General features: G+C 74.4%; 53 protein-coding genes and 1 riboswitch (2 of these 54 only partly in view). Of the genes, 26 read left to right on the top strand and 27 right to left on the bottom strand.

Annotated features, from left to right (window positions below):
• The 6 genes from GA0070213_RS02810 to GA0070213_RS02785 all read left to right on the top strand — a co-directional run.
• Positions 1-2,065: the 3' portion of a penicillin acylase family protein gene (locus GA0070213_RS02810; protein ID WP_091056447.1), read on the top strand. It extends 1,121 nt beyond the left edge of the window; only the last 2,065 of its 3,186 coding nucleotides appear in the window; its start codon lies beyond the left edge, outside the window; it ends in the stop codon at positions 2,063-2,065.
• A 94-nt stretch (positions 2,066-2,159) separates the two neighbouring features.
• The gene (dinB, locus tag GA0070213_RS02805) at positions 2,160-3,347 is read left to right on the top strand and encodes a DNA polymerase IV (protein WP_091056444.1); all 1,188 of its coding nucleotides are present in this window, start codon (positions 2,160-2,162) and stop codon (positions 3,345-3,347) included.
• A gap of 101 nt (positions 3,348-3,448) precedes the next feature.
• Entirely contained in the window at positions 3,449-4,381 is a 933-nt protein-coding gene (locus tag GA0070213_RS02800) for a hypothetical protein (protein ID WP_091056441.1), read from the top strand.
• Positions 4,378-4,821, top strand: a complete 444-nt coding sequence (locus GA0070213_RS02795; protein WP_091056438.1) for an ABA4-like family protein — start codon at positions 4,378-4,380, stop codon at positions 4,819-4,821. The genes GA0070213_RS02800 and GA0070213_RS02795 overlap by 4 nt, the downstream gene beginning before the upstream one ends.
• Positions 4,822-4,830: 9 nt before the next feature.
• Entirely contained in the window at positions 4,831-6,054 is a 1,224-nt protein-coding gene (locus GA0070213_RS02790) for a sensor histidine kinase (protein ID WP_091056435.1), read from the top strand.
• A complete protein-coding gene (locus GA0070213_RS02785) occupies positions 6,051-6,677 on the top strand; it encodes a response regulator (RefSeq protein WP_091056432.1) in 627 nt (208 codons plus the stop codon). The genes GA0070213_RS02790 and GA0070213_RS02785 overlap by 4 nt, the downstream gene beginning before the upstream one ends.
• Positions 6,678-6,680: 3 nt before the next feature.
• Here GA0070213_RS02785 and GA0070213_RS02780 read toward each other — a convergent pair whose 3' ends face one another.
• Positions 6,681-7,394, bottom strand: coding sequence for an RraA family protein (locus GA0070213_RS02780; protein ID WP_091056429.1), 714 nt, complete (start codon positions 7,392-7,394; stop codon positions 6,681-6,683).
• Between the two features lie 69 nt (positions 7,395-7,463).
• Positions 7,464-8,216 (bottom strand): dienelactone hydrolase family protein, encoded by a 753-nt coding sequence (locus GA0070213_RS02775; protein ID WP_091056426.1) that lies wholly within the window; start codon positions 8,214-8,216, stop codon positions 7,464-7,466.
• 123 nt (positions 8,217-8,339) lie between these two features.
• Between GA0070213_RS02775 and GA0070213_RS02770 the strand changes: the two genes are divergently transcribed.
• From GA0070213_RS02770 to GA0070213_RS02760, 3 genes are all read left to right on the top strand, one after another.
• Positions 8,340-8,720, top strand: a complete 381-nt coding sequence (locus tag GA0070213_RS02770) for a hypothetical protein (protein WP_139128609.1) — start codon at positions 8,340-8,342, stop codon at positions 8,718-8,720.
• Between the two features lie 95 nt (positions 8,721-8,815).
• Entirely contained in the window at positions 8,816-9,217 is a 402-nt protein-coding gene (locus tag GA0070213_RS02765; RefSeq protein WP_091056420.1) for a DUF2267 domain-containing protein, read from the top strand.
• Positions 9,214-9,474, top strand: coding sequence for a hypothetical protein (locus GA0070213_RS02760; protein ID WP_091056417.1), 261 nt, complete (start codon positions 9,214-9,216; stop codon positions 9,472-9,474). Before GA0070213_RS02765 ends, GA0070213_RS02760 begins: the two co-directional genes overlap by 4 nt.
• Positions 9,475-9,477: 3 nt before the next feature.
• Here the strand turns inward: GA0070213_RS02760 and GA0070213_RS02755 are convergent, their stop codons facing one another.
• The gene (locus GA0070213_RS02755) at positions 9,478-10,407 is read right to left on the bottom strand and encodes a diacylglycerol/lipid kinase family protein (protein WP_091056414.1); all 930 of its coding nucleotides are present in this window, start codon (positions 10,405-10,407) and stop codon (positions 9,478-9,480) included.
• Positions 10,408-10,417: 10 nt separating this feature from the next.
• Complete coding sequence (locus GA0070213_RS02750) at positions 10,418-11,017, bottom strand: TetR/AcrR family transcriptional regulator (RefSeq protein ID WP_091056412.1); 600 nt, start codon at positions 11,015-11,017, stop codon at positions 10,418-10,420.
• Positions 11,018-11,090: 73 nt separating this feature from the next.
• On the opposite strand from GA0070213_RS02750, the gene GA0070213_RS02745 reads away from it, so the two are divergent.
• Positions 11,091-11,636, top strand: a complete 546-nt coding sequence (locus tag GA0070213_RS02745) for a hypothetical protein (protein ID WP_091056409.1) — start codon at positions 11,091-11,093, stop codon at positions 11,634-11,636.
• 3 nt (positions 11,637-11,639) lie between these two features.
• Here the strand turns inward: GA0070213_RS02745 and GA0070213_RS02740 are convergent, their stop codons facing one another.
• From GA0070213_RS02740 to GA0070213_RS02715, 6 genes are all read right to left on the bottom strand, one after another.
• A complete protein-coding gene (locus tag GA0070213_RS02740; RefSeq protein ID WP_217628572.1) occupies positions 11,640-12,557 on the bottom strand; it encodes a carbohydrate ABC transporter permease in 918 nt (305 codons plus the stop codon).
• Positions 12,554-13,504: a carbohydrate ABC transporter permease gene (locus GA0070213_RS02735; protein ID WP_091056406.1), complete on the bottom strand. Its 951-nt coding sequence runs from the start codon at positions 13,502-13,504 to the stop codon at positions 12,554-12,556. Before GA0070213_RS02735 ends, GA0070213_RS02740 begins: the two co-directional genes overlap by 4 nt.
• A gap of 7 nt (positions 13,505-13,511) precedes the next feature.
• Positions 13,512-14,861 (bottom strand): extracellular solute-binding protein, encoded by a 1,350-nt coding sequence (locus tag GA0070213_RS02730; RefSeq protein WP_091056404.1) that lies wholly within the window; start codon positions 14,859-14,861, stop codon positions 13,512-13,514.
• 67 nt (positions 14,862-14,928) lie between these two features.
• Positions 14,929-16,161 (bottom strand): low temperature requirement protein A, encoded by a 1,233-nt coding sequence (locus GA0070213_RS02725; protein ID WP_091056401.1) that lies wholly within the window; start codon positions 16,159-16,161, stop codon positions 14,929-14,931.
• Between the two features lie 115 nt (positions 16,162-16,276).
• Positions 16,277-17,050 (bottom strand): SIR2 family NAD-dependent protein deacylase, encoded by a 774-nt coding sequence (locus GA0070213_RS02720; RefSeq protein ID WP_091056399.1) that lies wholly within the window; start codon positions 17,048-17,050, stop codon positions 16,277-16,279.
• A complete protein-coding gene (locus GA0070213_RS02715) occupies positions 17,047-17,334 on the bottom strand; it encodes a DUF1905 domain-containing protein (RefSeq protein WP_091056396.1) in 288 nt (95 codons plus the stop codon). The genes GA0070213_RS02720 and GA0070213_RS02715 overlap by 4 nt, the downstream gene beginning before the upstream one ends.
• A gap of 208 nt (positions 17,335-17,542) precedes the next feature.
• On the opposite strand from GA0070213_RS02715, the gene GA0070213_RS02710 reads away from it, so the two are divergent.
• The 3 genes from GA0070213_RS02710 to GA0070213_RS02700 are packed head-to-tail and all read left to right on the top strand — an operon-like array spanning position 17,543 to position 20,333.
• Complete coding sequence (locus GA0070213_RS02710; protein WP_091056393.1) at positions 17,543-18,826, top strand: sensor histidine kinase; 1,284 nt, start codon at positions 17,543-17,545, stop codon at positions 18,824-18,826.
• Positions 18,814-19,473, top strand: a complete 660-nt coding sequence (locus tag GA0070213_RS02705; RefSeq protein ID WP_091056390.1) for a response regulator transcription factor — start codon at positions 18,814-18,816, stop codon at positions 19,471-19,473. The genes GA0070213_RS02710 and GA0070213_RS02705 overlap by 13 nt, the downstream gene beginning before the upstream one ends.
• Positions 19,474-19,505: 32 nt before the next feature.
• Positions 19,506-20,333 carry a methyltransferase gene (locus tag GA0070213_RS02700; protein WP_091056388.1) on the top strand — a complete coding sequence of 276 codons (828 nt, stop codon included), beginning with the start codon at positions 19,506-19,508 and terminating at the stop codon, positions 20,331-20,333.
• A 44-nt stretch (positions 20,334-20,377) separates the two neighbouring features.
• Here the strand turns inward: GA0070213_RS02700 and GA0070213_RS02695 are convergent, their stop codons facing one another.
• Together GA0070213_RS02695 and GA0070213_RS02690 are read right to left on the bottom strand one after the other, a co-directional pair.
• The gene (locus tag GA0070213_RS02695; protein ID WP_091056385.1) at positions 20,378-20,800 is read right to left on the bottom strand and encodes an acyl-CoA thioesterase; all 423 of its coding nucleotides are present in this window, start codon (positions 20,798-20,800) and stop codon (positions 20,378-20,380) included.
• A gap of 9 nt (positions 20,801-20,809) precedes the next feature.
• Positions 20,810-22,444 (bottom strand): ABC-F family ATP-binding cassette domain-containing protein, encoded by a 1,635-nt coding sequence (locus GA0070213_RS02690; protein WP_091056383.1) that lies wholly within the window; start codon positions 22,442-22,444, stop codon positions 20,810-20,812.
• A 238-nt stretch (positions 22,445-22,682) separates the two neighbouring features.
• Between GA0070213_RS02690 and GA0070213_RS02685 the strand changes: the two genes are divergently transcribed.
• Positions 22,683-23,426, top strand: a complete 744-nt coding sequence (locus GA0070213_RS02685; RefSeq protein WP_245716223.1) for an N-acetyltransferase — start codon at positions 22,683-22,685, stop codon at positions 23,424-23,426.
• A gap of 16 nt (positions 23,427-23,442) precedes the next feature.
• On the opposite strand, the gene GA0070213_RS02680 is transcribed toward GA0070213_RS02685, so the two are convergent.
• Positions 23,443-23,748, bottom strand: a complete 306-nt coding sequence (locus GA0070213_RS02680) for a DUF1330 domain-containing protein (RefSeq protein ID WP_091056381.1) — start codon at positions 23,746-23,748, stop codon at positions 23,443-23,445.
• A gap of 211 nt (positions 23,749-23,959) precedes the next feature.
• On the opposite strand from GA0070213_RS02680, the gene GA0070213_RS02675 reads away from it, so the two are divergent.
• Positions 23,960-24,292, top strand: a complete 333-nt coding sequence (locus tag GA0070213_RS02675) for a putative quinol monooxygenase (protein WP_091056378.1) — start codon at positions 23,960-23,962, stop codon at positions 24,290-24,292.
• Positions 24,293-24,298: 6 nt separating this feature from the next.
• Here the strand turns inward: GA0070213_RS02675 and GA0070213_RS02670 are convergent, their stop codons facing one another.
• Complete coding sequence (locus GA0070213_RS02670) at positions 24,299-25,141, bottom strand: S1 family peptidase (protein ID WP_091056375.1); 843 nt, start codon at positions 25,139-25,141, stop codon at positions 24,299-24,301.
• Between the two features lie 409 nt (positions 25,142-25,550).
• Between GA0070213_RS02670 and GA0070213_RS02665 the strand changes: the two genes are divergently transcribed.
• Positions 25,551-26,993: a glycoside hydrolase family 10 protein gene (locus GA0070213_RS02665; protein ID WP_091056372.1), complete on the top strand. Its 1,443-nt coding sequence runs from the start codon at positions 25,551-25,553 to the stop codon at positions 26,991-26,993.
• Between the two features lie 47 nt (positions 26,994-27,040).
• On the opposite strand, the gene GA0070213_RS02660 is transcribed toward GA0070213_RS02665, so the two are convergent.
• Both GA0070213_RS02660 and GA0070213_RS02655 read right to left on the bottom strand, forming a co-directional pair.
• Positions 27,041-28,615 (bottom strand): Na+/H+ antiporter, encoded by a 1,575-nt coding sequence (locus GA0070213_RS02660; RefSeq protein WP_245716222.1) that lies wholly within the window; start codon positions 28,613-28,615, stop codon positions 27,041-27,043.
• Positions 28,616-28,690: 75 nt separating this feature from the next.
• A complete protein-coding gene (locus tag GA0070213_RS02655; protein WP_091056370.1) occupies positions 28,691-29,311 on the bottom strand; it encodes an L-threonylcarbamoyladenylate synthase in 621 nt (206 codons plus the stop codon).
• 97 nt (positions 29,312-29,408) lie between these two features.
• Here GA0070213_RS02655 and GA0070213_RS02650 point away from each other — a divergent pair, with 97 nt between their 5' ends.
• Together GA0070213_RS02650 and GA0070213_RS02645 are read left to right on the top strand one after the other, a co-directional pair.
• Positions 29,409-29,828, top strand: a complete 420-nt coding sequence (locus GA0070213_RS02650; protein WP_091056368.1) for a hypothetical protein — start codon at positions 29,409-29,411, stop codon at positions 29,826-29,828.
• Between the two features lie 1,062 nt (positions 29,829-30,890).
• Positions 30,891-34,406 (top strand): glycosyl hydrolase, encoded by a 3,516-nt coding sequence (locus tag GA0070213_RS02645; protein ID WP_245716221.1) that lies wholly within the window; start codon positions 30,891-30,893, stop codon positions 34,404-34,406.
• An 80-nt stretch (positions 34,407-34,486) separates the two neighbouring features.
• On the opposite strand, the gene GA0070213_RS02640 is transcribed toward GA0070213_RS02645, so the two are convergent.
• The 7 genes from GA0070213_RS02640 to GA0070213_RS02610 are packed head-to-tail and all read right to left on the bottom strand — an operon-like array spanning position 34,487 to position 41,528.
• Positions 34,487-34,867 (bottom strand): VOC family protein, encoded by a 381-nt coding sequence (locus tag GA0070213_RS02640; protein ID WP_091056365.1) that lies wholly within the window; start codon positions 34,865-34,867, stop codon positions 34,487-34,489.
• Positions 34,868-34,876: 9 nt separating this feature from the next.
• Positions 34,877-35,326 (bottom strand): glutaredoxin domain-containing protein, encoded by a 450-nt coding sequence (locus GA0070213_RS02635; protein WP_091056362.1) that lies wholly within the window; start codon positions 35,324-35,326, stop codon positions 34,877-34,879.
• Entirely contained in the window at positions 35,326-38,118 is a 2,793-nt protein-coding gene (locus tag GA0070213_RS02630) for an FAD-binding and (Fe-S)-binding domain-containing protein (RefSeq protein WP_091056719.1), read from the bottom strand. The genes GA0070213_RS02635 and GA0070213_RS02630 overlap by 1 nt, the downstream gene beginning before the upstream one ends.
• A 46-nt stretch (positions 38,119-38,164) precedes the next feature.
• Positions 38,165-38,953 carry an ABC transporter permease gene (locus tag GA0070213_RS02625; RefSeq protein ID WP_091056359.1) on the bottom strand — a complete coding sequence of 263 codons (789 nt, stop codon included), beginning with the start codon at positions 38,951-38,953 and terminating at the stop codon, positions 38,165-38,167.
• Positions 38,950-39,750, bottom strand: coding sequence for an ABC transporter permease (locus GA0070213_RS02620; protein WP_091056357.1), 801 nt, complete (start codon positions 39,748-39,750; stop codon positions 38,950-38,952). The genes GA0070213_RS02625 and GA0070213_RS02620 overlap by 4 nt, the downstream gene beginning before the upstream one ends.
• Complete coding sequence (locus GA0070213_RS02615) at positions 39,743-40,711, bottom strand: ABC transporter ATP-binding protein (protein WP_091056354.1); 969 nt, start codon at positions 40,709-40,711, stop codon at positions 39,743-39,745. The genes GA0070213_RS02620 and GA0070213_RS02615 overlap by 8 nt, the downstream gene beginning before the upstream one ends.
• A 46-nt stretch (positions 40,712-40,757) precedes the next feature.
• A complete protein-coding gene (locus GA0070213_RS02610) occupies positions 40,758-41,528 on the bottom strand; it encodes a nucleotidyltransferase (protein WP_091056351.1) in 771 nt (256 codons plus the stop codon).
• A 145-nt stretch (positions 41,529-41,673) separates the two neighbouring features.
• On the opposite strand from GA0070213_RS02610, the gene GA0070213_RS02605 reads away from it, so the two are divergent.
• Both GA0070213_RS02605 and GA0070213_RS02600 read left to right on the top strand, forming a co-directional pair.
• Complete coding sequence (locus GA0070213_RS02605; protein WP_245716220.1) at positions 41,674-43,986, top strand: transglycosylase domain-containing protein; 2,313 nt, start codon at positions 41,674-41,676, stop codon at positions 43,984-43,986.
• Between the two features lie 356 nt (positions 43,987-44,342).
• On the top strand, positions 44,343-46,403 hold the full coding sequence (locus GA0070213_RS02600) for a M4 family metallopeptidase (protein WP_091056347.1): 2,061 nt from the start codon (positions 44,343-44,345) through the stop codon (positions 46,401-46,403).
• 70 nt (positions 46,404-46,473) lie between these two features.
• Here the strand turns inward: GA0070213_RS02600 and GA0070213_RS02595 are convergent, their stop codons facing one another.
• Together GA0070213_RS02595 and GA0070213_RS02590 are read right to left on the bottom strand one after the other, a co-directional pair.
• The gene (locus GA0070213_RS02595; protein ID WP_091056344.1) at positions 46,474-46,923 is read right to left on the bottom strand and encodes a hypothetical protein; all 450 of its coding nucleotides are present in this window, start codon (positions 46,921-46,923) and stop codon (positions 46,474-46,476) included.
• Positions 46,924-47,204: 281 nt separating this feature from the next.
• Entirely contained in the window at positions 47,205-47,777 is a 573-nt protein-coding gene (locus tag GA0070213_RS02590) for a LysM peptidoglycan-binding domain-containing protein (protein ID WP_091056342.1), read from the bottom strand.
• A riboswitch (cyclic di-AMP (ydaO/yuaA leader) is annotated at positions 47,776-47,920 on the bottom strand. Its footprint overlaps the gene before it by 2 nt.
• A 210-nt stretch (positions 47,921-48,130) precedes the next feature.
• On the opposite strand from GA0070213_RS02590, the gene GA0070213_RS32465 reads away from it, so the two are divergent.
• Entirely contained in the window at positions 48,131-49,693 is a 1,563-nt protein-coding gene (locus tag GA0070213_RS32465) for an LLM class flavin-dependent oxidoreductase (RefSeq protein ID WP_091056340.1), read from the top strand.
• A gap of 53 nt (positions 49,694-49,746) precedes the next feature.
• Here the strand turns inward: GA0070213_RS32465 and htpG are convergent, their stop codons facing one another.
• Positions 49,747-51,639, bottom strand: a complete 1,893-nt coding sequence (gene htpG / locus GA0070213_RS02580) for a molecular chaperone HtpG (protein ID WP_091056337.1) — start codon at positions 51,637-51,639, stop codon at positions 49,747-49,749.
• A gap of 132 nt (positions 51,640-51,771) precedes the next feature.
• Between htpG and GA0070213_RS02575 the strand changes: the two genes are divergently transcribed.
• Genes GA0070213_RS02575 through GA0070213_RS02565 form a run of 3 tightly spaced genes read left to right on the top strand, consistent with a single transcriptional unit; the run spans position 51,772 to position 53,959 of the window.
• A complete protein-coding gene (locus GA0070213_RS02575; RefSeq protein WP_091056716.1) occupies positions 51,772-52,503 on the top strand; it encodes a FadR/GntR family transcriptional regulator in 732 nt (243 codons plus the stop codon).
• On the top strand, positions 52,500-53,327 hold the full coding sequence (locus GA0070213_RS02570; protein WP_091056334.1) for a sterol desaturase family protein: 828 nt from the start codon (positions 52,500-52,502) through the stop codon (positions 53,325-53,327). Before GA0070213_RS02575 ends, GA0070213_RS02570 begins: the two co-directional genes overlap by 4 nt.
• The gene (locus GA0070213_RS02565) at positions 53,324-53,959 is read left to right on the top strand and encodes a lysoplasmalogenase (protein ID WP_091056332.1); all 636 of its coding nucleotides are present in this window, start codon (positions 53,324-53,326) and stop codon (positions 53,957-53,959) included. Before GA0070213_RS02570 ends, GA0070213_RS02565 begins: the two co-directional genes overlap by 4 nt.
• A gap of 75 nt (positions 53,960-54,034) precedes the next feature.
• Here GA0070213_RS02565 and GA0070213_RS02560 read toward each other — a convergent pair whose 3' ends face one another.
• The gene (locus GA0070213_RS02560; protein WP_091056329.1) at positions 54,035-54,898 is read right to left on the bottom strand and encodes an NAD(P)-dependent oxidoreductase; all 864 of its coding nucleotides are present in this window, start codon (positions 54,896-54,898) and stop codon (positions 54,035-54,037) included.
• A gap of 242 nt (positions 54,899-55,140) precedes the next feature.
• On the opposite strand from GA0070213_RS02560, the gene GA0070213_RS02555 reads away from it, so the two are divergent.
• Together GA0070213_RS02555 and smpB are read left to right on the top strand one after the other, a co-directional pair.
• Positions 55,141-55,698 carry a hypothetical protein gene (locus GA0070213_RS02555; protein WP_091056326.1) on the top strand — a complete coding sequence of 186 codons (558 nt, stop codon included), beginning with the start codon at positions 55,141-55,143 and terminating at the stop codon, positions 55,696-55,698.
• Between the two features lie 62 nt (positions 55,699-55,760).
• Positions 55,761-55,894, top strand: partial view of an SsrA-binding protein SmpB gene (gene smpB / locus GA0070213_RS02550; RefSeq protein WP_091056713.1) — the start only. It continues 358 nt past the right edge of the window; 134 of the gene's 492 nt are visible here — the first part of the coding sequence; its start codon is at positions 55,761-55,763; its stop codon lies off the right edge, out of view.

Genomic DNA, 55,894 nt, shown 5'->3' with positions numbered 1-55,894 from the left:
GGCCAACCTGCGCGCGCACGGCATGTCCAACGCCGTGGTGGTCTCCGGCCGGCACACCACCACCGGCAACCCGGTGGCCGTGTTCGGGCCGCAGACCGGCTACTTCGCCCCGCAACTGCTGATGCTCCAGGAGTTGCAGGGGCCGGGGATCAGCGCCCGCGGCGCGGCGTTCGCCGGGCTGAACCTCTACGTGCTGCTCGGCCGCGGCCAGGACTACGCGTGGAGCGCCACCTCCGCCTCGCAGGACCTGACCGACACGTACGCGGTGCCGCTGTGCACCACCGACGGCAGCGCGCCGACGCTGCGCACCAACCGCTACCTCTACCACGGCCAGTGCCTCGCCATGGAGGCGCTGGAGCAGCGCAACTCCTGGTCGCCGACGCTCGCCGACTCCACCCCGGCCGGCTCCTACACGCTGCGCGCGCTGCGCACCAAGTACGGGCTGGTGTCCTACCGGGGGCTGGTGAACGGGCAGCCCACCGCGTTCACCAAGCTGCGCTCCACCTACCGGCACGAGGCCGACTCGGCGATCGGCTTCCAGGCCTTCAACGACCCGTCGGCGATGGGCAGCGCGGCGGCGTTCCAGGCGTCCGCGGCCAGCGTCGGCTACGCGTTCAACTGGTTCTACGTCAACTCGACCGAGGCGGCGTACTACAACTCCGGCGCGAACCCGGTCCGGTCGTCGGTCACCGACCCGAACCTGCCGGCGAAGGCCGAGCCGGCGTACGAGTGGGCCGGCTGGAACCCGGACACCAACGACGCCAGCTACGCGCCGGCGTCGGCGCACCCGCAGTCGGTCAACCAGGACTACTACGTCAGCTGGAACAACAAGCAGGCGCGGGACTTCGGGGCGGCGGACGGCAACTTCAGCTTCGGCTCCGTACACCGGGGTCAGTTGCTCGACGGCCCGGTGCGCGCCGCGATCGCCCAGCGCAAGCTCGGCCGCGCCGACGTCGTCAAGATCATGGCGGACGCGGCGGTGACCGACCTGCGCGGCCAGCAGGTCCTCGGCGACCTGCTGCGGGTGCTGGACAGCGCGCCGGTCACCGACCCGGCGCTGGCCGACGCGGTCACCAAGCTGCGGGCCTGGCAGCAGGCCGGCGCCCGGCGGGTGGAGACGGCCCCGGGATCGAAGGTCTACCAGCACGCCGACGCGATCCGGATCTTCGACGCCTGGTGGCCGCTGCTCGCCTCGGCGGAGTTCCGCCCCGGGCTCGGGCCGGACCTCTACGCCGCGCTCGTCGACGCGATCGAGGTCAACGAGGCGCCGTCGGGCGGGCAGAACGGCGGTCGCGACGGCGCGACGAGCTGGGCCCTGGCGGGCCAGGCGCACAAGGGCTCGTCGTTCCAGTACGGCTGGTGGGGCTACGTCGACAAGGACGTGCGCACCGTGCTCGGCGACCCGGTCGCCGGCGGGCTGGGGCGCGCCTACTGCGGCAACGGCAACCTGGGCGCCTGTCGGACGGCGCTGCTCGGGGCGCTGGGCCAGGCCGCCGCGGTGCCGGCGACCACCGTCTACCCGGGTGACAAGTCCTGCGGCGCCGGCGACCAGTGGTGCGCCGACTCGATCGCCCAGTCCGGCCTGGGCGGCATCACCCACCCGCTGATCGCCTGGCAGAACCGGCCGACCTACCAGCAGGTGGTGTCGTTCCCGGCGCGCCGGGGCGACGACGTCACCAACCTGGCCCAGGGCCGTCCGGCCAGCGCGTCGAGCACCCAGTTCCTGACCAGCTACACCCCGGACAAGGCGGTCGACGGCAGCCTGGGCAGCCGGTGGGCCAGCAGCTACAACGACAACCAGTGGCTGCGGGTCGACCTCGGGGCGGCCCGCACGGTGAGCCGGGCGGTGCTGCGCTGGGAGTCGGCGTACGCCACGTCGTACCGGATCGAGGTCTCCGGCGACGGCACCTCCTGGACGCCGGTGTTCGCCACCACCACCGGCAACGGCGGCGTCGACAACGCCACCTTCGCCCCGGTCAGCGCACGCTACGTGCGGGTGTACGGGGTCAAGCGGGCCACCTCGTACGGGTTCTCGCTCTACGAGTTCGAGGTCTACGGGCGGTGACGCGGGCGGCCGGCCGGCGGGTCCCTCCCGCCGGCCGGCCCTCGTCCGGGCAGGCCAGCCCGCATCTCTCGAACAGGTGTGCGAAGATAACCGGGTGTCGGGCGAGGCCACCATCCTGCATGCCGACCTGGACGCGTTCTACGCCTCCGTCGAGCAACGCGACGATCCCCGGCTGCGCGGCCGGCCGGTGATCGTCGGCGGCGGCGTCGTGCTCGCCTGCAGCTACGAGGCGAAGGCCCGGGGCGTGCGCAGCGCGATGGGCGGCCGGCAGGCGCGGCGGCTCTGCCCGGAGGCGATCGTGGTGCCGCCCCGGATGGCCGCCTACACCGCCGCCAGCCGCGCGGTGTTCGAGATCTTCCGGCACACCACCCCGCTGGTCGAGGGGCTCAGCATCGACGAGGCGTTCCTCGACGTGGGCGGGCTGCGGCGGCTGGTCGGCCCGCCGGCCGGCATCGCGGCCGAGCTGCGCGAGCGGGTCCGCCGGCAGGTGGGCCTGCCGATCACGGTCGGCGTGGCCCGCACCAAGTTCCTCGCCAAGGTCGCCAGCGGGGTGGCCAAGCCGGACGGGCTGCTGGTCGTCGAGCCCGACCGGGAGCTGGCCTTCCTGCACCCGCTGCCGGTGGAGCGGCTGTGGGGCGTCGGCCCGGTCACCGCCGGCCGGCTGCGCGAGCGCGGCCTGCGTACCGTCGGGCAGGTGGCCCGGCTCGACGAGCCCGCCCTGGTGTCGCTGCTCGGCGGCGGTGCCGGCCGGCACCTGCACGCCCTGGCGCACAACCGTGACCCGCGCGCGGTGCAGGTGGGCCGCCGGCGCTCCTCGATGGGCGCGCAGCACGCGCTGGCCCGCGAGCCGCACTCCCCCGCCGAGCTGGACGCGGTGCTGGCCGGGCTGGTCGACCGGGTGACCGGGCGGATGCGCGACGCCCGGCGCACCGGCCGCACGGTGACGCTGCGGCTGCGCTTCGCCGACTACACCCGGGCGACCCGCTCGCACACGCTCGACAAGCCGACCGCGCAGACCGCCCCGCTGCGGGCCGCCGCCCGGGCGCTGCTGCGCGCCGCGCTGCCGCTGATCGAGCAGCGCGGCGTCACCCTGCTGGGCGTCTCGGTGGGCAACCTGGACGGCGGGCACACCCAGCTCACGCTGCCGTTCACCGCCGAGCCGGGGCCGGCGCTGGACGCCGCGGTCGACGCCGTGCGCGACCGGTTCGGCTCGCGGGCCTTGACCCGCGGCGTGCTGCTCGGCCGCGACCCGGGCGTGGAGATGCCCCGGCTGCCCGACTGAGCGTCTCCTCCCCCGGTAGGAGACGCGGCTCGCACCGAAGGCCGCCACCGCGGCTCCGGGTCGGGCGCGACCGGCCGCGCCGACCACCAGCATCTACAGGCATGACTACCGTGTGGAACCGGGCGGCCGGATGGCACCGCCCCCTGCTGCTCCTCGTGGCCGCGATGGCGGTGCTCACCGTCGTCGCCGCGATCGGCGTGGTGGCCGACCCCCGGGTGCTCACCGGCGCCCCCGCCTGGCTCAAGCCGCTGAAGTTCGCGATCTCGTTCACGGTCTACGGTGTGACGCTCGCCTGGATGCTGTCCCTGCTGCCGACACGCAGCCGACTCGCGGAGCGGGCGGCCACCGTGATCGTGGCGGTGTCGGTGGTGGAGATGGTCGTCATCGTCGGCCAGGTGGTCCGCGGCACCACCAGCCACTTCAACGGCACCACCCCGCTCAACGCGGCGCTGTTCGACGTGATGGGCGCGGCGATCATGGTGCTCTTCCTGGCCCAGGTCGTGCTCGCGGTCGTGCTGCTGCGCCGGCGCACGCCGGACCGGGCCGGCGGGTACGCGGTGCGCCTCGGTCTCGGGGTGTCGCTGCTCGGCATGCTCGTCGCGTTCCCGATGGTGGCGCAGCGGCCCGCCGGAGCGCCGGCCGGGATCACCGGGGCGCACAGCGTCGGCGTGCCGGACGGCGGACCGGGGCTGCCGCTGGTCGGCTGGAGCACCACCGGCGGTGACCTGCGGGTCGGACACTTCGTCGGGTTGCACGCGCTGCAGGCGCTGCCGCTGCTGGCGATCCTGCTCGACCGGTTCCTCGGCACCCGACTGGACGAGCTGACCCGGGCCCGGCTGGTGCTCGTCGGCGGCGCCGGGTACGCCGCGCTCACCCTGCTGCTCACCTGGCAGGCGCTGCGCGGGCAGCCGCTGTCGCGGCCGGACGGCCTCACCCTGGCCGTGGCGGCGGTGTTGGCGCTCGCCACCGCGACGGCCGCCGGCCTGGTGCTGGCCCGCCGGGTCCGCCGCGCCGGAATGGCGCTGGCCGGATGAGCGGCGCGCTGTTCGGGTTGACGTTCGCCCTAGCCGCCCCGTTCTGGGCGCTGATGATCCTGGCGCCGCGCTGGTCGTGGACAACCCGGATCGTCGGCTCGCCGCTGATCGTGGCGCCCGTTCTGCTGGTGTACGCGCTGCTGGTGCTGCCGGCACTCGGCGCGGTGCTGCCGGTGGTCACCGCGCCGACCCTGGACGGCCTGCGGGACCTCCTCGGCACCGCCGACGGCGCGGCGGCGGCCTGGGCCCACATGATCGGCTTCGACCTGTTCGTGGGCCGCTGGATCTTCGCCGACGCGCGGGAGCGGGGCGTCCCGGCAGTGCTCACCGCCGGCGTGCTGCTGCTCACCATCCTGCTCGGCCCACTCGGGCTGGCCGTCCACCTCGGACTGCGCCGGCGGTGGCGGCGGCCGGTGGCTCCGGCCGCCGCGGTTGCCTAGGCTGGCGCGGTGGGCTGGGTGGGGCGGTTGTTCGACGCGCGGGACACGCTCGCGCGGATGTTGCTGCTGGATCTCAGCGGTGTCGGCTACCTGGTCATCGGCGCGCACGGCCGGCCCGCCCCGACCGCGACGCAGTGGTGGCTCGCGGTCGCGGCGTTCGCGGTGGCGCTGCTGTGCCACCGACGGCCGCTGCTGAACCTGATGATCCAGTCCGCCCTGCTGGTGGCGGCACTCCCGTTGGTCGACGACGTGACGATCAACCAGGTCGGCGCGAGCTGGGCGCTGCTGGAGCTGACCATGCGGGCGAGCCGGCCGCGCACGTTCTGGCTGGCGGCCGGGCTGGTGGCCACGATCGACGTGAGCCGGGTGATCGGCGCGCCGGTCCGGCAGGCGCTCACCGGTGTGTTCGGGCTGGCCGTCACCGTCGGCCTGCCGCTGCTGCTCGGGCTGGTCGTGCGGACCACCCGGGAGCTGGGCCGGCAGGCCGAGGAGCGGGCCGCGGCCGAGCAGCACCGGCGCGAGTCGGAGAGCCGGGCCGCCCGCGCCGACGAGCGCAGCGCCATCGCCCGCGAACTGCACGACGTGCTCGCCCACCACGTCGCGTCGATGGTGCTGCGGGTCGGGGTGGCCCGGCACGTGCTGCCGGACCTGGACCCCCGGGTGGGCGCGGTCTTCGACGACGTGCACACCACCGGCACGGCGGCGCTGACCGACCTGCGCCGGCTGGTCGCGGTGCTGCGCGAACCGGACGGCGTCCGGGGTGACGCGGCGCTGACGGTCATCGAGCCGGCGGCGCTGCCGGCGGCTCTCGGGGCGGCGGTGGACCGGGCCCGGCAGGCCGGCGTCGTGGTGGAGGCCGACGTGGACGCGGCCGTCGGCACGCTGGACGCGGTCCGCGGTCAGGCGGTGCTGCGGCTGACCCAGGAGGCGTTGACGAACGTGGCGAAGCATGCGGGCGCGGCGGCCCGGGCCCGGCTGACCGTGTCGATGGTGGACGGCGCGGTGCACTGGGCGGTGTCCGACGACGGGCGCGGCGCCGCGCCGGCCGGCGTGCCGTCCGGCGGCGGCCACGGCCTGGTCGGGATGCGGGAACGGGTGGAGGTGCTCGGCGGGCGGCTGGAGGCCGGGCCGACCGAAACGGGCTGGCAGGTGCGCACCGTCCTGCCGGCCGGCCCGGACCGGGCCCCCGGTGGGGCGCCGCCGCCCCGGCCGGTCGCGCCGGAGCCGGCGTGATCCGGGTCCTGCTGGTCGACGACCAGCACCTCATCCGGGCCGGCCTGCGGATGCTCTGCGACGCCCAGCCCGACCTGGAGGTCGTCGGCGAGGCCGACAACGGCCGCGACGCGGTCACCCTCGCCGCCCGGCTGCGCCCGGACGTGGTGGTGATGGACCTGCGGATGCCGGGCGTCGACGGGATCAGCGCGACCAGCCGGATCCTCGCCGACCGGCCGGCCACCCGGATCATGGTGCTCACCACGTTCGGCGACGACGACCACCTCTACCCGGCGCTGACCGCGGGCGCCTGCGGCTTCCTGCTCAAGGACGCGCCACCGGCCGAGCTGCTCGACGGGGTGCGCCGGGCCGCCGCCGGGGAGAGCCCGTTCAGCCCGGACGTGCTGCGCCGACTGGTCCAGCGGGCCGTGCACGCCCGGGTCGACGCACCGCGACGCACGGCCGAACTGACCGCCCGCGAGCAGGACGTGCTCGGCCTGGTCGCGGAAGGGCTGTCCAACACCGAGATCGCGGAACGGCTGCACATCGGCGTGACCACGGTGAAGACCCACATCACCAGCCTGATGACGAAGACCGCCAGCCCCAACCGGGTGCGCCTGGCCCTGTGGGCGCGCGGCGGCTGAGCCTCACTCCTCGATCGCGCCGCCCACCGCGCGCAGGTGCGCCCGGAACGTCAGCGTCGGGTCCGCCGCCCGGGCGGTCAGGTAGTCGCCGAACCCGAGCTGCGCGCGCAGCGACTCGCCGGCGGCGATCCGGTCGGCCTGCCGCCGCTCGGTGTCCCGGATGGACCCGGCCAGGTCGAACAACTCGCCGGCGGCGTCGGCGGGCACGAAGAGCACGCCGTCGTCGTCGGCCAGGACCAGGTCGCGGGCGTCCACCGTGCACGGGCCGACCCGCGCCGAGTCCAGCGCCCCGGCCGGCGGCGGGTCCAGTTCCAGCGGCCCGGTCGGGGTGACGCCGGCGCTGAACACGGGCAGCCCGACCGCCGTCAGGTCGGCGGTGTCCCGGTGCGCGCCCCACACCACCAGGCCGGCCAGGCCGGCCGCCCGGGCCTCCCGCACCACCAGGTCGCCCACGCACGCCCGGTCGGTGCGCCCGCCGTCGTCGACCACCAGCACGTCGCCCGCCGACGCCCGGTCGATCGCCTCCAGGAACACGTCGACGCTGCCGGCGTGCCGGGCCGGCAGCACCCGCCCGGCCAGGCGCCACCCGGCCCGCAGCGGGCGTACGACGGCCGGGGCGCAGCGCACCGGCACCCCGGCCCGCAGGCAGGCGTCGGCGACGTGGGCGGTGGTCAGCGCGGCGAAGCGCACGGCCATCGCGGTGCGGTCGGTCTCCATGGGGCCGACGCTAACCAGCCGGGCCGGTGGTGGCAGGTGCCAGTCGCGCGCCGGTGGCCTGCGGACGGGTCAGCGCCGGAACGTGCGCTCCAGCAGATCGAACAGCGCCGCCCAGTGCCGCTCGGTGGCCTGCTCGTCGTACATCGGGGTGTCCGCCTGGGTGTAGCCGTGGTGGGCCCCCGGGTAGACCTCCGAGCGGTAGGTGACGCCAGCCGCGTCCAGGGTCTTCTCCAGCACGGCGATCTGCTCGGCGGTCATCGAGGCGTCCTGGTCGGCGTGGCCGAAGTAGAGCTCCCCGGTGACCGCGCCGACACCGAGGTGCGGGCTGTCCGGCGCGTCGGTGACCACCCGCCCGGCGTGGAACGCCGCCACGGCGGCGATCCGGTCCGGGTGCGCCTCGATCGCCCGCAGCGCGTTCGTGCCGCCCATGCAGTAGCCGGTGATCGCTGCCGGGCCGGGCGCGACGTCCGGCTGGGCGGCGAGGAAGTCCAGGTAGGCGGCGGTGTCGCGGGCCACCGTCGCCGGCGTCAGCGCGGCGATCATCGGACCGACCCGGGCGAACAGCTCGGCGCGCCGGCTGTCGTCGGCCAGGGCGGACATGTCCACCGGCCCGGTGCGGCCGGCGCGGTGGAACAGGTTGGGCACCAGCACGACGTACCCGCGGGCGGCGATCGTCCCGGCCATCTCGGCCAGCCGGGGCCGCAGCCCGAAGGCGTCCATGAACAGCAGGACGCCGGGGAACGGCCCGCCGGAGTCCGGCCGGGCCAGATAGGCGTCCGCCGTTCCGTCGGGGGTGGGCACGTCCACGATCGTCGGCTGCACTGTCCGGACCTCCTCGTTGCGGGTTCCGCGTCGCACGCTACTCCCGGCCGCGTCGCCCGGCCCGCCGGGTGCACCGGCGGGCCGGGCCTTCCCTCCCGGGTCCGGGTGGGGCATCCTGGATCGATGGGAGAGGTGCGACCGCTGCCCGAGTTCGGTGACCTGTTCGGCGACCTGCGCGGCGAGGACCGGACGCTGCGGGTCAGCTACCACCCCGACCGGGGCGCCGTGGTCCTCTCGCTCTGGACCGGCCCCCGGTGTCGTGGCTCGTTCCGGCTGGCCGCGACGGACCTCGACCGGTTCCTGGACCTGCTCACCGTCGTGCGCGACGATGCCGACCGGGATTCCACCGGCACCGGGGTCGTGGTGGACGCGCCGACGGACCCGGCCGTCGAACGGACCGGGCAGATCGCCGTGGAACGGACCGAGCCGATCGACCTGGAACGGACCGGGCAGATCGACGCCACCGCGCACCGGGTGGCCTGGCCGGTGCCCCGGGTCGCCTGAGTCACGTCCCGAGGCCGCGACCCGACACCGCCCGGCAGCCGTTTGCGGCGGCTGAGCGCGGGAATCCCGCTGTCCCGGCAGAGGGAGGCGGCGAGATGGACCAGGACCAGTTCGTCGGCGCGGTGGCCAGGCGCTGCGGGGCGTCCGCGGAGCAGGCCGCCGCGGTCACCCGGGCCACGTTGACCACGCTGGCCGAGCGGATCGACGGCGGGGAGGCCCGCGACCTGGCCGACCGGCTCCCGGAGGCGCTGCGGGCGTACGCGTTCGGCCCGGCCGAGGCCGCCGAGGCGTTCGGGCTCGACGAGTTCGTGGCGCGGGTCGGCGGGCGCGCCGACGTGGACGTCGACGCGGCCCGCGACGGGGTGACCGCCGTCTTCGACGTGCTGCGCGACGCGCTCGACCCGGCCGCCTACGCGCAGGCCGTCGCCCAACTCCCGGCCGGTTACGACGGCCTGGTCGACCGGAGCGCACCGGTCGTGCGGCGGGCGGCGCGATGAGCGAGGACGCGCTGCGCCGCCCACCGGAGGCCGACGCCCAGGAGCAGCGGCAGGACCAGCGGGTCGTCGGCCCGCCCGAGCGGGTGGCGGACGCCGTGCCCGAGGCGGCCGAGGCCGACCTGGCCGAGCAGGGTGTGCTGCGCCCGCCGAGCGAGCGCGCCGGCCTGGGCGAGTCGGTCCGCGACGACCTGGACCCGGCCGACGCGCTGGAGCAGAACCAGGAGATCCCGCTGCCCGACGAGGACCGCCCGATCTGACCGTCAGTGGTCCGGGCTGTCCGCGGGGGCCATCAGCCGCAGCGCGTTCGGGTCCAGGCCGATGCGCACCGGCGTCCGGCCGTACGGCTCGCCGTCGACCTCGATGCGGGCCGGCCGGTCGGTTTCCAGCCAGAGCTGGCGGACGGCCAGGAACGGTTCGTCGCCGAGGGTGCGGCGGCGGCCGGCGGCGGCGTTGCGCGCCGTCTCGCGCAGCAGCCCGCGCCGGCTGGCCCCACCCACCGGGTACGCGACCAGCAGCCGGTCGTCGGCGTTGGCGTCGGATGTGATCGGTCGCCCGGCGTGGAACCCGCCGTTGGCCACGTACACCTGGTGCGTGGTGAACGCGTGGTCCCGCCCCTCGGCGCGGACGGTCACCCGCAACGGCCGGTGCCGGGCCAGCAGCCCGAGCGCGGTGAGCGGGTAGGCCAGCCGGCCCACGGCGCGCTTCAGTCGGGGCGGCGCGGTCAGCATGATGTCGGCGGACAGGCCGATCCCGACGTGGTTGGTGAACCGGGTGTCGCCGATCAGGCCCAGGTCGACGTCGATCACCTTGCCGTCGGTGAGCACCGCGACCGCCGCGTCGAGGTCGAGCGGGACGCCGACGGTGCGGGCGAAGTTGTTCGTGGTGCCCAGCGGAAGCAGGCCCAGCGCGACGTCGCGGTGGGCGAGCAGCCGGGCCGCCGCCCCGATGGTGCCGTCGCCGCCGCCGGTGACCAGCAGGTCCGGCCCGAGGTCGACGGCCTCGGCCAGCGCCCGGTCGAGTTCGCCCGGCCGGTCCACCGGATACGCGCCGAGCAGCGTGAACCCGGCCGCGCGCAGGCGCGAGTGGACGGTGTCGTAGAGCCGGCGGCCCCGGCGGGAGTGGGCGTTGACCACCAGCGCCGCCCGCCGTCGTTCCCGGATCGCCGCCGACAGTTCCTGCTTGGTCCGCACGGGTCCGACCTTATCCGGGGGGTGCCGCCGACCCGTCGCGGGCGAGCTGGTCGAGGTGCGCGGCGAGCAGGTCGCGGAGTCGCTGCGGCGGCATCCGGTCGGGGTGCAGCAGCGCGTGCAGGGTGAGGCCGTCGAGCAGGGCGTGCAGGCGGGCGACCGCCGCCTCGTCGGCCGGTCGTTCGCCGGTGAGCAGCGCGACGGCGAGTTCGGCGGCCCGGCGTACGCCGTCGTCGGCCTCGGTCATCCGCTCCCGGGCGGCGGGGTCGACCTGCGCCCGGGCGGCGAGCAGCAGCCACACCTCGGCCTCCCGGACGCGCTGGCGGTCCAGCGGCAGCAGTTCCTCCAGCATGCCCTGGACGACGTGGCGGGCGGGGCCGGTGCGGTGGTCGGCGGTGAACCGTTGGGTCGCCGCGGCCATCACGTGTTCCATGGCGAAGACCAGCAGCTCGGTCTGGGTGGCGAAGTAGTGCCGCAGGGCGCTGGGCGACCAGCCGGCCTCGGCGGCGATGCTGCGCACCGTGGCCGCGCCGACGCCGTCGCGGTAGACCACCCGCCACATCGCCTCGGCCAGCTCGGCTCGGCGGGCGTCATGGTCGACGATCTTGGGCACGGCCCCTCCGGCGGCTGGTGGACGGCGGTTGCTAGGGTTGTTGTCGCACAGCGTACTAAAACGGGGAGGTCGCATGCTCATCGGAGTCATCGTCGCGTGCGAGGTGGCGTTCTGGCTGTTCCTGGCCGCCGGCCTGGTCGCCCGGTATCCGCTGCGCCGACCCCGCCTCGGCGCCGCGCTGCTGCTCGCCGTGCCCGCCGTCGACCTCGTCCTGCTGGCCGCCACGATCGTCGACCTGCGCGGCGGCGGCACCGCCACCTTCGCCCACGGCCTCGCCGCCGCGTACCTCGGCTTCTCGGTCGCGTTCGGGCACAGCATGGTGCGCTGGGCCGACGAGCGGTTCGCGCACCGGTTCGCCGGCGGACCACCGCCGCGCCGCGCGCCCCGCTACGGGTGGGCCCGGGCCCGGCACGAGTGGCGGGAGTGGGGCAAGGGCATGATCGGGTGGGCGGTCGCCTGCGCGGTGCTGCTCGGCGGCGTCGCCCTGGTCGGCGACGCCGAACGCACCGAGGAATTGTGGGCGTGGGCCGCCCGGCTCACCCTGGCCATGGCGGCCTGGCTGGTGTTCTGGCCGGTGGCCTACACCGTCTTCCCGAAGCGGGCGCCGCGCGACGCCTGAGGCTCACCCCTTGCGGCCGGTGGTCGCGATGCCCTCGACGAAGTGCCGCTGCGCCAGGAAGAACAGCACGATCATCGGTACGGTGGCGATCACGCTGCCGGCGAGGACGATCTCCCACTGCTGTTCGCCGCCGTAGCCGAACCGGTCCAGGATCACCTTCAGCCCGCGCGGCAACGTGTAGAGCTGCTCGTTGCGCAGGTAGATCAACGGTTTCACCAGGTCGGTCCAGCTGGCCTTGAACTCGAACACGAACGCCACCAGCAGGGCCGGGCGGACCAGCGGGAACGCCATCCGCCAGAAGAGCTGCGGATAGCTGGCGCCGTCCACCCGGGCCGCCTCGAAGTACTCCCGGGGCAGCGAGAGGAAGAACTGGCGCAGCAGGAAGATGTAGAACGCCGAGCCGAACAGGTTGCCCGCCCAGAGCGGCACCTGGGTGTCGACCAGGCCGAGCCGGTTCCAGATCAGGTACGTCGGGATCATGGTGACCGCGAACGGCAGCATCATGGTGGCGAGCACCAGGCCGAAGAGCAGGTTGCGCCCGGGGAACCGGAAGTACGCGAAGCCGAACGCGACCCAGGCGCTGGACAGCGTCGCCGTGGCGGCCGCCGCCACCCCGACCACCAGGCTGTTGAACAGCCAGGTGAGCAGCGGCATCGCCTGCCACGCCTGGGCGTAGTTGTCCGGCGCGAACGGCACCGGCAGGAAGCCGGGCGCGAACACGTACTCCCGGGGCCGCAGCGAGGCGCCGACCAGCCAGACGAACGGCAGCAGGAAGACCACCGCGGCGGCCAGCAGGGCCAGCACGAACAGCACCCGCTGCCAGCGTGGCCGGCGGCCGTCCTCCGGCCGCGGCGCCGGTCGGGTCGCCGGCACCGGGACCACCACCGTGCCGACGCCCGCCGGTCGAGTCGTCGTGGTCACCGGTCCTCCCCCTCGTAGTAGACGAACCGGTTGCCGAGCTTCACCTGCGCCAGCGTGATGCCCAGGATGAGCAGGAACAGCAGCCAGGCCATCGCCGAGGCGAAGCCCATGTGCAGGAACTGGAACGCCTCCCGGAACAGGTGGATCACGTAGAACGACGCCGCGTCGCTGTTGAACGAGCCGGCGGTCTGCCGGTTGCCGAAGTACATGGTGTAGACCTCGGTGAACATCTGCAGCGACGCGATGGTGTTGACGATCAGCGTGAAGAACAGCGACCCGGAGATCATCGGCAGCGTCACGTGCCGAAACCGGGTCCACGGGCCGGCGCCGTCGAGGTCGGCCGCCTCGTACAGGTCACCCGGCACGTTCTGCAGTGCCGCCAGGTAGATGATCACGGTGGAGCCGAGGCTCCACAGGCTCATCAGCACGATGCCGGGCATCACCCAGCCCGGGTCGGTGGTCCAGCTCGGACCGTCGATGCCGACCAGGGCCAGGCCGCGGTTGACCAGGCCGTCCTGCGTGTTGAGCAGCAGCAGGAACAGGATGCCGACCGCCACCGCCGGGGTCATCACCGGCAGGTAGAACACGGTACGGAAGAAGCCCTGGAGCCGGCCGACCCGCTTGAGCAGCAGCGCGAGCCCGAGCGAGAGCGCCATCACCAGCGGCACGTGCAGCGCCGCGTAGTAGACGGTGTTGCCGAGACTGCGCGCCACCTGCGGATCCGACACGAGCTGCCGGTAGTTGTCCAGCCCGGAGAAGCGCGGCGCGTTGATCACGTCGTACTCGGTGAAGCTCAGCCACAGGCTGGCGACCATCGGCCCGGCGGTGAACGCCAGGAAACCGACGATCCACGGCGCCAGGAACAGGTACGCCCAGCGGGCCTCCCGCCGGGCCAGCGGCGAGCGACGCCGCCGGCCCGGTACGGCGGGGGTGACGGAGGTGGCCATCCGCGACCTAGCCCGCGGCCTTGTCGAGCGCGGCGGTCGCCTCCTGCTGTGCGCGGGCGAGCGCCGGGCCGGGCTGCTGCTGGCCGGCGAGCACCCGGTTGACCGCATCGGTCCACGCCTTGTCGAACTCGGCCCCGGCGGGCGAGGCGGGCATGGCGAACGCGACGTCCTGCGCCTGACGTACCGCCGCGACCGCGTCGTCGAAGCGCTTGTCGCCGGTCGGCTGGTACACCTCGTCGAAGATCTTCTTGTCGGCGGCGGTGTTGCCGGTCCAGAGGCCGGTGAAGGGCAACTTGTCGGCCTTGCGGGCGTCGGCGCGCGCCCGGGCGGCGGCGAGCCAGGTGTCGGTGGCGGTCATCTGCTTGACGAACGCGCAGGCCGCCTTCGGGTTCTTCGCCCCCTTGGTGAGCACCCAGGCCTGGCCGGAGGACATGCTCAGCGGCTTGCCCTGCCGGTCCACGAACGGCTTCACCACCAGCTCCGCCTTCGGGCTGTTCTTGGCCGCCTGGTTGAGGAACCACTCCTCCATCGGCCAGGCGACCATCTGGTTCTTGGCCAGCGGGTTCTGCGCGCCGAAGAAGTCGAACGTGTCGCGGAACGACTTGAACTTCCCCCAGCCGCCCTGGTCCTGGACGAGCCGGACGCCGGTGGTGAGCGCCTCGACAACCTTCGGGTCGGTGAGGTTCGGCTTCGTGCCGTCGGCGGAGATCATCTCGGCGCCGTTGGCCCTCGCCCACATCGGCAGGAACTCGGGGATCTTCGGGTCGATGCCGATGCGGCTGAGCCGGCCGCCGGAGACGGCGGCGAGCTTGGCGTTCAACGCCGGCAGCCCGGCCCAGTCGGCCAGGTTCACGTCGTCCACGGTCAGGCCGGCCCTCTTGAGCAGCCCCTCGTTCAGGTAGAGCACGCGGACCTGGGAGAACTCGGGGATGCCGTAGACCGTGCCGTCGAGCGTCACCTGGTCCCTCGCGGACTGGCGGAACTGTCCCATGTCGATTCCCTGCTCGCCGACGCAGTCGGTGAGCGGCTGGATCGAACCGCGCTTGGCGTACGTGCCGATCAGCTTGCGGTCCAGGTACACCAGGTCCGGGGGGTTGCCCGAGGCAACCGCCGACAGGAACTGCTGCTCGTCGAAGGCGCCCTCGGTGATCTGTAACCGGACGTCGGGGTGGTCCCGCGTGAACGCGTCCACCCGGGTGGTGGCGATCTCGTCGGACAGGCTGAGGCCCATGGTGCTGAGCGCACCGCCGCCCTTCTCGCCGCCGCCGGAGTCACCTCCCCCGCCCACGCCGCCGCAGCCGCTGACCGCCAGGATGAGCACCCCGACCAACGCGGTCGCCCGCAGTTTCCGTGACATCGCCACCTCCCGTGGTCGCGCCGGCTGCTCTGCCCGCGCGACAGGCACTTCTCCGAGAAGCGGACGCTCAAACCGGTTGATGCACATCGTTTACCGGCCGTCGCTCCGCGCCCGGTCTCCCCCGCCGGTCCACGGCGACGGCGACCAGCAGCAACCCGGTCAGCAGGCCGAGCGCCGCCGCCGGAGGCAGCGCCACGCCGAGTGGCGCGAGCGCACCGACCGCCCCGGTGACCGCCAGCCGGGCCGGGCCGACCGGCTGCCCGGTGACCCGTCGGAACAGCAGCCACCCGGTCAGGTGGACCGCGGCGCCGCCGAACAGCGCCACGGTGGCCGACCGGCTCAGCCGCGCCGCCGGATCCGCGCCGGAGACGTGCGCCAGCACCTGCTCGACGCCGATCGCCAGGTAGATGACGCCGGCGATCAGCATCAGGTGGGTCTGGCTGTAGGCGTCCGCGGCGATCCGGTCACGCCGGGCCGGCACCGCCGCGCCGAGCGCGCGGGCCGCGGCGGGCGCGGTGCGGCGGAAGTAGAGCCACCACAGGCAGACCGTCGCCGTGAACCCGACCAGCGCCACCCCCAGGACCGACGGCGACGTCACCGCCGAGCCGGCGCCCACCCCGGCGGCGACCACCGACTCCCCCAGCGCGATGATCAGCACCAGGGTGTGCCGCTCGGCGAAGTGCGTCGGGCTGCGCAGCGGCCAGCTCCCCCGGCGGGCGTAGGACAGGCGCTGCCCGACCACCTCCACCAGGAACGCCAGCACCCACAGCGCGGCGTGCCCGGCGCCGCTCAGCACCGCGCCGAGCAGCAACGCCGTCCAGCCGACCGCGCTGACCAGCGCGAAGAAGCGGATCCGGGCGCGCAGCGGCGCGTCGCCGGCGGCCGCCCAGTGGAACAGCGCCAGGTGCACCACGCGCAGCAGCACGTAGGCGAGCGCGACCAGCAACGGCCCGTCCAACCCCGGACCGGGCGTCCAGGCCCGGGGCATGACCAGCGCGGCCACGAACAACGCCGCCATCGCGACCAGGAACCCGCCGCGCACCACCCCCGCATCGGCCCGCGTGTGGTTGCCCAACCAGGTGTACGACGACCAGGCGACCCAGAGCAGCACGAGCAGCAACAGCCCGCGGCCCATGTCGGCCGGGGTGGGATCCGGCCCGACCAACGCCATGATCCGGGTGAGCGCGAAGACGAAGACCAGGTCGAAGAAGATCTCGAACGGCGTGACCCGGCGGTCCGCCGGCGCCGGCACGGGCGGGCGCGACCACCACGGGTGCCGTCCCGCCCGGTCGTCTCCCACGCTCCGCCCCTCGTCGCCGCACCGCCCCCGGCCGACGGTAGGCGGCGCGGCCGGGGCCGGTCGGACGATTCGGCCGATCAGGCGGCTGGACGCCGCTCGGTCGGCTGGACGCCGCTCAGCCGGCGGCGTCCGCCGGCCAGGCCGCCCGGACCAGCTCCGGCAACACCTCGCCCGCACGACCACGCAGGTTGACCGCGCAGACCGCGTCCAGCGGCGTCCGGTCCGGGTTCACCTGCACCACGGGCGCGCCGAGGCGTGCCGCCACCAGCGGGATCTCGGCGGCCGGATGGACCAGCGCGGAGGTGCCCACGGTGAGCAGCAGGTCGCACCGGGACGCCGCCGCGACCGCGGCGTCCAGCGCCGCCGCCGGCAGCGCCTCGCCGAACCAGACCACGCCCGGCCGGACCGGGGCGGCGCACCGTGCGCAGGCCGGCGGGTCGAGCGGCCCGGCCGGCGGCTCGCCCGCGTCACCGGGCGCCGGCGCGGGGTGGGCGCAGGCCGAGCAGCGGGGCGCGAACAGGCTGCCGTGCAGCCGCACCGGGTCGGGCACGCCGCCCCGCTCGTGCAGGTCGTCGACGTTCTGCGTGACCACGACGGTGTCCGGCAGCCGGCTCCGGATCGCGGCCACCGCCCGGTGTCCCGGGTTCGGCTCGGCCCGGCGCACCCCGTGCCGCCGGCTCTCGTACCAGCCCCAGACCAGGGCCGGGTCGGCGTGGAACGCGGCCGGGGTGGCGAGCCGGGCCGGGTCGTACCGTCGCCAGAGGCCGGTCTGCGCGTCCCGGAACGTCGGCACCGCGCTCTCGGCCGACATGCCGGCGCCGGTGAACACCACCGGCCGGCTCGCGACGGCGAGCAAGCGGCCCGCCCGCGCCAGGTCGTCGGCGCTCACCCGTCCACCGTCAGCCGGACGTCCACCCGGTCGCCGAGCTCGATGCCCTCCGCCCGACGCGCCGCGACCCGCAGCGGCACCAGGTAACGCCCGTCCTTCGGCCACAGCGACGTGCGCCACGCGGTGCCGCCGATCCGGACGCCGACCGGGATCATGCCCCAGCCGTAGCTGACCGACGCCGCGGCGGCCGCCAGCGCGGCGCACTGCTCGGCGGGCACGGTCACGAAGTGGTGGGGCGCCGGCCCCCGCCAGAACCAGACCTCGCCGCTGAACGCCAGCTCCATCCGGTCAGGATAGGCGCGCCGGACGACACTCCCGGAGCAGGCGCGGAGCCGCCCACGACACCCGGCCGAACAGCGGCGCGACGGCCGGCCAGGACGCCGGCCGCGCGCACGGGGCGGGGCGGGCCGGACCGGGGTAGGGCCAGACCCACCCCGCAACCGGGGTCTGGACGGCTGGGCCGGCCGCCCGGCCGCTGGCTAGCGTCAGCCCATGACTCAGCCGTCGTACCTGGCCGGGGCGTTGCGCCGCCGCCACTACCCGCTCTCCGCCTGGCCCTGGCGCGCCCTGGCGTACGCCGCGACCACCCTGCCGGTCGCCGGCGTGCTGGCGGTCGCGTGGTCCGTGGTCGCCGCGCCGCTGCTGCTGGTGGCGAGCGCGCTGCGGCAGGGCCGGCCGGTCGACGTGCGGGTGCTGGCCGTGCTCGCCGTGCTGGCGTCGGTCGCGCTCGCGTCGGCGCCGCTGACGAGCGTGCCGGTGGCGGCGGTCGAGCGGTGGCGGCTCGGCCTGGTCGACGACCGGCCCCGACCCGGCCCGGCCCGGCGCGGCCCGGCGGCCCGCTGGAGCAGCGCCGCCGCCTGGCGGGAGGTCGCGTACACCGCCTGGCTGGCCACCGTGGTGCCGCTCGCCTACGGCACGTTCGGCCTGCTGGTGCTGCTCGACGTGGCGCTGGTCGCCGGGCCGTGGCTGGCCGGCGGCGGGGACCGGATCGTGCTGGTCTGGGCCACGGTGGACACGCCGGCCGGGGCGGTACCCTACGCCGTCGCCGGCGTGCTCGCCGCGCCGGCGCTGCTCTACCTGGCCGGTCTGCTGGTCGCCGGCCAGGCGGCGGTGGCCCGGTGGCTGCTCGACGGCGCGCCCGACGCCGGCGCGCTGCGGGAGGTGACCCGGTCCCGGGCCCGCCTGGTGGGCGCCTACGAGGCGGAACGCCGCCGCATCGAGCGGGACGTGCACGACGGGGCGCAGCCGCGCCTGACCAGCCTCACCCTCCAGCTCGGGCTGGCCCGCCTCGACGTGCCGGACGACTCCCCCGCCGCCCGACCGCTCGACGCGGCGCACGAGCAGGCCAAGGAGCTGATGGTGACGCTGCGCGGCATCGTCCAGGGCCTGCGCCCCCGGCAGCTCACCGAGTTGGGGCTGGCCGGCGCGGTCGGTGACCTGGCCGCCCGGTCGGTGGTCCCGGTCACCGTGCGGGCCGAGCTGTCCCACCCCGCGCCGGAGCTGGTCGAGACCACCGCCTGGTACGTCGTCTCCGAGGCGCTGGGAAACGTGGCCCGGCACGCCGGCGCGACCCGGGCCGAGGTGCGGCTGACCCGGGCCGACCGCCGGTTGGTGGTGGAGGTCGAGGACGACGGCCGGGGCGGCGCCGACCCGGACCGGGGCACCGGCCTGACCGGGCTCGCCGACCGGGTGGCCGCGGTGGACGGCAGGTTGCTGCTGTCCAGTCCGCCCGGCGGGCCTACCCTCGTGCGGGTGGAGCTGCCGTGCCGTCCGTGACCCGGGTCGTCCTCGCCGAGGACGAGGTCCTCCTCCGCGAGGGACTGGTGGGCCTGCTGACCCGCTTCGGCTTCGCGGTGGCCGCCGCGGTCGGCTCCGCCCCGGAGCTGCTGGACGCGGTCCGTACCCACCGGCCGGACCTGGTGGTGACCGACATCCGGATGCCGCCGGAGCACCGCGACGACGGCCTGCGCGCGGCGGTGACGCTGCGCGCGGAGCGACCCGACCTCGCCGTGGTGGTGTTGAGCCAGCACGTGCAGAGCGGGTACGCCGCGGCGCTGCTGGACAGCGGCGACGGCCGGCGGGTCGGCTACCTGCTCAAGGACCGGGTGGCCGACGTGGCCGAGTTCGCCGACACGCTGCGCCGGGTGGCCGTCGGCGGCACGGCCGTCGACCCGGACGTGGTGCGGCACCTGCTGCGCCGACCGCGGGACCCGCTCGGCGCGCTGTCCCGACGCGAGCGGGAGGTGCTGGGCCTGGTCGCCGAGGGCCACTCCAACGGCGCGATCGCCGCCCGGCTGCACGTCACCGAGGCCGCGGTCGGCAAGCACGTGGGCAACATCCTGGCCAAGCTGGACCTGCCGCCGGACGACGACACCAACCGCCGGGTGCTGGCCGTGCTCGCCTACCTGCGTGGCAGCGGCTGACAACCCACCCGTCGGGGCGTGAGGATGGGTCCGTGAACGCATCGCGGGACGCCGTCGACCCCCCGCCCGAGCCGGCTCACCGTTACCTGCTCGACAACGCCCGGGCGGAGGCGGGCGAGCGGTTCACCTGGCTGGCCGCGCTGTTCGACGGCGTCACGCGGGGGCACGCCGAACGGCTCGGGCTGCGGGCGGGGTGGCGCTGCTGGGAGGTGGGCGCCGGTGGTCCCGGCGTTCCCGAGGCCCTGGCCGCGGCCGTCGGCCCGACCGGTCACGTGCTCGCCACCGACATCGACCCGTCCTGGTTGGACCGGCGCGGCGGATACGAGGTGCGCGAGCACGACGTCGTCCGGGACCCGCCGCCGCAGCCCGGCACGTTCGACCTGGTGCACGCGCGGCTGGTGCTCGTGCACGTGCCCGACCGGGCCCGCGCGCTGGCCACGATGGTGGCGGCGCTGCGGCCCGGCGGTTGGCTGCTGGTGGAGGACGCCGACACCGAGCTGCAGCCGCTGGCCTGCCTGGACGAGGTCGGCCCGGCGCAGCGGCGGGCCAACACGCTGCGGCGCGCCGTCCGGGAGCTGATGACCCGTCGGGGCGCCGACATGCGTTTCGGCCGGACGCTGCCGCGGGCGTTGCGGGCGGCCGGCCTGGTCGACGTCGCGGCGGCCGGCTGCTTCCCGGTCGGCGGGGTGGCGTGCGACCGGCTGGAAGCCGCCACCGTGCGCATGGTCCGCGCCGACCTGCTCGCCGCCGGCCTGACCGACGACACCGAGATCGACGCGCACCTGGCCGCGGTCGACGCGGGCGACCTCGACCTCACGCTCGCGCCGCTGGTCTCGGTGTGGGGCCGCCGGCCCGCCTGACCCGCCGCCGCCGGGACCGGACGGCGCGACGGGCCCGGGACGGCTCAGAGGCTCATCGGCGCCCGGTCGACGGCCAGCGCGCGGAACCGCTCCCGCGGCTCGGGCACGAGCCGCCGGGCGGCCAGGTCCAGCAGGCCGCCGACCCCGGTCACCGCGGCGACCGGGGTCCCGTCGGGCCGGGTGAAGTCCTGCACGATGCCGAACGTCTTCCCCTCGCCCCACCGGAACTCGCAGGTGACGTCGACCTCGTCGCCGCCGCGCAGCTCCCGCAGGTAGCGCACGGTCACCTCCAGGGCGACCGGTCCGACGCCGCCGGCGAGCAACCGGTCCTGGGCGATCCCGGCGGCGCGCAGGCACTCCCAGCGGGCGTGCTCGGCGTACTGGAGGTAGACCGCCTGGTTGAGGTGTCCCTGGGTGTCCAGCTCGTAGCCGCGCACGGTGACGCGCACCCGGAATGGATCTGCCATGCCGGCAGACTAGCCAGCCTCCTCCGGCGCGCGGGTCTCGACAAGCGTGCCGTCGGCCAGCCGCAGCCACCGCTGCACGCCGATCGCGGCCAGGAACCGCGGGTCGTGGCTGACCACGAGCATCGCCCCCCGGTAGCCGCCGAGCGCGCTCTCCAACTGCGCGACGCTGTCCAGGTCGAGGTTGTTGGTGGGCTCGTCGAGCAGCAGCAGCTGCGGCGCCGGCGAGGCGTTCAGCACGCAGGCCAGGGTGGCCCGCAGCAGTTCGCCGCCGGAGAGCACCCGCACCGGCAGGTGCACCCGGTCACCGCGGAACAGGAACCGGGCCAGCAGGTTCATCCGTTCGGCGTCGGCGAGCGCGGGCGCGAACGCGGCCAGGTTCTCGGCGACCGTCCGCGCCGGGTCGAGCAGGTCCAGTCGTTGCGACAGGTAGGCCACCCGGCCCTCGACCCGGGTGGCGGTGCCGGCGACCGGCGCCTGGTCGCCGCTGACCAGGCGTAGCAGCGTGGACTTGCCGACGCCGTTGCCGCCGGTGAGCGCGATCCGCTCCGGTCCCCGGACGGTCAGGTCGACGCCGGCGAAGACCGGGCGGCCGTCGTACTCGGCGCGCAGCCGTTCGCCGGCGAAGACGGTCCGGCCGGCGGGCACTGCGGTGTCCGGCAGGTCGATGACGATCCGGTCGTCCTGGCGGGCCGCCCGGCTGGCCTGGTCCAGGCGGGCCTGCGCGTCGCCGACGCGGGCGGTGTGCGTCTCGGCGGTGCGGCCGGCCGAGACCTGGGCGTCCCGCTTGAGGCCACCGGCGACGATCCGGGCCAGCCCGGCGTCGGGCAGGTTCCGGGCGGCGGTGGAGGCGCGGCGGGCGGCGCGTTCCCGGGCCTGCTGCAACTCGCGTTTCTGCCGCTTCAGGTCCTGCTCGGCGCTGCGGACCTGCCGTTCGGCGACCTCGCGCTCGGCCCGTACCGCCTGTTCGTAGGCGCTGAAGTTGCCGCCGTACCAGCGGATCTCGTCGGACTCCAGCGACGCGATCCGGTCCATCTCGTCGAGCAGCGACCGGTCGTGGCTGACCACCAGCAGGCAGCCGGCCCAGCCGCGCAGCACCGCGGTGAGCCGTTCGCGGGCCGCCTCGTCGAGGTTGTTCGTCGGCTCGTCGAGCAGCAGCACGTCCGGGCGGCGCAGCAGCTGCGCGGCCAGGCCCAGCGAGATCACCTGACCGCCGCTGAGCGTGCCCAGGCGGCGGTCGAGCGCCAGCTCGCCCAGGCCCAGCCGGTCCAGCTCCGCCCGGGTGCGCTCCTCCACGTCCCAGTCGTCGCCGAGGGCGGTGAAGTGCTCCTCGCGGGCGTCACCGGCCTCGATGGCATGCAGCGCGGCGACGGCCCGGTCGACGCCGAGGACCTGCGCGACGCTCTGGTCGACGGCGAACGGCAGGTGCTGGGGCAGGTAGCCGAGGACACCGTGGACGGTGACCGTGCCGGCGGCCGGGCGCAGTTCGCCGGCGATCAGCCGCAGCAGCGTGGTCTTGCCCGTGCCGTTGGGAGCCACCAGACCGGTGCGGCCGGCGGGCACGGAGAAGGACAGTTCGGTGAAGACCGGAGTGTCGTCCGGCCAGGAGAAGGTGAGCGCGGAGCTGACGACGAAGGCGTCGGACATGATCGACCTCGGGAAGGAAAGCGCCGGGGCGCGACGTGGCGCCCGGCGGTGGCAGGGGACGACGAGGGGGGCCGCGGCGACGGCGCGGGGTGCGCGCGTCGGCGGCCGTCCGGGCTCTCACCCGGAGATGTCGTCGTCACCTGCCATGATCACTCCGATTCTCGGGGACCGCTCCACCCTAGCTCACCGGCGGGAAATCGGCGTGCGGGTCGGACCGGGAGTGCCTAGTGTGCCGGTCGTGGACCTGAAGATCATGACCTTGGCCGAGCGACCCGACCTGGCGCCGCGACTCGACGCCGACTTCGTCGGCGCCTGGCCGGAGTTCATGCTCTGGGACCCGATGGGCGCGGTCTACTACGGCGTCGCCGACGACCTCTACCCCGAGTTCGTCTTCGCCGCCGTCGACCCGGCCGAGCCGGGTCGCGTCGTCGCGCGGGCCTACGCGGTGCCGCTGCGCTGGACCGAGGACGAGCTGCCCGACGGAGGCTGGGACCGGGTCATCCAGCGGGCCACGCTCGGCCGGCTCACCGGTTCCACCCCCAACCTGGTCTCGGCCCTGGAGATCTGCGTCCGCCCGGACCGCCGCGGCGGCGGGGTGTCCGCGCTGATGCTGGACGCGATGCGCGCGGCCGTCGCCGCGCGGGGCTTTGACACGCTGGTGGCGCCGGTGCGCCCGAACGGCAAGGCCGCGCTCCCGGACGTGCCGATGGCCGAGTACGCCGCCCGCCGGCGCCCCGACGGGCTGCCCGAGGACCCGTGGCTGCGGGTGCACGTGCGGGCCGGCGGCGTCGTCGAGCGGGTGGCGCCCCGGTCGATGGCGATCACCGGCACGCTCGCCGACTGGCGACGCTGGACCGGGCTGCCGTTCGACGCCGACGGACCGGTGCACGTGCCCGGCGCGCTGGCGCCGGTGCTGGTCGACGTGGCGCACGACCACGCCGCCTACGTCGAGCCCAACGTGTGGGTGCGGCACCGGCTCTGACCGGCCGGGGGCGCGCTCAGGCCGGCCAGGCGTGGCCGATCCCGTCGAGCAGCAGCACCACCCCGTCGGTGGCCGCCTCCCGGTCGCGGGACAACTCCCGGTATTCCGGCGAGGTGGACCAGCGCTCGAAGTCGTCCCGGCTGTCGAAGGACAGCAGGACCACCTTGTCGTGCGGCCACTCGCCGGACACCACCCGCGGTGCGGTGTCCGCCGCGAGCAGGCGACCGCCGTGCCGGGCGAGCACCGGCAGGAAGGCGGCGACGTACCGGTCGTAGCGCGCCCGGTCGTGGACGGTGAGCTGCGCGAGGGCGTAGACGGTCACCGCGCCAGGCTAGCGACCGTCGGGCCGGCGTGGCGTCCTCCGTTCCGGCGGTGCCCGTGACCCGGAATCGTCCGGGCGGCCTGGCCACCGCGGGTGCCCGCCGCGGTCGTCGGCGGGCCGGCGGGCACCACCGGGAACAGCACCGCCGCCCTGCGGGGCCCGGCGGTCGTCGTCGGCGCCGACCGACGGCCGACCTGAGTAGCCTGGACCCATGATCTTCATTACCGCCAAGTTCCGGGTCCGGCCCGCCGACGCCGACCGGTGGCCGCAGATCGCCGCCGACTTCACCACGGCGACCCGGGCCGAGCCCGGCTGCCTGTGGTTCGACTGGTCCCGCAGCCTGGACGACCCGACCGAGTACGTGCTGGTCGAGGCGTTCCGCGACGACGAGGCCGGCGCGGCGCACGTGCAGTCGGCGCACTTCCGCGAGGCGCAGCGCACGCTGCCGCCGCACCTGGCCGAGACGCCCCGGATCGTCAACGCGAGCGTGCCGCAGGACGACTGGTCGCTCCTCGGTGAGATGGCCGTGCCCGGCGACGCCTGACGCCGGTCACGGGATGGTCAGGCCGTACGCGGCGAGGATCTCCAGGATCGGCTGGTAGTAGCTGGTGCCGCCGCTGGCGCAGGTGCCGCTGCCGCCGGAGAGCAGGCCGAGGACGGTGCCGGTCGCGGCCACGTAGAGCGGGCCGCCGCTGTCCCCCGGCTCGGCGCAGATGTTGGTCCGGATCAGCCCGGTGACGCTGCCCTCGGCGTAGTTGACGGTCTGGTTCAGCCCGGTGACCAGTCCGCACCGCACGCCGGTGGTGGCGCCGCTGCGGCAGACCGCCTGCCCGACGTACGCGCTGCCCGCCCCGGAGATGGTCACCTGGCCGGGGTACGTGTAGACGGCGCTGGGGTGGGCGACAGTGCCGGTGTAGCGGACCACCCCGTAGTCGTTGCCGGGGAAGCTGCTGCCGGTCCGGGAACCCAGCACGCTGGTGCGGGCGCTGTCGGCGTACCAGGTGGCGCCGAGGTTCGTGCAGTGTCCGGCGGTGACGAAGTACCAGGTGCTGCCGCTGCGCGCGTTCGCGCCGAGGGAGCATCGGCCACCGCCGCCGTAGATCGCCTGGCCGCCGGCGATCAGTGTGCGCAGCCGGCCGGGCTCGTGCCGCAGCACCGCCCCGGACCGGTCGGCGGCCCGGCGCACCGCGGTCAGCGCGGCCCCGCGTACCGTGTCGTCGACGGTGACGGTGAGGCGGCCGGTGGCCGGGTCGTGGCCCCAGGCGGTGCCGGCGGTGCGCACCTCGGCGAGCGCCGCCGGGGTGGCCGGCCGGGGCGCGCCGGCCCGGGCCGCGGCCGGGGTGACGGCGAGCAGCGCGGCGAGCGCGAGGAAGACGAGCGACGGTCGGCGCATCAGGACTCCTCCATCGTCGATAATCGATGTAGTGCCAGCATCGACCCCGGGGGCGTCCCCGTTCAAGCACCGGCGGCGGTCCGGTGGCGGACAGCGTGTCGACCCGGCGGGCCCGGTACCCGAAACTTTCGGAGCCGGCGCACCGGGGCGGTCCCGGCGCGGCCACCGCCCACGGCCGGCACGTTCCCGCCTCCGGGCGTCATCGGCGGCAGACGAATCGAGACATCGAGAACGTTAAGTTTTCGGAATCCTTCCGGTAGGCTCCTGACAGATTCGCTTCGATCACTCCACGGTGACGGGGAGCCACTCCCCACCCGCGCGGCCTCCGGGCGGCCGCGTCCGAGCCGACACCGTGGCGGGCGGTGGTCGAGGTGGACCATCCCATTGGTCAGGCTAGGAGAGGCTTCAGATGGACAAGGTGTTCGCCCGCACCAGTCAGAGCGCGGCGGCCCGGCCGCGCCCCCGTGCCACGGTGGTGTCGATGCTCGCCGGGGCCGCGGCGGTCGCCGCGACGGTAGCGGTCGCGACCAGCGCCAGCGCCGGCACGACGCTCGGCGCGTCGGCGGCGGAGCAGGGCCGCTACTTCGGCACCGCGGTGGCCGCGAACAAGCTGTCGGACAGCACGTACGTCGGCATCCTGAACCGCGAGTTCAACATGGTCACGCCCGAGAACGAGATGAAGTGGGACGCCACCGAGCCGTCCCAGAACCAGTTCAGCTACAGCAGCTCCGACCGGATCGTCGCGCACGCCCAGGCGAACGGCATGCGGGTCCGCGGGCACGCGCTGGCCTGGCACTCGCAGCAGCCGGGCTGGGCGCAGAACATGTCCGGCACCGCGCTGCGCAACGCCATGGTCAACCACATCACCCAGGTCGCCACCCACTTCAAGGGCAAGATCTACTCCTGGGACGTGGTCAACGAGGCGTTCGACGACGGCAACGGCGGCCGCCGCGACTCGAACCTCCAGCGCACCGGCAACGACTGGATCGAGGTCGCCTTCCGCACCGCGCGCGCCGCCGACCCCGGCGCCAAGCTCTGCTACAACGACTACAACACCGACAACTGGACCTGGGCCAAGACGCAGGGCGTCTACAACATGGTCAAGGACTTCAAGGCCCGGGGCGTGCCGATCGACTGCGTCGGCTTCCAGTCGCACTTCAACAACGGCTCGCCGTACCCGAGCAACTACCGCACCACGTTGCAGAACTTCGCCGACCTCGGCGTCGACGTGCAGATCACCGAGCTCGACATCGAGGGCTCCGGCAGCGCCCAGGCCACCACCTACGGCAACGTCGTCAAGGACTGCCTGGCCGTGGCGCGGTGCAACGGCATCACCGTCTGGGGCATCCGGGACAGCGACTCCTGGCGGGCCAGCGGCACGCCACTGCTCTTCGACGGCAGCGGCAACAAGAAGGCGGCGTACACCTCGACGCTCAACGCGCTGAACGCCGGCGGCACCACGCCGCCGACCAGCACCCCGCCCACCAGCACGCCGCCCACCAGCACGCCGCCCACGACCACGCCGCCGACCAGCACCCCGCCGTCGACGCCCCCGCCGGCCGGCGCCTGCACCGCGACGCTCTCCACCAACCAGTGGCAGGGCGGCTTCGTCACCAACGTCCGGGTCACCGCCGGCGGCAGCGCGCTCAACGGCTGGTCGGTGTCACTGACGCTGCCGTCCGGCTCGGCGGTCACCAACGCGTGGAGCGCGCAGACCAGCGGCTCCACCGGCCAGGTGACGTTCCGCAACGTCGACTACAACCGCCAGGTCCCCGCCGGTGGCAACACCGAGTTCGGCTTCCAGGGCACCGGCACCGCCCCCTCCGGCACCGTGAGCTGCACGGCCGGCTGATCCCCTCCCGTGGCCCGGCACGGCACCCCGCCGCGCCGGGCCACGGCTCAGTCCTCCAGCTCGGGGCCGAGCAGCCTGATCTCCTCGATGTCCGTGGCCGCCTGGAGCTCACGCAGCACCGCGTCGTCGATCTGGTTGGTGTTCCGCAGCCGGGTGACCGCCTGACGCTTACGGTCCAGCATCTCGAGCTGCAACCGGCGGGCCAGCTCCCGCTCCCGGTCCGCCTCCTCGCCGCGCGGATCGCGTACCTCCTCGAGGTGGTCCTGGTAGCCGGCGCGGAGCCGGTCCACGGTGTCCGCCGCGACGCCCAGATCGGCGGCGGCCGACGGCAACGCCTCCAGCACCGCCTCGGTGGCCCGGATCCGCGCCCGGCGCACCTCGTCGTCGCGCTCCCGGTCCCCGGTCAGGCCGGCCCAGCGGACGACGGCGGGCAGGGTGGTGCCCTGCACCACCATGATCAGCACGATCACCACCACGGTGACGAAGATGATCAGGTCGCGCTCGTGCACCCGGCTGCCGTCGTGCATGGTGACCGGCACGGCCAGCGCCGCGGCGAGCGAGACCGCACCCCGGAACCCGGCCCAGCCGGCGGCGGTACGCATCCGGCCGTCGAAGTGCGCCGACCGCCGCGACCGCCGCCGGTCGACCCGCTGCAACGCGGACACGGACAGGTGCACCCAGCCCAGCCGGGTGGCGACCACGACCAGCGCGACCAGCACCGCGATGCCGAACGACGCGGCCGGCGAGTGGCTGGTGATGCTGCGCAGCGAGCCGGGCACCTGCATGCCCAGCAGCACGAACAGGCTGCCGTTGATCATGAAGGTGGACAGGTCCCAGAACGCGTAGGCGGTCAGCCGGGAGCGGGCCCGGATCACCCGGGGACCCGCGTACGACAGGAGCAGGCCGGAGACGACGACCGCGAGCACCCCGCTGGCGTGCGCCGCGTCGGCGAGCAGGAACGCGACGAACGGGGTGAGGATGCTCAGCCCGCCCTCGCGCAACGCGTCGTCGACGTGCTTGCGGATCAGCACCACCACCCCGCCGACGAGCAACCCGGCCGCCACCCCGCCCAGCGACTTGCCGACGAACTGACCGGTGAGCGAGAACGCGCCGGGCACCTTCCCGCCCGCGATCACGCCGGCCGCCACCGCGAACAGCACCAGCGCCGTACCGTCGTTGACCAGGCTCTCGGCGCGCAGCGTGGTGAGAATGCCGCGCGGCATCCGCTTGGCCAGGCCGGCGACCGCGGCGGCGTCGGTGGGCGCCAGGACCGCGCCGAGCACCCAGGCGGCGGCCGGTTCCACGCCGAGGGCCTGGGCCACGTACGCGACGGCGACCATCGTGATGATCACCAACGCGACGGCCAGCAGCACGATCACCGCGAGGTTGGCGCGGATCTCGCGGAGGCTGATCACCAGGCTCTCCCGGTAGAGGATCGCCGGGAGGAACAGCACCAGCACCACCTCGGGTTCGAGGACCACGTTCTCGAACGGCGGCAGCAGGCCGAGCAGCGCGCCCATCGAGATGAGCAGCACCGGCGGCGCGACGCTGTACCGGCCCCCGATGGTGGTGCCGATGAGCACGGTGGCGCCGAGCACCGTGATCAGCACGAGTGCGCCCACGCCGTACCCCCGTCACCGTCCGCCGGGTCCACCGTGCCGCACGGCACGATCGGGTGGGGCGGAACGGCCCGATCGTTACTCGAAGCGGGACGGGTCGCCGACGCCCCGGCGCAGGATCTCCGGCTCGTCGCCGGAGAGGTCGACCACGGTGGTGGGTTCCAGCCCGCAGTCGCCGGCGTCGACCACGGCGTCGACCTGATGGTCGAGGCGTTCCTTGATCTCCCAGCCCTGGGTCATCGGCTCCGGCTCGTCGGGCAGCAGCAGCGTGCTGGAGAGCAGCGGCTCGCCCAGCTCGGCGAGCAGGGCCTGGGTGACGGTGTGCTTCGGCACGCGCGCGCCGACCACCCGCCGGCGCGGGTCCTGGAGCCGACGGGGCACCTCGGAGGTGGCCGGGAGCAGGAACGTGTAGCTGCCCGGGATCACGGCCTTGACCTGCCGGAACACCGAGTTGCTGAGCTTGACGAACTGGCCGAGCTGGGCGAAGTCGGCGCACACCAGCGTGAACGGGTGCCGCTCGTCGAGCCGGCGGATCTCCCGGATCCGCTCCACGCCGGCCCGGTTGTCGAGCCGGCAGCCGAGGGCGTAGCACGAGTCGGTCGGGTAGACGATCACCCCGCCGGACCGCAGCAGGTCCACCACCTGCCGGATCACCCGCGGTTGGGGATTGTCCGGATGCAGGTCGTAGTACCTCGCCACGCGGTCAGCCTATGCCCGTTCCCGATCACCCGCAGGTTTGGCGGGCGCCGGTTCCGGAAACAGGTCAGGGCCGTTTTCAGCACAGGGGGGACCGACCATGTCCGCATCCACCACCGACCGCGTCGCCGACCGTCCCGCGGAGGTGACCGACCCACTGCTGTGGGACCTGTCCGCCGCGGTGGCCGACACGCACCAGCCCGACGCGCAGCGGGCCTGCGCCAGCCCCAGTTGCGCCGGCGTCGCCTGGCCGTGCCCCGCGTGGAACGCGGCCCAGGCGGGCCTGACCATCGCCCGCGCCGGCTCACCCGGCACACGGACCGGAGCCACCGGCCCTCGGACCGCCGTCACACCGGCCGGGCCCGCCGCCACCTGGGCCGGCTCACCCGTAGCCCGAGCCGGCTCCCCCGCGACCGACCCGACGGCTCCCGGCGTCGCTACCGACTCCTCGGCAAGCGGCGGCCCCACCGACCCGGGCCGCCCCACTGCCGACACCCACCTCACCGCCACCGCAGCCTGACCCCACCCCCGCCCCACCCCACCCCGGCCCACCCCGCCCCGGCCCACCCCGCCCCGGCCCAGCCCGGCCCGCCCCGCCCGTCGATCTTGGAGTTGTGGCTGTTGTCAAAAGGCGCAATCCCGGCTGTCCGGGTGCCATAACTCCAAGATCGGCGAGACGGGGTGGGTTCGGGCGGCCGAAAGAAGGTTGACCAAGGGGTTCGGGTCGTCGGGCAGCCTCGGTGCCGACGTCAACTCCTTGATCGACAGCGGTCGCGCGCGGGACGGGGTGGGCGCCGGCGGGGCCGGACATCCAGGCCGCGCGGCCAACGGCGTGGCCGGAACGCCATGATTGCCCGCGCGGAGGGCTCCCGTCCACGCCGTTCCACGCCGCCAGCGGGCCGAGACGGGACCGCCCCGCGCCCCAACTCCACACCAGACCCTCCACACCGTTCCACCCGGACGGCCGACCGGCAGTGACGGAAACGCCAGCCCCCAGCCTGCGTCGATCATGAAGTTGGCGGCATTTTCGATCTTCCCGACCGCCGCCAACTTCATGATCGACGGCAGGGGCCGGCTCAGGGTGGGACGGGAACGGCGTCCGCGGCGCGTCGAAGCGAGGGCTACGCGCCCACGCCGTTCCACCCCGGCAGCCGACGGGGCGTACCGGAACGCCATGCACCCTGGACCGGGCGCCAGTCTCCACGCCGTTCCACCGGGGTGGCCGGCAGGCCACAACCGGGATGCCGTGCGTGCCGATCGCGGCGCGACACGGCCACGCGGGCGACCGACGGCCGCGAGTGGACGGCACGGGGCGCGCTCGAGGGCTCGACGTTCCACGCCGACCCGTTGACCGGGCAGGTGGGGTGCCCGCAGCGGGGGTCCACGGTGGGCGGGTGGGGCATGGTGCGCGCCGGTACGGGCGCTTGTCGTGGGAGCCGTCCCATCGGTCAGAGAGCGCTCTCTTTGGTAACGAGACATTGACGGACGCGTAACCGGAACCTAATCTCGCTTCTCAAGAGAGCGCTCTCTCGACTGTCGGACCACCATCCGAACACCACCTTCTCCTCTGAAGGGGACCTCCATGACACTCCCCCTGCGGGACGTCTCCCCCGTACCCCCGCCTGCCTCGCCCCCCTCCCCCACCCGCCGGCGTCGCCGCCGGGTGACCGCCCTCGCCGCCGTCTCCGTGCTCGCCGCCGGCCTGCTCGGTGTCGTGGTCGGCGGTGGCGGCACCGCCGCCGCCGGCACCGTCGGCGCGGGCAGCTACACCGAGACGCTGCCGCCCGGCGCCGCGCTGCCCAAGGGCTGCGGCACGGTCAGCACCAACCCCCGGATCTTCGCCACGGCGGACGCACCGGCCGGCGCGATCCCCACCAACGACTGGTGGTCCTCGCTGATCTGGAAGCGCAACACCTGCGGAGGCAGCGAGAACCTCCAGGCCCACCCGCTGGCGTTCAAGGCCGAGAACAACGGTCTCGGGCTGTCCTACACCACCACGCCGGCGATCAGCGGCACCGCCACCGGGGTCGGCGAATACCACTACCCGTACACCGAGGACGTCCGGGTCGGGGTGGCCGGGCTGGCCGCGCCGGTGGTCAAGGCCGCCGACTGGACGGACTGGACGGTCACCGCCGACTGGAGCGACGGCAGCCGGAGCATGCGGGCCACCATCGGCCACGGGCTGCCGTTCAGCTACTACACCGTGACCGGAGGGGGCGCCGCGCAGCTCACCGCCACCGCGACGCCGACGGTGTGGCGCAACTCCGGCGCCACCATCGGCTTCACGGTCAACGGGCACGACTACGTCGCGTACGGGCCGACCGGCGCGACCTGGACCGTCAACGGCGCCGGCATCAGCTCGACGCTGGCCGGCAAGGGCTACTTCTCGGTCGCGGTGCTGCCCGGCGGCGCGGACAAGGCCGCCCTGGCCGACACCTACGGCAGGTACGCGCACGCGCACGTCACCGGCACCCGGATGAGCTACGCCTACGACCCGGCGACCGGTGCGGTGCGCACCACCTACGCGTTCACCACCACGCCCCGCGAGGGCACCGAGACGAAGACCGTGGTGGCGCTCTACCCGCACCAGTGGCGCAGCCTCACCGGCGCCACACCGATCACCCCGACGTACGTCTCGCCGCGCGGCGCCATGCGGGTGCTCGCCGGCGTGCCGTCGTTCACCACCTCGATGCGCTTCACCGGCGTGCTCCCCGAGGTGCCCGCCGTGGGCGACTCCACCGGCGCGGACCTGAGCACGGTCACCAACTACCTCAGCGCCGAGCTGGCCAACCCGGAGGGGATCAGCGGCCAGGACACCTACTGGGCCGGCAAGGGTCTCGGCCGGGCCGCCCGGATCGCCGAGATCGCCGACCAGCTCGGGCTGGCGCCGGTCCGTGACAAGGCGGTGGCGGCCATGAAGGCCCGGCTCACCAACTGGCTCACCGCCTCCTCCGGCGAGACCAGCCAGCTCTTCTACTACGACCGCAACTGGGGCACGCTGATCGGCTACCCCGCCTCGTACGGCTCCGACGAGGACCTCAACGACCACCACTTCCACTACGGCTACTTCATCGCCGCGGCGGCCACGCTGGCCAAGTTCGACAGCGGCTGGGCCGACGACACCCGCTACGGCGGCATGGTCGACCTGCTGATCCGCGACGCCAACAACTACGACCGCGCCGACAACCGCTTCCCCTACCTGCGGGACTTCGACATCTACGCGGGCCACGACTGGGCCTCCGGGCTGGCGCCGTTCTTCGCCGGCAACAACCAGGAGTCCTCGTCCGAGGGGATGAACTTCGCCAACGCGCTGATCCAGTGGGGCCAGGCCACCGGGAACACCGCCGTCCGTGACGCCGGCGTCTACCTGTGGACCACCCAGTCCGCGGCCATCTCGGAATACTGGTTCGACGTGCACGACGAGAACTTCCCGACCGGTTTCCCGCACAAGACCGTCGGCATGGTGTGGGGCGACGGCGGCGCGTACGCCACCTGGTTCTCCTCCGCGCCGGAGATGATCCAGGGCATCAACATGCTGCCCATCACCGGCGGCCACCTCTACCTCGGCGAGTACCCGGAGTACGTCAAGGCCAACTACGCGGAGCTGCTCGCCAACAAGGGCGGCCCACCGACGGTGTGGCAGGACATCATCTGGGAGTTCCTCGCCCTCGGCGACGGCGACCAGGCGCTGCGCAACTTCCGGGCCAACAGCACCTTCGCCAGCGAGGAGGGCGAGAGCAAGGCGCACACGTTCCACTGGATCCGCAACCTCGCCGCGCTGGGCACTGTCGACACCTCGGTCACCGCGAACCACCCGCTGGCCAAGGTGTTCAAGAAGGGCACCGAGCGCACCTACGTGGCGTCGAACATCACCGCCGCGCCGCTGACCGTCACGTTCTCCGACGGCACCACGCTCGCCGTACCGGCCGGCAAGACCGTCACCTCCGGGGCGTACACCTGGAGCGGCGGCAGCGCCACCGGCGGGGTGACGGTGCCGACCGGTCCCCCGCCGACCAGGACGCCCACGCCCACCCCGACCACCCCGACCCCGACGCCGACCACGCCGAGCCCGACGCCGACCAGCGCCAGCCCGACGCCGACGCCGACCGGCCCGAGCCCCAGCCCGAGCACCACGCCGCCAGCGCTGGAGCCCACCCGCTACCTCGGCGCCGGCGGGGCGCTCGGGGGCACCGCCGGCCCGGCCGGCACGGTCGCGGTGGCCGCGGCCAACGGCAACCACGACGGGTCACCGGCCAACCCGCAGGTGTTCACCGCCACCGGGCTGACCGGCACGTACACCGGCGGGAACACCGCCTTCGATTTGGCCGTCGACGCCGGCACCTCGGTCGGCAACGGCGTCCAGGCCCGGGTCTCCTACGACCTGACCGGTGACGGCAGCTTCGACCGGGTGGAGACCTACCGGTACTACGCCACCGACCCGGTCACCGGCGTGGAGCACTACCGGCACACCCAGGGCCTGGCCTCGGCCACCGGCACGCTGGGCGACCTGTCCGGCGGCACGGTCCGGATCGAGGTGTGGAACGCGATCGGCGCGGGCGCCACCACGCTCGGCATCGGTGACGCGTCGCGCCTGGTCCTGCCGTACGCCGGCACCGCCGCCACCACGGCGCCGCCGGCGGCGGGCGGGTTCACCGCCGAACGGCACCTGGTCTCCCCGACCGGGCTGGCCGGCGCGGCCGGCGCCTCCGGCACCGCGACCGTCCCGGCGGCCGGCGGCGACCACCTGGTGTTCACCGCCTCCGGTCTGACCGCCCGCTACACCGGCGGGGCCACCCGGTTCGACATGCTGCTCGACGCCGGCACCGCGGTCGGCAACGGCACCCACGTGAAGGTCTCCTACGACCTGACCGGTGACGGCAGCGCCGACCGGGTGGAGACCTACCAGTACTGGGCGACCGACCCGGTGCCGGGCTGGGAGCACTACACCCAGGACCGGGGCCTCCAGTCGGGCGTCGGCACGCTCGGTGACCTGGCCGGCGGCACGGTGACCGTGGAGGTGTGGAACGCCATCGGCGGCGCCCCCACCAGCCTCGGCGTCGGCGACCGCTCGACCGTCACCCTGCCCTTCGGCGCGTGACACCGACCGGAGCCCCGGCCGTCCGACGGCCGGGGCTCCGGTGTGTCCGCCGCACCCCGGATCCGCGCCGCGCCGGCGGCTCAGGGCCAGCGAGTGGCGGTGGACGCGAACAGCTCCGGGTCGCTGGCCACCGGGATGACGCAGACGAGGTGGCCACCGGGCGCGCGCAGCACGTGGCAGTCCTGCCAGCGGGAGACCGGCGCGGCGCCCAGCCCGCGCAGCCGCTCCACCTCGGCGGGCACGTCGTCGGTCTCGATGTCGAGGTGGTGGCGGGGCGCGTCGTCGACCGCCTGCACGGCGGTGACCAGCCCCGGGACCACGTCGGCCAGGCCGGTGAACTCGGGCTCGGACGGGTCGGTGCGGATCTCCGCGCCGAGCGCGGCGGACCAGAACGCGGTGACCTCCCCGGCCGACTCCTGGGGCGCGTCGATGATCAGGGCGTAGAGCCGGGACCGGTGCATCACCCGACCCTAGTCAGGTCGGCCGCCGCCGGCAGCCCCGGCCGCGAGCCGCGCGCGCAACCACGCCGGGTCGGGATTCACCACGGCCCCGTCCGGCAGCACCACGGTCGGTACGGTCTCGTCGCCGCCGGTCACCTCCCGCACCGCCGCCGCCCCCTCCGGGTCACGCCAGATGTCCACCCAGTGCGCCTGCCGGGCGCGCCGGCCCAGCCGCAGGCGCAACCGCAGGCAGTAGGTGCAGCCGGGCCGCCAGTAGACCACCGGCCGGCCGTCGCGGGCGCTGCGGGCGCGCGCCTGTTCCGCGCTCAGCGACCGGGGAAAGGCCAGCGGTGAGAAGAGCACCGCCAGCACGGCGAAGCCCACGACGCCCAGCGTGGACGGCACCACGCCGTCCTGGGCGACGCCGACCAGCACGCCGGTGACGAGCATCAGCCCGGCGAGCCACCAACTGCGCGCCATCAGGCGGTCACCTCCACGAGCAGTTCCAGCAGATGACGGTACGGCCGGCCGGTGGCCCGGGCCAGGCCGATCTCGCAGGTGCGGTTCACCGAGGCGTACCCGTCGAAGGACCGCGCGCCGACGGTGGCGGCCTCGGCCCGGGTGGCCGACGCGGTCAACTCCGGGTGCAGCAGCCCCCGGTCACCGGCGAAGCCGCAGCACTGCCAGCCGTCCGGGACCACCACCTCGTCGGCGACCGCCCCGGCCACCGCGCGCAGCGCGTCGTCCAGGCCGAGCCGGGTCGACGAGCACGTCGGGTGCAGCGCGAGCGAGCCCAGCCGGCGGCGCACGGTCAGTCGGGGCAGCAGCGTGGTGGCCGCGAACTCCACCGCGTCGACCACCCGCAGGTCGCCGGCGCCGGCGAGCAGCCGCTCGAAGCCCTCGGTGCAGGAGACGGCGTCGCTGACCACCGGCAGCGCGCCGTCGCGACTGGCCGCGCGCAGCGTCGGCGGCACCTGGTCGCGCACCGCCCGGTAGCCGTCGGTCAGCCCCTTGGACGACCAGGGCGTGCCGCAGCACAGGTCGCCGACGCCGTCCGGCACGAGCAGGCGTACGCCGGCCCGGTCGGCCAGGGTGAGCAGCGCGCCGGCCACCCCGGCGCCGCCCTCGGCGGGGGCGAACAGCGTGCCCAGGCAGGACGGCACGAAGACGGCGTCCGGATCGTCGACCGGATGCGGGCGGCGGGGCGACCCGCCGGCGGGCAGGTCGCGTCGCCACTGCGGGACCCGGTCGGCGCCGAGCACCGCCCGGGCCGCCCGGGTGGCCGCCTCGGGCAGGGCCGGGGGCAGCGCGCCGGCCAGGTCCAGCCCGCGCGCCATCGCCCGGGTGGTGGCGCCCCACCGTCGGGCCGCGGCCCGCCAGCCGGTCGACACCGCCCGGCCGTGCTCCTCGGCGCGCAGCCGCTTGACCAGGTCACCGGTGTTGATCAGGACGGGGCAGGCGGTGGCGCACATGCCGTCCACCGCGCAGGTCTGCACCGCGTCGTAGTCGTAGGCGCCGGTCAGCTCCTTCGCCAGCGCCCGGTCACCGGCGGCCTCCGCGGCGGCGATCTCGCGGCGCAGCACGATCCGCTGCCGGGGCGTGGTGGTGAGGTCCCGGCTGGGGCAGACCGGCTCGCAGTAGCCGCACTCGACGCAGCGGTCCACCTCCTCCTCCACGGTCGGCACGGTCTTCAGGTGCCGCAGGTGCACCTCCGGGTCGTCGCCGAGCAGCACGCCCGGGTTGAGCACGCCGTCCGGGTCGCAGAGCGTCCGCAGCTCGCGCATCACCTCGTACAGCTCGTCGCCGAACTGGCGGCGCACGTACGGGGCCATCACCCGGCCGGTGCCGTGCTCGGCCTTGAGCGTGCCGCCGTGGCCGAGCACCAGGTCGACCATCTCCTCGGTGAAGTCGGCGTAGCGCGTCGGGGCCGCGCCGCCGGCGAACCGCTCGTTGAGCATGAAGTGCACGTTGCCGTCCTTGGCGTGGCCGAAGATCACGCTGTCGGCGTAGCGGTGGCGGTCGAACAGGTCGGTCAGCGCGGCGCAGGTGTCGGCCAGCGCCGCCACCGGCACCGCGACGTCCTCCAGCAGCGCGGTGGTGCCGGAGGGACGGGCGCCGGCCACCGCCGCGTACAGGCCCTTGCGGATGTGCCAGAGCGCGGCCCGGGCGGCCGGCTCGCCGCTGAGCCGGGCCGGGGTGGTCAGCGGCAGGTCGGCCAGCACCGGTTGCGCGGCGGCGACCCGGTCGGCCAGCGCGTCCGGGTCGGACTCCTGCCACTCCACCAGCAGCGCCGCGTGCCCGCGCACGGCCAGGCCGCGCAGCGCCGCGTCCGCCTTCGGGTCGCGCTGCGCCACCCGCAGGGCGGCGGCGTCGAGCAGCTCCACCGCCGCCGGCCCGGCGGCCACCAGCGCCGGCATGGCCGCCGTGGCCGCGCCGAGGGTGTCGAAGACCAGCAGGCCGGTCGCGGCGTGCCGGAGCACGGGTACGGTGCGGAAGATCGCGGACGCCACGAACGCGAGCGTGCCCTCGCTGCCCACCACCAGCCGGGTGAGCAGGTCGGCCGGGTCGTCGTGGTCGAGGAACGCGTTCACCCCGTACCCCATGGTGTTCTTCATGGCGAACTGGGCGCGGACCCGGCGCACCGAGTCGGGGTTGCCGCGCACCCGGTCGCGCAGCCGCAGCAGGCCGGCGTGCAGCGCCGGCTCGGTGGCGCGCAGCCGGGCGTCGGCGTCCGGCGCGCCGGTGTCCAGCACGGTGCCGCTGGGCAGCACCAGCACCAGCGACTCCAGCGTGCGGTAGGTGTTGAACTCGGTGCCGCAGGTCATCCCGCTGGAGTTGTTGGCGACCACCCCGCCCACGGTGCACGCCGACTCGCTGGCCGGGTCCGGACCGAGCTTGCGGCCGTACGCCGCGAGCCGCGCGTTGACCTGCCGCAGCACCACCCCCGGCTGCACCCGCACCCGCCGCCCGTCGTCGAGCACCGCCAGGTCGCGGAAGTGCCGGCGGACGTCGACCAGCAGCCGGTCGGTGACCGCCTGACCGCTGAGGCTGGTGCCGCCGGAGCGGAACGTCAGCGGGACGCCGGCGCGGCGGCTCTGCGCCAGCAGCGCGGCGACCTGCCCGGCGTCGGCCGGGGTGACCACCGCGCCGGGGTGCAGCAGGTAGTGCGACGCGTCGTGGGCCAGCTTCAGTCGGTCCGCGGCCCGGGTGCTCACCCCGCCGGGCACCGCCGCCTCGAGCCCGGCCAGCGCCGACGCGCTCAACTCCGTCATGATCACCGCACCTCCCCCGCCCACCCTAGGCCGGACCGGTCGCGGGTCAGCCGCCGACGCCCGCGTACGTGCGCAGCGCCCGCCGCCACGCCGCGGTGGCCAGCGCGACCGCGCCGGCCGCCACCAGCACCGCCACCGGCAGCAGCCGCGGGTCGAGCCGGCCCAGCAGGGCCGCGCCCGGGTACGTGGTGAGGAACGCGACCGGCACCACGGTGAGCAGGGTGCGGGCCGGGTCGCGGTAGAGGTCGACCGGGAACCGGGACAGCTCGACGAAGGCGAACGAGACCCGGTCCAGGTCCTCCGCGGCGACCAGCACCACGGTCGCCGCCATCAGCAGCACGGTCAACGCGTAGAGCAGCACCGCCGCGCAGGCCAGCAGCAGCAGGAACGCGGCCAGCCGGCCCGGGGACACGCCCCGCCCGGCGAGCCCCACGCCGACCGTGGTGAGCACCAGGCCCAGCGCCGGGTCGAGCAGGTTGGTGACCCGTACCCGGCCGAGGCTCACCAGCAGCTGCGCGTCGAACGGCTTGGTGAGCAGGAAGTCGAGGGTGCCCCGGCGGACGTGGTCGCTCATCAGCTCCAGGTTGGGTTGCAGCAGCGTCTGGCGCAGTCCGTTGAGCGTGAAGAACAGGCCGATGACGACCAGCACCTCGCCGTGGGTCCAGCCGGCCACCGAGCCGGCGAAGCGGAAGTAGACCGACGCGCCCGCCACCGCCCACACCATCCAGAACGCGCTGAGCGCGGCGGCGGAGAGGAACTGGAGCCGGTACTCCAGGTCGGCCGCGACCGCCGCCCGCCAGCAGATCCGCAGCACCCGCAGCTGCCGCCGGATCACCCGGCCACCGCCTGGTGGCGGCGTACGCCCCGGCGCCAGCCGAACCGGTAGAGCAGCGCGAACACGCCGAGCCAGCCGAGGCCGACGGCGAAGCCGAACGCGGTCTGCGCGCCGTCGAGCCGGCCGGTCAGCAGCTCCACCGGGAAGCCCATCATGCTGCGGAACGGCAGCACCAGCGCGGCCGTGCGCAGCCACGGCGGCAGCAGCTCCAGCGGGGCGACCCAGCCGGAGGCGAACGAGCCCAGGCCCCACCAGAGCAGCCACACGTTGGCCGTCTGCGTGCTCCAGAAGCCGAGCAGGGCGAACGTGGACGCGGTCAGCAGGCCCAGCGCGTACGCCAGCACCAGCGCGGCGGCGAACGCGACCAGCCGGGCCGGGGTGACCGGGTAGTCCAGGGCCGGGCTGAGCACGGCGGCCAGCGCCAGGGCGGGCCCGAGCGCCACCAGCGTCACCGCCCGCTGCCCGAGGTCGGCGGCGGCGTACTGGTGGAACGGGTGCAGCGGGCGCAGCAGCCGCAGCGACAGGTCGCCGCTGCGCAGGTCGGCGTCCCACTGCCAGACCACGTGGTCCCCGGACAGGTTCACCACCAGTGTCGCGGCGGCGTAGTAGGCGAGGAAGTCGCCGGCGGTCCAGCCGGCCGGCGGGCCGCCCTCGGCCACCACGGTCAGCCAGACCGCCATCATCAGCAACGGGAAGAAGCCGGTGAGCACGCGCAGCACCAACCGGCCCCGGTAGGTCACCGCGACCAGCGTGCCGCCCCGGGCCAGCCCGCGGTAGGCGGTGAGCGTGTCACGCATGGGCGAAGACCGCCCGGATGATCTCCTCGATCGGCGGATCCTCGATCGCCACGTCCTCGACCGGCAGCGTGGCCAGCAGCCGGCCGGCGACCGCGGCCGTCTCGGCGCGGGGCACCGCCAGCGTGACCACCGCGCCGTCGACGGTGACCGGTTCGCCGAGCCCGGCCCAGGTCGCCGCCGGGACCGGCGCGCGGAGCGTGACCCGGACCAGCCGGTGCGGCGAGTGCGCCTCGACCAGCGCGGCCAGGTCGCCGTCGAAGCGCAACGTGCCCCGGTCGACGACCAGCACGCGCCGGGCCAGTGCGGTCACGTCGCCCATGTAGTGGCTGGTCAGCAACACGGTCGCGCCGTGCCGGTCGTTGTAGTCGCGCAGGAACGCCCGCACCGCGGCCTGCCCGTTGACGTCGAGGCCGAGCGTCGGCTCGTCGAGGAAGAGCACGTCCGGGCGGTGCAGCAGCGCGCCGGCCAGCTCGCACCGCATCCGCTCGCCCAGGCTGAGCACCCGCACCTGCCGGCCGAGCAGCTCGGCGAGGCCGAGCAGGTCGACCAGTTCGTCGAGCGCGGCCCGGTACGGCCCCTCGGCGATCCCGTACACCGCCCGGTTCACCTCGAACGCGTCGGCCGCCGGGAGATCCCAGAACAGCCCGTTGCGCTGGCCCATCACCAGCGAGATGCGGCGCAGGAACGCGGACTCCCGGCGGTGCGGCGTGTGCCCGAGCACCCGCACGGCGCCGGCGGTCGGGTGCAGCAGGCCGGTGAGGCACTTGAGGGTGGTGGTCTTCCCCGCCCCGTTGGGGCCGAGGAAGCCGACGACCTCACCGGCGCTGATGGTGAAGCTGACCCGCTCCACCGCCCGGACGGTGACATGCTCGCGGCGGACCAGGGACCGCAGCGACGCGGCCAGGCCCGGCTGCCGCCGGTGCACCCGGTAGTGCTTGGCCAGGTCGCGTACCTCGATCACCGCCCGACCCTAGCCAGGCCCGGACGGCCGGCGACATCGAGTTTCGTCAGCCGGCCTCGATCCGCGCCAGCACCCGGTGCTGGAACGCGCGGGCCGCCGGCCCGGACGGCGGCGGCCCGCCCGAGCGGGCGGCGACCGCACGGAGGATCAGCGCGGCGTCCGGGTCGGCGGCGGCCACCCGCCGCCCGGCGTCGACCTTGCCCAGCCAGACGCCGTCGCGGCAGCGCACCAGCGCGCGGCAGGCCCCGAGCACCGCGTCCTCCGCGCCCGGCGCCGGCGCGTCGCCGGGCGGGGTGGGCAGTGCCAGCCACCAGCGCAGCGCGTCCACCAGCAGCGTCCGCAGCGCGGCCGGCGCCGGGTCGGCGAACGCGTCGACGGCGGGCGGGCCGAGCAGGCTCAGGCCGGACTGGCGCAGGATGCTGCGGTCCAGCGCGTACCAGAACCGCCCGTCCGCCGCGGGCCGGTCGGCCGGGTCGTAGGTGGCGCGGAACGGCATCGTGGCGCCGGTGTTCAGCTCCATCTCGAAGCCCGGGTCGGACGTGCCGGAGGCGGCCACCTCCCGTCGGTAGACGACCAGTTCCAGGCCGCGCGCCGGGCAGGGCAGCGACTCGTGCCGCAGCCGGTCCACCAGCTCCCGCTTCGCCGCGACGGACGGCGGCGTGGCGACCAGCAACGCCACGTCCACGTCGCTGCGCCCCGGCTGGTAGGCGTCCAGCGCGACCGAGCCGGCCGCGTACGCGCCGGCCAGGTCGGCGCCGAGCACGTCCCGGGCGCGCCGGACGAGGTCGGCGAGATATCCGCGTACGTCGTCGCGCATGCCCGCATCCTGCCCGGCCGCTTTCCGGCGCCGCCGCCCGGGTCGGGCGGACGCCCCGGCCGCGCCGGCCGGTGCTGTCGGCGCAGGTCGGTTAGCCTGCGAGCCGGGCATGGACACGATTCGGCCGAGCAGTCGGAGGCATCGCGTGCGGCACAGCGGAGACAACGGCGCGGTCCCGAAGCGACCGCGACGGCGGGGGCGGCGACTGCTGGTCGTGCTGGCGGTGGGCGCGCTGCTCGCCGGGTGCGGGCTGGTCGCCGGCGGCTACTACTTCGACTCGGTGCCGACGCCCACCGACCTGAAGCTGCCCGAGTCGACAACGGTCCTCTACGCCGACGGCCGCACGCCGATGGCGAAGCTGGGCGCGCAGAACCGCACCATCGTCCCGTACGAGGCGATGAACGACTCGGCGAAGGAAGCCATCGTGGCGGCCGAGGACCGCACCTTCTGGACCAACCGCGGCATCGACGTCAAGGGCGTGCTGCGGGCGGCGTGGGCGAACGTCAGCGGCGGGCAGCGGCAGGGCGCCTCCACGCTCACGCAGCAGTACGCGCGGGTCGCCGCGGACCTGCGCGGGGTCACCTACTCCCGCAAGCTGCGCGAGGCGGTCATCGCCTGGAAGCTCGACGACAAGTACAGCAAGGAGGAGATCCTCGGCTTCTACCTGAACACCGTCCCGTTCGGCCGGGGCGCGTACGGGATCGAGGCGGCCGCGCAGACGTTCTTCGGCAAGACCGTCCGCCGGGACGCCCCGGCCGCGCAGCAGCTCACCCCCACCGAGGCGATGGTGCTCTGCGCCCTGGTGAAGCAGCCGGAGGCGGACCCGGCGGACCCGCAGGGCGCACCGGGTTACGACCCGCGCCGCAACGCGCTCGCCAAGCAGAACTCGATCGACCGCTGGAACTACATCCGCGACGGCATGGTGAAGCTCGGCTACCTGACCCCGCAGCAGGCGGCGGACCTGGCGTACCCGGACACGGTGCGGCCGATCGACCGCGACGCCGGCCGCTCCGACCTGGACCGGCCGACCGGGCTGGTGGTCAACCACGTGCTGGCCGAGCTGCGGGAGACCGATGCGTTCCGCGGCAAGCCGGACGAGGTGATCCGCGACGGCGGCTACCGGATCGTCACCACCATCGACAAGCGGGTGCAGGACGCGGCCGAGGCGGCGGCGGACATCCGCCGGGACACCGCGCCGGCCGCGGTCCGCGGCCAGCCGAAGAACTGGCAGGCGGCGCTGGTCGCGGTGGAGCCGGGCACCGGGCGGGTGCTCGGCTACTACGGCGGCGACCGCGGCTCCGGCGCCGACTACGCCGGCTGGTACACCGACGAGCAGGGCCAGGCGCGCGGCTTCGGCCAGCATCCGCCGGGGTCGTCGTTCAAGGTGTACGACCTGGCCGCCGCCGTGCGCGACGGGATGTCGGTGAAGCAGCGGTTCGACTCGCCGGACACCAAGGAGTTCCCCGCCTCCGGCCGGACCCGGGGCAGCGCGGCCGGGCCGATCCGCAACGCCGAGCACGCGTCGTGCCAACCGAACTGCGCGCTCTGGGAGGCCACCGTCGCCTCGTTGAACGTCACCTACTTCGAGCTGACCGAGAAGCTGGGCACCGCGAAGGTCATCGAGACGGCCCGGCAGGCCGGCGTGGGGTCGATGTGGGAGACGGTGCGGGGCAACCCTCGGCCGCAGCGGGTCGACCTGCGCGACGACCCGGCCGACGAGCTGGCGACGCACTTCTCCACCGAGGTCGGCATCGGCCAGTACGGCATCACCGTGCAGGACCACGCCAACGGGATGGCCACGTTCGCGGCCGGTGGCAGGCGGGCCGACGCGCACTTCGTCCGGTCGGTGACCAAGGGTGACGACGAGGTGTGGACCGAGCAGCTGCGGCAGACCGATCTCGGTCTCGACGCCGAGGCGGTGAACCAGCTCGACTGGACGCTGCGCCGGGTGCGGGCGGCCCGGCTGGACAACGGCTGGGACTCCGCCGGCAAGACCGGCACCTGGCAGGCCGGGCAGAGCACCACCAAGAACGTGCACACCTGGATGGTGGGGTGGACCGGCGCCCTCGCCTCGGCGGTCTGGCTGGGCACCACCGACGGCAAGCCGCTGCGGACCACGGGCGGCAGCTACGAGGTGTACGGCTCGACCGGGGCCGCGCCGATCTGGCGCCAGTTCATGACCCGGGCCACCGCGGCGATGAAGCTCGACGCGGAGAAGTACCGCTTCCGCGAGCCGGCCTTTCCCGGCGACACGCCGGAGCCGAGCCCGTCGGCGCCGGTCCCGAGCAGCTCCGCGCCGAGCCCGTCCGCGTCGCCGACCGGGTCGCCGACCGCGAGCCCGACTCCGTCGAGTGCGAGTCCCAGCTCGAGCCGGCGACCCGGACCGCGGCCGACCCTGTCGCCCTCGCTGACGACGCCGCCCGGCGGGCCGCCGACGAGGACCCGGGGACCGCGCTGAAACTCTGTGCACCATTCGGAAACTGCGGCATGAACCCCAGATCGGGCATGGACTCGTCCACTGCCGACAATGTTCGCCCTGATCAGGGGCTATTGAAGATCATGGCTTCCTGAATTCGCGTCGACGGCGGGGTGTCCGGCGCAAGTCGGTTGCCCAGGTCACCCATTGCTCACGGCTCCGACGGCGTGTGATCGTGCACCAACGAGTCGTCACCCCCGACGGCTCGGACGGTCGATCTGTCGACCCGGAGCCACGCCGGCAGCTCCGGTGACCGGCCGTCACCCTGCCTCGCACCATCGCGCCGCCCGACCCCACCGGGCTCCGTGCGGCGCGCCCAAGAACAGGAGCGAACCCCCTTGAAGCTCTCACCTCGCCTCGCCGCGCTCACCGGCGCGGCCGCGGCCGGCGTGATCGCCGCCGGGACCGCCGCGGCCGTGCAGGCCGCGCCACCCGGGCCCGCCGCCCCCAACCCCGCCCAGGCCCGCGCGGCGGCCGCCGACTCGGCCCGCGCGCTGGTCGCGAACCGCCCCGCCTACCTGCAGGCCGGTTCCGACGACGCGTTCGTGCAGAAGCCGGTCATCTCCTCCGAGGGCACCCAGTACGTGCCCTACGAGCGCACCTACAAGGGCCTGCCGGTGGTCGGCGGTGACTTCGTGCTCGCCACCGACGGCGCCGGCAACCTCAAGTACGCCTCCGTCGCGCAGCAGCGGCCGATCGGCGCCCTCGCCACCTCCCCCAAGCTGACCTCGGCCGCCGCCGCGAAGACGGCGCGCGGCCAGCTCAAGACCGTCAGCTCCGTCGAGGGCACCACGCTCGTCGTCTACACGCTCGGCGCCAGCCCGGCGCTGGCCTGGGAGACGACGGTGCGCGGCACCGACGCGGACGGCCCCAGCCGGCTCACCGTCGACGTCGACGCCCGCACCGGGGCGGTGCTGCGCAAGCAGGAGCACATCGTCGCCGGCACCGGCACCGGCGCCTGGAACGGCCCCGCGCCGCTCGCGCTGAACACCACCCAGTCGGGCAGCACCTTCACCATGAAGGACCCGACCGTCACCAACCTCAGCTGCCAGGACGCCGCGAACAACACCACGTTCAGCGGCACCGACGACGCCTGGGGCAACGGCACCGCCACCAACAAGGAGACCGGCTGCGTCGACGCGCTGTTCAGCGCCCAGACCGAGCACAAGATGCTCAACCAGTGGCTGGGTCGCAACGGCGCCGACGGCAACGGCGGCTACTGGCCGATCCGGGTTGGCCTGAACGACCAGAACGCCTACTACGACGGCACCCAGGTGCAGATCGGCAAGAACACCGCCGGTCAGTGGATCGGCTCGCTGGATGTGGTGGCCCACGAGATCGGCCACGGCATCGACGACCACACCCCGGGCGGCATCTCCGGCGGCGGCACCCAGGAGTTCGTGGCGGACACGTTCGGCGCGGCCACCGAGTGGTTCGCCAACGAGCCGTCCAGCTACGACGCGCCGGACTTCCTGGTCGGCGAGAAGATCAACCTGGTCGGCTCCGGCCCGATCCGCAACATGTACAACCCGGGCGCCCTCGGCGACCCGAACTGCTACTCCAGCAGCGTCCCCGGCGGCGAGGTGCACGCCTCCGCCGGCCCCGGCAACCACTGGTTCTACCTGCTGGCCAACGGCAGCAGCCCCACCAACGGGCAGCCGACCAGCTCCACCTGCAACAGCAGCAGCGTGACCGGCCTGGGCATCCAGAAGGCCATCAAGATCATGTACAACGCGATGCTGCTGAAGACCTCGTCCTCGTCGTACCTGAAGTACCGCACCTGGACGCTGCAGGCGGCGAAGAACCTCTACCCGACCGGCTGCACCGAGTTCAACACGGTGAAGGCGGCCTGGGACGCGGTCAGCGTGCCGGCGCAGTCCGGTGACCCGACCTGCTCCGGCGGCACGACGCCCACGCCGACCGCCACCACCACCCCGCCCTCGGGCGGCTGCTCCGGCAACAAGCTGGCCAACCCCGGCTTCGAGTCGGGCAACGTGAACTGGACCGCCTCCTCCGGCGTCATCACCACCGACAGCGGCCAGGCCGCGCACGGCGGCTCGTACAAGGCGTGGCTCGACGGCTACGGCTCCTCGCACACCGACACGCTCAGCCAGTCGGTCACCGTCCCGGCCGGCTGCCGGGCGACGCTGAGCTTCTGGCTGCACATCGACAGCGCGGAGTCCACCACGACCACCGCCTACGACAAGCTGACCGTCAAGGCCGGCAGCACCACGCTGGCCACCTACTCCAACCTGAACAAGGCCACCGGCTACGTGCAGCGGTCCTTCGACGTCTCGTCGCTGGCCGGCACCACGGCGACCATCTCGTTCAGCGGCGTGGAGGACGCCTCCCTCCAGACGTCCTTCGTCGTCGACGACACCGCGGTCACGCTGAGCTGACCGCGACGCGAGCGGCCGGCCGTCACCCTCGGAGACGGCCGGCCGTTCCGCGTCTCCGGCTGAAGGGCGGTCAGGCTGGGTGGGCGGCGCGGGTCACCGCGTCGCGGTCGCGGCGGATGCGCGCGGCCACCTCGTGCATCGTCCGACTGAACAGCTCCGCCTGGTCGGGCAGGCCGCCGAGCCGGGCGGCGAGCGCGTCGGTGTCCGCCCGGGCGGAGTCGCCGACCCGCGCGTCCAACTCGCTCAACGCGTCGTTGACGGCGTCGACCAGGTGTCCGCAGAGGACGTCCAGCGACACGCCGGCCAGTTCCGGGTCGACGACGACCGAGTGCAACCGCCCACCCTGGACGGCGACCGCCCGGACCCGGCCGCCGGCGGCCGCACCCTCGGCCCGGAGCAGCTCACCCGGCTCGCCGTCGGCGAGCACGCAGGACCGGGACCGCATCGCGGCCAGCGCCTGCTGCGTGCGGGTCAGCAGCTCGTCGAGGCTCGCGGCGGCCGAGAACGCATCGTTGGTCATATCCGCGCTTTCTTCACGTCTTAGCCGAGCCTCGTGACCATAGCAACCGCCGGCGACGGAACCACGTCACCCGCCGCGCCCGGCCGGCCGTCGACGCCGGGAGCAGGACGGACGCCCACCATCCCCGGCGTGTCGCGAGGGAACGCCCGACCGGACCACGCGGCCGGGCGTTCCCTCGCCGGTCGCCACGACACGGCCCGCGGACTCGTGCCGCCGACGGAGCGGGATGCGTCCCGGACCCGGCACAGGCACGGAGCGCGGGACCTGCCGCGAGCCGGGAATCAGCGCAGGCTCAGCCGCTGGCCTGGGAAGATCAGGCTCGGGTCCGCACCGACGACGGCGCGGTTCCGCGCGTGCAGGGCGCGCCAACCGCCGGTGACGCGCTTCGCCGTCGCGATCTCGGACAGGGTGTCGCCGGGGCGTACCAGGTAGACGCCGGTGGCCGGCGCGGCGCGCCGCTCACGGCCGTTCGAACCGGCCTTGTCGCCGCCGGACCGGGCCTTCTGGCCACTGGACCCGGCCTTCTTGCCGCAGACCGGCCAGGCGCCGATGCCCTGCCCGTCGAGGACCCGCTCGGCGACGGCGATCTGCTCGGCGCGGCTGGCCAGATCGGCCCGGGTGGCGTACCTCTGGCCGCCGTGACCGTTCCAGGTGCCCCGGGAGAACTGGAGCCCGCCGTAGTAGCCGTTGCCGGTGTTGACGTGCCAGTTGCCGCCCGACTCGCAGCGGGCGACGGCGTCCCAGTTCACGCTCGCGGCGCTGGCCGGCGCGGCCGGCCCGAACAGGGCCGCGGTGCCGGCGACGAGCGCGGCGACCACGGTCCGGCGATGCCGGGCTGAGTATGCAGTTGACATGTGGATTCCTCCACGCCGACGAGGTGAGCTGTCGGGTTCGGGCCGAGGAGCCCGGCCGCCGATGGCGGCTTCACCCCGAGGTGCCGTGCACCGTGGAACGTGTGGGTCCCCCGCTCCCGCCCGAGGTTCGGGTACCACCGGGCCGGCGGCGGGATTGGGCGTTACCGGCCCGTGGGGTCCGCGACTGCGAACGGAACCGACGCTAGGGATGATTGGCGACGATCGCCCACTTCTTGGGACGTTCGTCACCCGGCCGGGCTACCGCGTCCACGGTGGCGGGTCCGCCGTCGCCGGCCCGGCGGTGGGGCTACCGTGGGCCGGGACCAGGCAAGATCGCGCAAGGAGCGGGGCGGATGACCGACCACGGACACGAGCTGGCATTCGGTGGCTTCCTCACCCCCGACGCCGGTCACCCCGACCAGGTGGTCGCGCTGGCCACGCTCTGCGAACAGGCCGGGCTCGACCTGGTCACCTTCCAGGACCACCCCTACCAGCCGGGCTTCCTGGACACCTGGACGCTGATGTCGTACGTGGCCGCCGCCACCGACCGGATCGGTCTGGCCGGCAACGTGCTCAACCTGCCGCTGCGCCAACCGGTGGTGCTGGCCCGCAGCGTGGCCAGCCTGGACCTGCTCAGCGGCGGCCGGGTCGAGCTGGGGTTGGGCGCGGGCGCGTTCTGGGACGCGATCGAGGCGACCGGCGGTCGGCGACTCACCCCCGGCGCGGCGGTCGACGCGCTCGACGAGGCGATCCAGGTCATCCGCGAGGTCTGGGGCACCGAGCGGCGCGGCATGATCCGGGTGGCCGGGGAGCACTACCGGGTGGTCGGGGCGAAGCGCGGGCCGGCGCCGGCACATCCGGTGGGCATCTGGGTGGGCGCGTACAAGCCGCGCATGCTGCGGCTGGTCGGGCGGGCCGCGGACGGCTGGCTGCCGTCGTTGGCGTACCTGCCGAAGGGACCGGACGAGCTGCCGGCGCTCAACGCCCTGGTGGACGAGGGCGCGCGGGCCGCCGGGCGCGATCCGGGCGCGATCCGCCGGATGCTGAACGTCACCGGCACGTTCAGCCGCTCGTCCACCGGCTTCCTCGCCGGGCCGCCGGAGCAGTGGGTCGAGGAGCTGGCCGGCCTCACCCTGGAGCACGGCGTCACCACGTTCATCCTCGGCAGCGACGAACCGCGCGCCATCCAGCTCTTCGCCCAGGAGGTGGCGCCGGCCGTCCGGGAGCTGGTCGCCGCCGCGCGCACCACGCCGGGCAGCGGGGCGCGCGCCGTGGCCGAGGAGCGGGCCGCCGCCGGCGGTCCGACCACGCTCGCGGTCACCCCCACCCCCGACCCGGGGGTACGGCACAGCGCCCGCCGGCTCTGGGACGAGACGACCCGTCCCACCGCCCCGCCGCCGCCGGCCGGGCACGTCTACCCGGCTCGCGGACAGGCCGCCGGGCAGCACCTGGTGGACGTGCACGACCACCTGCGCCAGGAGCTGGCCCAGGTGCGCGACCTGCTCGACCAGGTCCGGCGTGGGGCGGTGTCGCCGGGCGGCGCCCGGGCCGCGCTGAACGCGATGACCATGCGGCAGAACGACTGGACGCTGGGCGCCTACTGCGCCGCGTACTGCACCGTGGTGACCCAGCACCACGGCCTGGAGGACGCCTCGATCTTCCCGCACCTGCGGCGCTCCGACGCCGGGTTGGGGCCGGTGCTGGACCGCCTGGAACAGGAGCACGTGGTGATCCACGGGGTGGTGGAGAGCGTCGACCGGGCGCTGGTGGAGCTGATCGGCTCGCCCGGCGACTTCACCGCGTTGCAGGAGGCGGTGGACCTGCTCACCGACACGCTGCTGTCCCACCTGTCCTACGAGGAGCACCAGATCGTCGAGCCGCTGGCTCGGCACGGTTTCTTCCCCGGCCAGTTGTGACAAGCGGGGCCCCTCCTATCGCGTAGGCGATGAGAAGGGGCCCCTCCTTGCATCTACAGGTTGCGGGCGAGGCGGTCGGCGAGGATGCGGGTGAAGTGGGCCGGGTCGGCCAGCTCGCCGCCCTCGGCGAGCAGTGCCATGCCGTAGAGCAGCTCGGCGGTCTCGGTCAGCGCGGCGGTGTCGCCGCCCTCGCCGTGGGCCTTGCGCAGGCCGGCGACCAGCGGGTGGGTCGGGTTCAGCTCGAGGATCCGCTTGACCCGGGGCACCTCCTGACCCATCGCCCGGTACATCTTCTCCAGCGTCGGCGTCATGTCGTGCGCGTCGCCCACCACGCAGGCCGGCGACGTGGTCAGCCGGGTGGACAGGCGCACCTCCTTGACGCTGTCGGTGAGCGCGCCGCCGAGGAAGGCGAGCAGGTCGGCGTACTCCTGCCGCTCCGCCTCGGCCTGCTCCTTCTCCTCCTCGGTCTCCAGGTCGACCTGGCCCTTGGCCACCGAGCGCAGCGTCCTGGAGTCGTACGCGCCGACCCGCTCGACCCACACCTCGTCCACCGGGTCGGTGAGGATCAGCACCTCGTAGCCCTTGGCCCGGAACGCCTCCAGGTGCGGGGAGTTCTCGATGGTGGCCCGGTTCTCGCCGGTGGCGTAGTAGATCTCGGTCTGGCCGTCCTTCATCCGCTCCACGTAGTCGCGCAGCGTGGTGGGCTCGGCCGGATCGTGGGTGGAGGCGGCGCGGACCAGGTCGAGCAGCGCCTCGGTGTTGTCCGGGTCCTCCAGCAGACCCTCCTTGAGCACCGGCCCGAACTCGGTCCAGAACGTGCGGTACGACTCGGCCGACATGTCCTTGAGCGTGCCGAGCACCTTCTTGACCAGCCGCCGGCGCACCGCGCGGATCTGCCGGTCCTGCTGCAGGATCTCCCGGGAGATGTTCAGCGACAGGTCGTGCGCGTCCACCACGCCCTTGACGAAGCGCAGGTAGTTGGGAATCAACGCCTCGCAGTCGTCCATGATGAACACGCGCTTGACGTAGAGCTGCACGCCGCGGCGGCCCTGCGGGGAGAACAGGTCGAGCGGGGCGTGCGAGGGCAGGAAGAGCAGCGCCTCGTACTCGAAGGTGCCCTCGCCGCGCATGTGGATGGTTTCCAGGGGGTCGGCCCAGTCGTGCGCGACGTGCCGGTAGAACTCCTTGTACTCGGCCTCGTCCACCTCGTCCCGTGAGCGGGCCCAGAGCGCCTTCATCGAGTTGAGCGTCTGCTCCTCACGGACCGTCGTGCCGTCCTCGCCGGGCTTGTCGACGGTCATCCGGATCGGCCAGGCGATGAAGTCGGAGTATCGCTTGACGATGTCCCGGACGGTCCGCTCGTCGGCGTAGTCGTGCAGGTTGTCCTCGGCGTCGACCGGCTTGAGGTGCAGGGTGACCGAGGTGCCCTGGGGGGCCTCCTCGACCTCCTGCACCGAGTAGGTGCCCTCGCCGGTGGACTCCCACCGGGTGCCACCGGCCTGCCCGGCGCGCCGGGTCAGCAGGCTGACCCTGTCGGCGACCATGAAGGTGGCGTAGAAGCCGACGCCGAACTGGCCGATCAGCTCCTGCGACGCGGCGGCGTCCTTGGACTCGCGCAGCTTGCGCAGCAGCTCGGCGGTGCCGGACTTGGCGATGGTGCCGATCAGCGCGACCACCTCGTCGCGGGACATGCCGACGCCGTTGTCCCGGACGGTGAGCGTGCGGGCTTCCCGGTCGACCTCCAGCTCGATGTGCAGGTCGGAGGTGTCGGCCGACAGCTCCTTGTCGACAAGTGACTCCAGCCGCAGCTTGTCCAGCGCGTCGGACGCGTTGGAGATGAGTTCACGCAGGAAGACGTCCTTGTTCGAGTAGATCGAGTGCACCATCAGCTGCAGCAGCTGACGCGCCTCGGCCTGGAACTCCAACGTCTCGACCCGGTCGCTCACACCGACTCCCTTCCCGGTCGTGGTCTACCGCGGAAAGGATACGAGGGGTGACCGGGACGGCACGCACCGGCCGCCGATCCAACTGGTCCAACCAGTTGACGGGTTGATGTGTCCGGGACCACACTGCTGTCCATGGCCTTCGTCCCCGCCCCCCGCGCCTCGGTCTCCGACCACGTCTTCGGTCAGCTCCGCGACGCGATCGTGGCCGGCCGGTACCGCCCGGACGAGACGCTGCCCGGCGAACGTGAGCTGGCCGCCGCGTTCGCGGTCAACCGGCACGCGGTGCGCGAGGCACTGCGCCGGCTGCAGCAGCTCGGCCTGGTCCGGGTGAGCCAGGGCGGCGCGACCCGGGTGCTCGACTGGCGGGTGCATGCGGGCCTCGACCTGGCGCTGTCGCTGGCCCGCTCCGGCGACGTGCTGCCGGTCGAGACGCTGGTGCGCGACATGTTGGAGATGCGGGCCTGCGTCGGGGTCGACGCGGCCCGGCTCTGCGCCGAGCGCGCCGACACCGACGTCGTCGCCGCGCTGGTCCGGGCCGCCGAGGACTACGGCACGCTCGCGCCCGACCTGGACCGGATGGCCGAGGCGAACATCCGCATCTGGCGGCTGGTCGTGCGGGGCAGCGGCAACACCGCGTACCAGCTCGCCTTCAACAGCCTGGTGGCCGGCACGTTCGCGGTCGGTGACGTCCCCCCGGACGCCCGCGCCGCCGAGCTTCTCGACGTGGCCGGCCACCGCCGGCTCGCCGCCGCCGTCGCGTCCGGCCAGGGCGTGGCGGCAGCCCGGCACGCCCGGGCGCTGCTGACCGCCCCGGTCACCACCCCCACCACCCCCACCACCCCCGGAAGGGAAGCGCGCGCATGATCCCCGCCGTGCTGTACGCCGTCCCGGCGTTCCTGCTGCTGATCGTCATCGAGGCGGTCTCCTACCGCTTCCTGCCCGACGACGACGAGCGCGGCTACGAGCTGCGCGACACCACCACCAGCCTGTCCATGGGGTTGGGCAGCCAGGTCATCGGCTTCCCGTGGAAACTGCTGACCGTCGGGCTCTACGCCGCGCTGTGGACGGTCGCGCCGGTGCACCTCTCCCCCGGCGACTGGTGGACCTGGGTGATCGTCTTCTTCGCCGACGACCTGGCCTACTACTGGTTCCACCGGTCGCACCACGAGGTGCGCGTGCTCTGGGCGAGCCACGTGGTGCACCACTCGAGCGTGCACTACAACCTCTCCACCGCGTTGCGGCAGAGCTGGACGCCGATGACGTCGCTGCCGTTCTGGCTGCCGCTGGCGCTGCTCGGCATCCCGCCGTGGATGATCTTCCTGCAGCAGTCGATCAGCCTGCTCTACCAGTTCTTCCTGCACACCGAGCGGATCGGCAAGCTGCCCCGGCCGATCGAGTGGGTCTTCAACACCCCGTCGCACCACCGGGTGCACCACGGCTCCAACACCGAGTACCTGGACCGCAACTACGGCGGCATCCTGATCGTCTGGGACCGGCTGTTCGGCAGCTTCGCGCCGGAACGGGCACCGGTGCGCTACGGCCTGACCAGGAACATCCAGACCTACAACCCGCTGCGGGTGGCCACCCACGAGTTCGCCGCGATCGCCTCCGACGTCCGCCGGGCCACCTGCTGGCGGCACCGGCTCGGCTACCTGCTGGGCCGCCCCGGCTGGCAGCCGGCCCGGTGAGGCGCTTCTGGCTCCCCCTGTTCGGGGTCGTCGCCGCCGTCGAGCTGGTCGCGGTGGCGCTCGACTCGACGGCGCTCCAGTGGCTGGCCAAGCCGCTGCTGGCGCCGGTGCTGCTGGCGTACCTCCTGGGGCACCGACGCCGGGTGGACGCGGTGGCCGCCGGCCTGGTCGCGGCCACCGCCGGCGACGTGGCCCTGCTCGTGCCGGGGCGGACCGCGTTCCTGGTCGGCATGGGATTCTTCCTGATCGCGCAGCTGTGCTTCCTGGCCGGCTTCCTGCGTCGCGGTCGCCCGCCGGCAGCGGCGTGGGTGGGCTACCTGCTCGCCTGGGCGGCCGGGAACGCGGCGTTGTGGGGCGCGCTGGGGCCGCTGCGGCTGCCCGTGCTCGGCTACAGCCTGGCGCTGTGCCTGATGGCCGCCGCGGCGGCCGGGGTGTCCGCCCGGGTCGCGGCCGGCGGCGCGTTCTTCCTCGCCTCCGACCTGCTCATCGGCGTGGGTGCGGCCGGCACCGAGCTGCCCGGCGCGGGCCTGCTGGTGATGGGCACCTACTGCGCGGCGCTACTGCTGATCACCGCCGGCTGGGTGGCCGCCCGCGTCGACGCCCCCCATGAGCCGGAGGCGGTCCCCGCGTGAGGGGTGCCGAACTCGGCCCATCCCTTCTGGACGGGCCGGGCCACGGCGCGTCCCAGGACCGGGCTCTCGTTGCGGTCAGGGCCGCCCGAGCATCCGGGTCACCACGGTCAGGTCGTCACCGCCGAGCCCCTGGTCCGCCGCGCGCCGCCACTCGGCGGCCAGCGCTTCGGCGGCCGGGAAGCTGCCCGCCGGCGCCTCGCGCAGCGCCAGCTCGACGTCCTTGAGGGCCAGCGCGAGCGAGTACTGCGTGCCGTGCTCGTCGCGGACCACCCGGGCCAGCTTCTCCGCCGCCCAGGGCGCGACGAGCGGGCTGCCGTCGAGCGCCTGCCGGACGGTGTCCCGGTCGAGGCCGAGCGTGTCGCCGAGGGCCACCGCCGCGGCGACGCCCTCGTTGACGAACGCGAGCAGCAGGTTGTTGACGAGCTTGAGCCGCGAGCCGGCGCCGGCCGGGCCGAGCCACAGCGTCCGCCGGCCGACCGCGTCGAACACCGGGGCGACCCGGTCGCGCGCCTGCGCCGGGCCGGAGGCGAGCACCGTGAGGCGGCCCTGTTCGGCCGGGCCCCGGCTGCCGGCGACCGGCGCGTCCACCAGGGTGACGTCGGGTCGCTCGGCGGCGACCAGCTCGATCAGCCGTTCGGTCTCGGCCACGCCGATGGTGCTCATCTGCGCCCAGACCGCGCCGTGCGGCAGGGCGGCGAGCATGCCCTGGTCGGTGGCGACGGCGCGGACCGCGGCGCCGTCGGTCACCATGGTCACCGCCACGTCGGCCCGGCGGACCGCCTCCGCCGGGTCGGCGGCCACCTCGGCGCCGCGCGCCCCGAGCGCGCGGGCCGGCTCGGGGTGCCGGTTCCACACCACCGTGTCCAGCCCGGCCCGGATCAGGTTCGCCGCCATCGGCGTGCCCATGCCGCCGAGCCCGAGCACCGCCACCCGTGTCATCCGCCGCTCCCCCTCGTCGCCGTCCGGGCCAGCCTAGGGGCCGGCACCCCGTCCCACACTTCGAACCGGGTCGGGCGGTCCGGACGCAGCTCACCGGCCCGCCGTTCACTTTCGCAAGATCGCGGAAATTCTTTCTTATCAAGACTGTTCACTTGCAAGTCTTGAAAGAGTTTCCATGCGCTCCTAGCGTGGGTCGCGCCACCGCCACCCCCGCGAGCATCCGCAACCCGGAAAGGACCACCATGCGACGCACCCTGCGCGCGCTGTTCACCACGTTCGCCCTGCTCGCCGCCGCGCTCGCCGCGCCGGCCGCGGCGCACGCCTCGCCGCCACCCCCGCAGGAGCTGGGCGGGCTCGACCTGGGCGCCTACTGCCGGTCGCTCGGCGCGGCCGACGCGGCGCTGACCGGCGGAACCGCGTACGACTGGCACTGCCGCGCCGGCGACGGCCGCCTGGCCGACCTGGCGTTCGACGCGGCGTGCCGGTGGACCTACCGGACCGACGCGGCGGTGGACCGCATCGGCGACTTCTACGACCCGACCTCGGTGCGCTGCTGGCGGGTTCGCCCCGAGGTGGTGACGCCGGACTTCACGCTCTGGTGCCAGATCACCGGGAACTCCACCGCCGAGCTGCGCGGCGACACCGTCTACGGGTGGCGCTGCGTGCGCTACAGCCGCGCCGGGGTCACCTACTCCGACATCGACGTGCTGGCCGCCTGCCGGGAGACCACCTTCGGGTACGCGACGGTGGAGCGCTTCGTCCGCTTCGGTGACCCGTACTCCTGGCAGTGCCGCGTCTGACCCTCCCGCACCACGCCCGCCGGCGCCGGCAGCCAGCCGGCGCCGGCGGGTACCCTGCCGGTGTGGCCAGGGAGAACGGGCGCAAGCTGATCGCCTCGAACAAGAAGGCGCGGCACGACTACGACGTCCTCAAGACCTACGAGGCGGGCATCGTGCTGGCCGGCACCGAGGTCAAGTCGTTGCGCGAGGGGCGGGT

The organism is Micromonospora humi (assembly GCF_900090105.1).
GTDB classification, from domain to species: Bacteria; Actinomycetota; Actinomycetes; order Mycobacteriales; family Micromonosporaceae; genus Micromonospora; species Micromonospora humi.
Note: the sequence above shows the minus strand (reverse complement) of the source record. Positions and strands in the feature narration are given on the sequence as shown.

What these genes read in the sequence shown, in the direction of transcription:
- GA0070213_RS02800 (WP_091056441.1), top strand. Translation starts at nt 3,449, where the DNA reads ATGACTACCGTGTGGAACCGGGCGGCCGGATGGCACCGCCCCCTGCTG.
- GA0070213_RS02795 (WP_091056438.1), top strand. Translation starts at nt 4,378, where the DNA reads ATGAGCGGCGCGCTGTTCGGGTTGACGTTCGCCCTAGCCGCCCCGTTC.
- GA0070213_RS02780 (WP_091056429.1), bottom strand. Translation starts at nt 7,394, where the DNA reads ATGGAGACCGACCGCACCGCGATGGCCGTGCGCTTCGCCGCGCTGACC.
- GA0070213_RS02770 (WP_139128609.1), top strand. Translation starts at nt 8,340, where the DNA reads ATGGGAGAGGTGCGACCGCTGCCCGAGTTCGGTGACCTGTTCGGCGAC.
- GA0070213_RS02765 (WP_091056420.1), top strand. Translation starts at nt 8,816, where the DNA reads ATGGACCAGGACCAGTTCGTCGGCGCGGTGGCCAGGCGCTGCGGGGCG.
- GA0070213_RS02760 (WP_091056417.1), top strand. Translation starts at nt 9,214, where the DNA reads ATGAGCGAGGACGCGCTGCGCCGCCCACCGGAGGCCGACGCCCAGGAG.
- GA0070213_RS02745 (WP_091056409.1), top strand. Translation starts at nt 11,091, where the DNA reads ATGCTCATCGGAGTCATCGTCGCGTGCGAGGTGGCGTTCTGGCTGTTC.
- GA0070213_RS02735 (WP_091056406.1), bottom strand. Translation starts at nt 13,504, where the DNA reads ATGGCCACCTCCGTCACCCCCGCCGTACCGGGCCGGCGGCGTCGCTCG.
- GA0070213_RS02730 (WP_091056404.1), bottom strand. Translation starts at nt 14,861, where the DNA reads ATGTCACGGAAACTGCGGGCGACCGCGTTGGTCGGGGTGCTCATCCTG.
- GA0070213_RS02715 (WP_091056396.1), bottom strand. Translation starts at nt 17,334, where the DNA reads ATGGAGCTGGCGTTCAGCGGCGAGGTCTGGTTCTGGCGGGGGCCGGCG.
- GA0070213_RS02710 (WP_091056393.1), top strand. Translation starts at nt 17,543, where the DNA reads ATGACTCAGCCGTCGTACCTGGCCGGGGCGTTGCGCCGCCGCCACTAC.
- GA0070213_RS02695 (WP_091056385.1), bottom strand. Translation starts at nt 20,800, where the DNA reads ATGGCAGATCCATTCCGGGTGCGCGTCACCGTGCGCGGCTACGAGCTG.
- GA0070213_RS02690 (WP_091056383.1), bottom strand. Translation starts at nt 22,444, where the DNA reads ATGTCCGACGCCTTCGTCGTCAGCTCCGCGCTCACCTTCTCCTGGCCG.
- GA0070213_RS02675 (WP_091056378.1), top strand. Translation starts at nt 23,960, where the DNA reads ATGATCTTCATTACCGCCAAGTTCCGGGTCCGGCCCGCCGACGCCGAC.
- GA0070213_RS02670 (WP_091056375.1), bottom strand. Translation starts at nt 25,141, where the DNA reads ATGCGCCGACCGTCGCTCGTCTTCCTCGCGCTCGCCGCGCTGCTCGCC.
- GA0070213_RS02665 (WP_091056372.1), top strand. Translation starts at nt 25,551, where the DNA reads ATGGACAAGGTGTTCGCCCGCACCAGTCAGAGCGCGGCGGCCCGGCCG.
- GA0070213_RS02650 (WP_091056368.1), top strand. Translation starts at nt 29,409, where the DNA reads ATGTCCGCATCCACCACCGACCGCGTCGCCGACCGTCCCGCGGAGGTG.
- GA0070213_RS02645 (WP_245716221.1), top strand. Translation starts at nt 30,891, where the DNA reads ATGACACTCCCCCTGCGGGACGTCTCCCCCGTACCCCCGCCTGCCTCG.
- GA0070213_RS02640 (WP_091056365.1), bottom strand. Translation starts at nt 34,867, where the DNA reads ATGCACCGGTCCCGGCTCTACGCCCTGATCATCGACGCGCCCCAGGAG.
- GA0070213_RS02635 (WP_091056362.1), bottom strand. Translation starts at nt 35,326, where the DNA reads ATGGCGCGCAGTTGGTGGCTCGCCGGGCTGATGCTCGTCACCGGCGTG.
- GA0070213_RS02630 (WP_091056719.1), bottom strand. Translation starts at nt 38,118, where the DNA reads ATGACGGAGTTGAGCGCGTCGGCGCTGGCCGGGCTCGAGGCGGCGGTG.
- GA0070213_RS02620 (WP_091056357.1), bottom strand. Translation starts at nt 39,750, where the DNA reads ATGCGTGACACGCTCACCGCCTACCGCGGGCTGGCCCGGGGCGGCACG.
- GA0070213_RS02610 (WP_091056351.1), bottom strand. Translation starts at nt 41,528, where the DNA reads ATGCGCGACGACGTACGCGGATATCTCGCCGACCTCGTCCGGCGCGCC.
- GA0070213_RS02595 (WP_091056344.1), bottom strand. Translation starts at nt 46,923, where the DNA reads ATGACCAACGATGCGTTCTCGGCCGCCGCGAGCCTCGACGAGCTGCTG.
- GA0070213_RS02590 (WP_091056342.1), bottom strand. Translation starts at nt 47,777, where the DNA reads ATGTCAACTGCATACTCAGCCCGGCATCGCCGGACCGTGGTCGCCGCG.
- GA0070213_RS32465 (WP_091056340.1), top strand. Translation starts at nt 48,131, where the DNA reads ATGACCGACCACGGACACGAGCTGGCATTCGGTGGCTTCCTCACCCCC.
- GA0070213_RS02575 (WP_091056716.1), top strand. Translation starts at nt 51,772, where the DNA reads ATGGCCTTCGTCCCCGCCCCCCGCGCCTCGGTCTCCGACCACGTCTTC.
- GA0070213_RS02570 (WP_091056334.1), top strand. Translation starts at nt 52,500, where the DNA reads ATGATCCCCGCCGTGCTGTACGCCGTCCCGGCGTTCCTGCTGCTGATC.
- GA0070213_RS02560 (WP_091056329.1), bottom strand. Translation starts at nt 54,898, where the DNA reads ATGACACGGGTGGCGGTGCTCGGGCTCGGCGGCATGGGCACGCCGATG.
- GA0070213_RS02555 (WP_091056326.1), top strand. Translation starts at nt 55,141, where the DNA reads ATGCGACGCACCCTGCGCGCGCTGTTCACCACGTTCGCCCTGCTCGCC.